The sequence below is a fragment of the Ruegeria sp. AD6 genome (assembly GCF_056542325.1).
In genome coordinates this window covers 227,321-284,991 of sequence record NZ_JBQFZQ010000001.1, presented here as the reverse complement: position 1 = coordinate 284,991, position 57,671 = coordinate 227,321, and the positions used below count along the sequence as shown (strand labels likewise).

Genomic DNA, 57,671 nt, shown 5'->3' with positions numbered 1-57,671 from the left:
CAGCCCTGTTCCGCCGCTTCGGCTGGATCGAAGTGACAACACCGTCCGAGGCTATTGAAACCGTCAAGATGTTAAGCTTCACGCCTGTCCCAAAAGGCTTGAAAACCGGCTTCATCACGTCCTCTGGATCCTACGCGGTGATAGGAGGCGACATTGCCGAAAAAGCGGGCCTTCGGATGGAACCACCTTCAACCGACGCCGCGCCTGCCATTGATGCCGCGCTGCCGCCTTATGTCGGCCCTGCCAATCCGCTGGACATCTCGGACGCGCATGGTTGGCCGCAGGCGGATCAACTGCCAATTTACCAAGCCTTCGCGCGGGATGAGTATGATCTTTTTGCGCAAGTCATGTGCTACCCGCCCGAAGGCGGTTGGGACATGACGACATGGGACGCAACCACCGGGGCGCTGGCACAGGCCAAGGGGGATCGTCCGGCGGCCTTTGTCAACACTCTGGCCGAGTCCCTGCCGAAAGAGACGCGGGACCGGATGATCTCCAATGGAATGGCCCCGTTGCAAGGGCTCGAAGACGGCCTGCGCGCGGTCGCCCACGCGGCGCGATACGGCGCGAGCCGAAACGGCCTTGACGCCGACGCCATGGTTTTGAGCACCGACAGTGGTGAGCTGGTGACAGCGGGCGGAACCCTCAGCGAAGCCGAGGCAAAACTGCAACTGCAAGGGCACGGTTTGGACATTCCCCGCCAATGGGTCGTTTCGGGCGCGCATGACCTGCCGAACGTCCACTGCACCTGCGCGCTAAAGGCCATTGTTCCGGGATTGCTGCACAAGACGGAAATGGGCGCTGTGACGCTAAATCTCGCGCCGCCGGATCTTTCGACTGCGATCCGCGCCATGTCAGATCGCCTTGCGGAACACGGCCTGAAGGCTGACGCGTACCTGATCGAAGAGATGATCCAAAACCCGATTGGCGAGTTACTGGTCGGCATCCGCCGCGTGCCAGAGATCGGCTTGGTTCTGACGCTGGCCATCGGCGGAGTTGCGGTGGAACTGATGCAAGACAGCGCAACCGTGATCCTGCCCGCACCGCGCCGCGACATAGAGGCCGCGCTAAAGGGGTTGAAACTGGCCCCCCTGATCCTTGGCTATCGCGGTCGTCCGGCGGCAGACATGACCGTCACGCTGAACGCTGTCGAGGCGCTGTGCGCCTTTGCCACCGCCCCACCCGGCATCGCAGAGATGGAAGTGAACCCTCTGCTGCTGACCCAAACCCGCGCGGTGGTTGCCGATGCGGTTCTGACCCTGAAAGGCTGAGACATGACCGAATACACTCATCTGATCTACGACGTGGACGCCGACCACATCTGCTGGCTGACCCTGAACCGGCCCGAAAAGCTGAACGCGATGAACCTGAAACTGATCGCCGAACTGCAGGCGGGGCTGGAACGCGCAGATGCGGATGATGATGTGAACGTGATCGTCATTCAGGGTGCGGGTCGCGGGTTTTGCGCCGGGCACGATCTGGATGAGGATGCCGAGGACGATCGGACCTCGATCTACGAATACCGCGCGCATTATTTCAAACAGTTCGATGAGTTCACGACTCCCTGGCGGATCACCAAGCCGGTGATCGCATCGGTCAACTCCATCGCCATCGGCAAGGGGTTCGAACTGTCCCTTTTCTGCGACATCACCATCGCCAGCGATGATACCCGCATCGGGTATAACGAGGTGCGCTATGGCATCTCGGGCCACTGCATGTTCTTGCCCTGGCTGGTCAACATGAAAACCGCCAAGGACCTGCTGCTGACCGGGCGTGAGTTGACGGCGGCAGAGGCAAGGGAAATGGGCCTGATTACCGAGGTGGTGCCGCTGGATGAGCTGAAGGAAGCAACCCACAAAAAGGCCCTGCTGATGGCACGCATGCCGCGTGAAATGCAGCGGATGCACAAGATGTATCTGAACCGGGTCTACGAGATGCAGGGCCTGCGTACCGCAACGGATTATTATCTGGAACAGGTCGCGATCATGGGCGCGCAACCAGTTCCGGAATATGAGGCGTTTTCAAAATCGACCCTTGAAAAAGGCCTCAAGGCAACCCTGGCCGATGCCAATGCCCGATATGAGGGGCTGGATTAACCCCTTTTTCAGGCAAACGGGACACTTGCCTTCTTAGACACTTTGGCGAGGCCTTTGAAGGCCCCGCCTGAATCCGCCTGTCTTACTCGGGCAGGTAGCGCGCCGCCCAGCTTGTTGCAGCAGATTGCTGCGCCAGCATCTCTTGCACCTCGTCATCCGAGTACCCAAGCCTTCCAAGGATTTGCAGTGTGCTGTCGCCAAATTTGGGCGCCGGACCGGGGATGGTGATGCTTGCATTCAAGGCGCGCACCGCATTCGGGGCGGCCAGATCGCACCAACGGCCCATTGGGTGCGTATCGTGACGCACCGCGCGATAGGTGGCTATGTCAATGTCCACCGGACCGTCGCTTTCAACCTGCAGCGCCTGATCCCGCGTTTCCAGCATGGATGCCAAAGGAACAACAGCGCTCGCGCCCTGAGTCAGGCATTGAGACCAATGAGCAAGGGGGCGGGATTTGAAACGCGCGATTAACTCTTCCTGCACTGTGTTGTCGGGTAGCGAAACCAAATCGGAAAGCTCTGCCACCTTGCCAAGCACGTCGCGTCCATCGGTCGGCGCAGCCCAAAAGAACCACCCGTCCGACGCTTCGTAGCAGTGATAAAACGGCCCTTGCCCCAGCGCATCGCGACCCGAAGGCTCATCAAAAGGTGCGCGTCCGGCAAAGTCATACGTGAATTGCGCCTGTATCATGCCCCCCGCCGCGGCCAAAGACGACCGCGCGATGTCAGCCTTGCCGGTTGCCTGTTTCCAGAGCAGCGCACCGCCCAGCGACACGCAGGCCGTCAGCCCGGCCAGAACGTCAATCGTGCCTGCATGGGCGTGTTCTTCAGGTGTGTCCATACCGCCGCCAAAGCGGATCATGATCCCCGTGGCGGCCTGCGCCAGATCATCATAGCCAAGATGATCCGATTTCGGCCCACGCATCGGCCCGCCAAAGGCATCCAGTTGCACCAGAATGGCATCGGGGTTGATGTGAGAGATTTCCTCTGACGACAGGCCCAGCCCGTCACGCTGTTCGTTTGTGGCGTTTAGGGTGATCACATCCGCTTGCCGGATCAATCGGTTCAGCGCATCACGCCCGGCCTCATCACGCAGGTTCAGCAGAACGCTTTCCTTGCCGCGATTGGCCTGCAAGCCGAACACCACCGTATTCCACGGATCGACCGAAGGTGTAACGGGTTGGACATGGGTTACCTCGGCCCCAAACCGTGCCAGAGTCGAGGCGATGGTCGGTCCGGCAATCACATTGGTCAGGTCCAGCACCCTGACCCCGTCCAGCCAGCCTGTCTGTTGCGTGGGTTCAACATGCGGACGGGTGGGTCCGGCCAGTATTTGCGCCACGTGTTTTCTGGCCGCTTCCCCGGTTGCAGCCGGTTTTTTCTCGACCACCGCATGATCCCCGGCCAACCACGCCACGTTGCCCATCTGCTGCATCGAGCCGTGTTTCGGGTCATCCACGCTCAGGATCAGGCCTGACGCGGTGGCGTGCGGATCGTGCAGCCACTCTCTGGTTGTACGCTGCGCCGTTGCCGGGGCCTTGGCCGAACCAAACAGGACGTCCCATTCATGTGCGGGCTTGGTCAGAAACGCGGCCTTCATGGCCGAGGACACCCGCGCGCGATCCCGCGCACCGACCGGGTAGTTGCTGAGCGTCCATTCATCCGGCCAATCCTGTGTGTCCAGATAAGGGTCGAACAACGGAAGATCATCCAGCAGATCGCCCAGACCAAGCGTCCTCAGAACGCGGGCCGGATGGGTGGCAACACTGCCTGCCACCACATAAAACCCGCGCCCATCCTGACAGGTATAGGTGCGGTAGAACGGATCAAGAAATTCGGACAACTCAGCAAAGTCCAGATCGCAGGGCTCACCCGTTCTTGCCCGGCGATCCAGTTCCAGTTCGCGCGGGGATTTGTAGCGGTCGGGATAGCCTTCGATCTGTTCGTGGTTATAAGCCAGACCTTCGAACAGGGATGAGGCCAGCGGCACTTCGATATAGTCTCCACCGGTTTTGGCCCGCGACTGCAGGGCAAACAGAACCGACATTGCCCCGTAACTGGCCGCATAGGCCGATGCGAGGTTGAGCGGCGAAAACGACGCCTTGATCCCCATCAGACGCCGGTTCAGCCCCATATCGGTGAATTGCCCGGTGCGAGCTGCAACAATCGCCTCCCACGCGGCCAGATCGGCCAGTTCCGGATCGGTCGAGGCAAAGCCGGGCATAGCCAGATAGATCAGCCCCGGATTGGCTTTTCGCAAAACCTCCGCGCCAACGCCCAGGCGATCCATGACGCCGGGCCGAAAATTCTCGATCACGATATCCGATCGTTTGGCCAATTCAATCGCCTGCGCCCGGCCAGCATCTGATTTCAGGTCGTGTTCCAGAACATGCTTGCCTCGCGACAGCATATCAAAGGCCGGATCGGTCCAACGCGGCCCGCCGGGCGGATCGATGCGCAGCACATCCGCGCCCATATCGGCCAGCATCATGCCGACCAGCGGCCCGGCCAGATACTGCCCGAAATCCAGAACCCGCACCCCGGTCAGCGGTCTTGCCCTGCTCATTCCGCGGCCTGCGCGGTGGCTGGGGATGTGCGCCCCATATGCTCCAAATAGGTATTGTGGAAATGGCGCATCATGGCCTCGGAAAACTCGATGTTTTCCCAATCAACGATGTACCAACCCTGATCAAAGCACCGCTGGCTCATGCCTTCCTGCACTGACAGCAGGAACGAGATATCTTCGGGCTGCAACACGTCCCGGCCCCAGATTGCCCGCTTTTCCTGACGTTCGCGCATACCCGGATCAGTGGGTTCGGGCGGTTCCAGATTGATGCTCCACCTCAACCCGCGATCGGTGCCGATCGGGTTCCATTGGAACAGGGTCAAATTGCCCGGACCGGCAAATTGCGAGATGCCGATATTGGGGAACAGAAACCAGAAATGCAGATCGGTTTCATCATGGTCCAGATCCAGCGGATAGGCCAGATTGTCCGCCTTCTTGTTGCCGGGAATAAAGTTATAGGCTGCATTTCTGGTCAGTTCATAGGTCTGATTGTTGATGTCCAGCATGTCCGAGAACGAGATGTGCCCGTGGCGGCAATGCTGGCATTCCAGATAGTTGTCGATCTGAATCTTCCAATTGGCGGCCACGTCGACCTCGTGAATGGCGGCGGCGGTCTCGCCTAAGACGTAGCTGTCCACTTTGGGACATTTCTCGCGCACCTGCGCTTCGATGCCCGGCCAGAACTCGGCAATCGGCAGGGCGTCGGGGTCGAGATTGACGAAGATGAAATCCAACAGGCGATCCACCCGCACCGTGTTCAGGCAAACCTCTTTCTGCTCGGGCACCGAACTGGTGTCCCGTTTGCGCATGTGCCGCAGCGACCCGTCCAGAGAAAAGCTCCAATGGTGATAAGGGCAAACGATGGCGCGGGTCTGCCCGGACCCTTCCACCAACTTGTGGCCGCGATGGGGGCAGATATTGTTGAAGGCGCGGATTTCGTGATCCTGATCGCGCACGACAAACACGTTCTGGCCCAGAATACTGGTGGCGACGTAATCGCCGGGCTCGGCCAGCTCGCTGATGTGGCAGGCATATTGCCAGCACTTGAAAAACAGCTTCTCACGCTCTTCGGCAAAAACCTCGGGGCTGATGTAGTAGTCGGCGGCCAGGGCGCGCAGGTTCTCATCTGTTGGGGTCATCTTATCCTCCTCAGGATCCGCACTCAGGCGGCGGCGCGTTCTTTGGCGATCTCTGGCACGACAAGGGGTTCACGTTCGCCTGCGCGCACGACGTCCTCGGCATAGGGGGTACGGGCGAAAACCTCTTCAACCATGGGGGCAAAGAACTCTAACGGCAGGGTGTCATAGTCGGGGTCAAAGCTGGCCTGATCCCAGCGTTCGCAGAATTCCGCATTGTCATCAAAGTAGGGATGCCCGCGATGTCGCTCGCGCTTGTGCTGATCGAACCCGTCCAGATGGTGACCGTAATAGAGCATCTGGAAATCGCCGTGGGTCTGCACCACCCAGGCGCATTGTTCCCGCACGAAAGGGCGCAGGATCGTTGCGGCGTATTCGTCGTGATTGTAGGGCGCGAAAATGTCCCCGATATCATGCAACAGCGCCGAGACGACCCAATCGATATCAGCCCCGTCGCGCCAGGCCCGTGTGGCGGATTGCACGGAATGCCCCAATCGCGTGATTTGATAACCGGCCATCTCATCATCAAGTTCGACCAGCGCCCTGACCAGCCGTCCGGCGGTGTGACGGGCATCATCCACGGCCTGCGCGGTCAGGAACTCATATTCTTCTTTGCTGCCGTCTTTCATCTGGGTGAAACTGACTTTTTTCATCCTCGCCTTCCCTGATAAGTGAATTGCGGTTTAGGACGCGTTTTCTTGTTGATTTGCATCCTCCTCCTGAACCCAGCTTTCGGCCTGCAGAACGCCGGGCTGGCCGGTGCCAATCACGCCGACAACCTGCACTTCGCCGGTTTCTGCCGGGGCCTCGACCTGATAGCGCCGGATCAGCGCGACCACGGCTACGGAAATGCCGATTGCTGCAAGCAGGAACTGCAACCCCCTGCCCCCCAGCAAGGTGATCGAGTTTGGCCCCAGTATCGTTCCGACCAACAAGCCGATGTTCAGCAACAGCACCATAGTACCGCTGGCGGGCACGATCTGAGACAGTTTCAACTGGTCATTCGCATGCGCTGTCAGGATCGAATATGCCGGATAGAGCCCGATTGCGACCAGAACAAAGCCGATGACAATATTCGACGGTGACGTATCGATGGCCATCCACAGACTGGCCAACGCCGCGACAACGCCCAGGCCGATGATCACATAGCGTCTGTCTGTATGATCGGAAATCCAGCCAACCGGGTATTGCACGACGGCCCCGGCAATCAACGCCGCCACCAACGCGCCCGACGCCTGCGCAGCCGTGAACCCTTGCTGCAACGCGTAAAGAGGCAGCGTGATATACGAGGCAGAGACCCCGATGCTGACGATAACAATTCCGATCACTGCAACGGGTGAGACCTTGTAAAGCCGGGTGACAGGCATACGCTCGGGCGCGGTGTAATCCGGCGCTTTGTTGCCGGACAGCAAAAGCGGCACGATTGACAGTGAGATCAGGATCGAGACGACTCCGAACAGAAGGTTCCCGGTCGGGTCGGGAAATCCGACAAGCGCCGTTCCCAACGCGGGCCCGGCAAGCTGAATGATGAAATACAGCGACAGGACCTGCGCGCGTATGCTGTTGTCGGACTTTGCGTTCAGCCAGCTTTCGGTGATCACGTAAAGGCCGGGATAGCAGAACCCGCCCAGAAAGCGCATCACACTCCAACTGACCGCATCGCTGGTCAGAAGGTGAACAATCGCAGCGATTGAGACCAGCGACGCAAGCGCGGAAAACGCCCGGATATGTCCGACGTTTTCGACCAGCCTAGGGGCCAGTGCCGTGCCCGCAAGTGCGCCAAGCGGATAGCTGGCCTGCATGATCGAGATCGTGAAATCGCTGAACCCAAGGCTGGCCCCCCGAATGGTCAGCAATGTCGCCAGAAGGCCATTGGCGACCATCAGCATCAGCATGCCAAGGAACAGGGCCCAGTTTTCGTTCAAAGCACGTAGCATAGGCTACGGCTAAATCGGCTTGCTGCCCCGAGTATACCAAACCCGCGACATTGCGATGTCGCGGGTTAGAAAAAATCCGGCGCGGTACGGCGACTTTTTCAGAAGTGCGTCAAGGGGCATAGCCTTCTATCCTCAAACTCGGTCCCGAAAAGGTGCCGCATCTGTTGATGCGCTAGTGTCAACTTGACAGCTTACCAACATGCCGCTCTGATAAAGACGGAGAGAATTGGGGGCAAAGCTGATCATGCGCGACACCAACGGCGTTTTTTCACGCGCATGCGGGCTGTTAGGTCGAACCTGCCCCGAGGAACGCGCGCCCCTTTTGCCTGACAACTCAGAACTTGCAAAGGCGGCTTCGTGACGGGTGTGATGAAGGCTTATGTCCGGCAAGTGGACCGCGCCAACCGTATGCTTGGTCGGATCATCATGTATGGCATCTTCGTCATGATGGCGATCCTGCTGTATTCGTCCGTGTCCAAAACCTTCTTTGTCCCGTCGCTGTGGACGCTTGAAATGGCGCAGTTCGCGATGGTGGCCTATTACATCCTTGGCGGGCCATACGCGATGCAGATGGGCGCGAATGTCCGCATGGACCTGCTGTACGGAGAGTGGTCGGACCGACGCAAAAGCCAGATCGATGTGATGACGGTGCTGTTTCTGATCGTCTATCTGGCCTTTCTGCTGTGGGGCGGCTGGGACAGTCTGATGTATTCGTTCCAATACGGGGGCGAGCGGTCTTCGTCCGCGTGGCGCCCTTATATCTGGCCCATCAAGACCATCATGGTGATTGGCATCTTTCTGATGCTGCTTCAGGCGATCTCGGAACTGTTCAAAGACATTTTGCGGCTGCAAGGCCATGACATGGGCCCAAAGGATGATGAGCCCGTGCATATGGCCCCCGAGGACCTTGACGGAGGACACCGCGGGTGAGTTACGAACTGATCGCCGCGCTCATGTTCTCGACCATGATGCTGATGCTGCTGACCGGGCAGCGGGTCTTTGGGGCCATCGGGTTCGTCGCGGTGATCGCCGCGTTTTTCCTGTGGGGCGACCGGGGCGGATATGATCTGGGCTTTGCGGCTGCGATCAAGGTGATGCGCTGGTATCCTCTGCTGACGCTGCCAATGTTCATCTTCATGGGCTACATCCTGTCCGAATCCCGGATCGCCGATGACCTCTACCGCATGTTCCATGTCTGGATGGGCGGCCTGTCCGGCGGGCTGGCCATCGGCACGATTGGCCTGATGGTTCTGATCTCGGCCATGAATGGGTTGTCCGTGGCGGGCATGGCGATCGGGGCCACCATCGCCCTGCCCGAGCTGCTGCGCCGAAACTATGACAAACGCATGGTGACGGGGGTAATACAGGCCGGGTCATCACTGGGTATTCTTGTGCCACCATCGGTGGTGCTGGTTCTTTACGCCATGATCGCACGGCAACCGGTCGGGCAACTTTGGCTGGCAGGCGTTGTTCCCGGTTTGATGATGGCGACCCTCTTCGTCATCTACATCGCGATCCGCTGCCGTCTGAACCCATCGCTGGGTCCGGTGATGAGCGCAGAAGAACGTGCGCAGGTCACATGGGGCGAGAAACTGCGCCTTTTGGGGGCCGGTCTGCTGCCCATAGGCATCTTTGCCGTGATGATGGTGCCTTTTGTGAACGGCTGGACCTCGCTGGTCGAAAGCTCGGCCCTAGGGGCAATCGCTGCATTCTTGGCTGCGGTTCTGAAACGCCGCATGACGTGGCAGGTCTTTGAAACCTCGATCAAGCAGACGCTTGGGATCACCTGCATGTTCATGTGGATTATCCTGGCGGCGCTTGCTTTTGGCGCTGTGTTTGACGGCTTGGGTGCGGTCAAGGCGATTGAGAACCTGTTCACCGTGCAGCTGGGTCTGAACCCCTGGATCATCCTGATCCTGATGCAGCTTAGCTTTCTGGTGATGGGCACGTTTCTGGATGACACAGCCATGCTGGTCATCGTCGCCCCGCTATACGTGCCGTTGGTCGGCGCGCTGGGGTTCGATCTGATCTGGTACGGGGTCCTTTATACGATCACCTGTCAGATCGCCTATATGACCCCGCCTTTCGGGTACAACCTGTTCCTCATGCGGGCCATGGCCCCGCCAGAGGTAACGATTGGAGATATTTACAGGTCCATCATACCGTTTGTCGCGGTGATGGCCTTGGCTTTGGGATTGGTGATGGCCGTCCCAGAGATCGCATTGTGGCTTCCGGGCATCGTCTACGGAAACTGAGCACGTAAAGAACGAGAAACCGGGTCAACCGGATCAAGTTCAATGAAAAGCACAGGAGAGGACGACCATGACTACAAGACGCAGATTTTTACAGACCGCCGCCCTGGCCGCGCCCGCAACACTTGCCGCACCGGCCATCGTCAAGGCGCAGGCCCCGATCAAGTGGCGGTTTCAGACCTATGCCGGGGGCGCGTTGGGCGAGCATGTGACCAAGCCTGCAATCGACTACATCAACGCCAACGCCAATGGCGAGCTGGAGATCGAGCTGTTCTTCGCAGATCAGATCGTCCCCACGGGTGAGCTGTTCCAGGCCCTGCAACGCGGCACGATTGACGGGGTGCATTCGGACGATGACTCGATGGCGTCACCCACGCCGCTGCGCGTGTTCGGCGGGTACTTCCCCTTTGCCACCAAGCACATTCTCGACGTGCCGGTATTGTTCAACCAATACGGTCTGGCGGATATCTGGCGCGACGAATACGCCAAGGTTGGGGTGCAGTGGCTGTCTGCCGCCGGTCAGGACCCGTGCAACTTCAACACTAAAAAGGAAATCACCTCGGTTGCTGATCTGGATGGGCTGAAGCTTTACACCTTCCCGACCGCTGGCCGCTTCCTGGCCAAGTTCGGCGTCGTGCCGGTGAACATTCCTTACGAAGATGCCGAGGTGGCGGTTCAGACCGGCGAGTTGGACGGCATGGCCTGGTCCGGCATCACCGAGGATTACACCGTGGGTTGGGCCGATGTGACCGATTACTTCCTGACCAACAACATCTCGGGCGCGTGGATCGGATCGTGGTTTGCCAATCAGGAACGCTGGAACGAGCTTCCCGACCACCTCAAATCCATCGTGATGGCGGGCATCGAAGCGGGCCACACCTACCGCAACCAATGGTATTGGGGTGGCGAGGCCGCGCTGCGGGCCAACGGCGACAAGCTGGAACTGCGGTCAGTACCAGCCTCTGAATGGGCCGAGGTCGAAAACGCCGCCAAAGAGTTTTGGGATGAGATCGCACAGGAAGGCGAAGTTCACGAGAAGATCGTGGGAATCTTCCGCGAATACAACAGTGTGATCAATCAGGCGGGTGCACCGTATAACTTCGAATAAGATGTTTCCAAGTGGCCTCGGACCGGGGCCACTTGGACTTTTTTCATCGCGTTTTGACGTCGGCCCACAGGGCGTACGGCGTGAAACTGGTGGGTTGAATGCTTCTCGGTCAGCGACGCAAACGACGGACCTGTTTCGCCGCCATCGGCTGTTTCCCGCCACCCGGAATCATTGACCCAACGTCAACTTCGATGTAAAAATCAAGGCATCCTGAATTCAAATTTGGGGCAGTCATTTCATGTTTTCTCTTTTCAATGCCAACGGCCTGCGCACCGTTCTCGAGCAGGAATTAATACCGTTCTCGGTGTCCCTGGTTATCGCGCAGGTGTTCTTCAAATGGGGAAGCTTCGGTCTGGAGCTTCTTGGTTTTCTCGCACTTTGGTTTGTGCTCGGCCTCATCGTCGTTCCCCTCCTGAGAAAACTCAAAAGATAAATCCGGTTCGCCCCGCTTTGCGGGATTTTTGCGAACTCAATTCCGGTGCATCGCTCTCACGTGCGTGATCGCTGCGCCTTGAAGGTACGCCCATGAGACCGCCAAGGGGGTCCGGCAGGGACCCGTTCGACGACGACAATGACAATGGCCGCTCGGGCGGGCTGCGCCGCCGCATCGAACGGCTTGTCACCGAACGGTCGGTTCCCGACCAGATCCGCAAACGTGTCACCAACGCGCTGCAAGATCTGGAACGCGTAGAGTTGGGCGGTCGAAATCTGGGCGATCTGATCCTGTCGCGCGATGATGTGGACAATGACACCGATGAAGAAAAGCAAAGCGATGTAAGCGCCGTTCAGTCAGCGCGTTTGCAGCGGGCCATCGGGCGCGCTTTGGGGGATACCGTGCTGTCCGATCTGGACCGTGATCGCCTGAGGAACGCGACCGATCAGATCGCCCAGATCGATCTGGGAGATGGCCGCACCATCGGCGATTTCATCCTCGACATAGACGATATCCGTCCACCCGGCGGCGGAAAGGTTGATATTCCCACCGGAGACCTGAAGATCGATGTCGGCGTTCTGGACAAGTTCGTCGAGGCCGAGCTTTACCGGCCAGAAACCCGTGGGCAGGGACTAAGTACCGTAATTGACGGCGCGCTGGCCAATATCCGCGACACCTCGCCCAACCTGCTGCCAAATCGGCCATTGAAGGTCGGCCGCCCCGGAGCCACGCTGCCACTGGCCGCGCCTGCGCTGGGAAATCTGGTCCGGCTGGCTGCGGCGCAGGACTTTGCCGATCCGACATCTGAACCCGACCCCGATTCGGCTGCGGAGCCTGTGATCTGGGATGACGGCACAAATGAGTTGTTGGTCTACCCCGACAAGGTCGAAACCGAATTGGACGATGGCATTGTGCGGGTCACGGTGCCTGTCGAAACCGATGCGGGCAGCGCCAAGATGGTCGTGCCCTTCGCCGTGGGCAGCGAAAAGCGCGTGACGGGTTTGATTGCGGCAGCACCCGACCGCCCGTTGGGCGATCCCCTGATCGCCGAAATCTGGGGCGAGGCGCTGATCGCCTTTGCCTACAAGGCCTTGCTGGAAGTCGCTGACAACATCGCGGGCGCGTCGGGTCGAGACGTCTTTAATGACCGGCTTATCGCGCAAGGTTTGGCAGTTCGGGATGGTGCCTTGGTCGTGCAGTCACAAGCCGCATTCCGGTATCGGAGGGACAAGCCGTGAACGCGTTCTCACCCGGTGATTTTGGCGAACTGTCCTCGCTGCTTCAGGCGTTGGGTCTGTCGAACGCCGAAGGTGAGTTCAACGCCGATTGGATCACCGGGCCCGAGGATTATCTGGCCAGCATCCTTGCTGACGATGATCAGCGCGCTGCCCTGCTGGACTTTGTCGCAACGGTTCGCGAAGGCGAGATTGAGACGGACGCAGATGGGCGGCAATGGATCGAACTGTTCTCGGAACAGGTTCAGGCCGGTTTGGATGTAGCGTTTTTCGTGGTCGTCGATGACCAGCCGGCGGGTCAGGTCAACCTGTTCCTTGGCATCCGCATGATCACAAGCGGCGCGCTGGCGGACAGCACGTCATCGCTGATGTTCCCGCTGTTTCGCGCGGCCAAAACCAACGGCCCTGCCCCTGCCGACGCGTTTCTGGCCGGTCAGGAAGGCGGCCATATTGCGTTGTCGTCCGAGATTACTGTCGGGCCGCCACCACAACCGGGCGAGGCCGGACTTGCACGTGTTGGTGTCCGGATCGCCTTGCCAACGGCGGCGGGTGATGGCGCGCCGGATGTGGCCCTGTCCTTGGGCGGTCTGCAATTGCCCGGCGAACAGGCCCCGCGGGATCTGGTTCTTTCGCTCACCGATCCCGACGCGTTGCAGGATACGGCCACGGAGTTGATCCTGTCGCTTCTCGAAGCGCAACTGCGAGGCGGCGGCGGGGACGAGGTTCGCGCCCTTGCAACGGCACTGGGCCTTGGCGGCGCGCCCGAGATCCCGGCCTTTCCGGCCTCGGACTTGCTGGACCGGGGTCTGGACGCCGTCGCGGACTGGATCGCTGACGTCCTGGGCAATGCACCATCGCGCGCCCGCTGGCTTGAGGCTTTGGCCGATATTCTGGGGTCCGGGGCCGCGGCGGACCAAACCGGCATTGACCTTCCGCTGGGCGGCGGAACCGTTCGCATCGGCTTTATGGCCGAGCCCGGAGCCACGGCGCGGCCCAAGGTCACGGTCTCACTCGCCTTCGGCTTGACCAGCGGCACTGCCGAGGCGCGTTTTGCCTCCGACATCCTGCAATTGGATCTGGGCACCGCAGACGCGATCGCCGTGCCCGCGCTTGAAGCATCGCTGCGCTTCGATCTGTCTGGTCTGGCCATGCCCGACGTATCGATCGAGCGTCTTATCCTAGGCCTGACGCTGAACGAAGACCGGCGCCCCGATGTTGTGGTTGCGGTCGAAAACGCCGTGATTTCCCAAACCACACATCCCCGCTTGGATCTGACCAACCCGGATGCTTTGGCGGCGGCCGCAGCACAGGCCGTGACCGACATCCTGACCGAGCTGTTGTCCAATCTCGGCCCCGGCGCGGAACTCATCGGCGTTGCATTGGGCTGGCGGGCCCCCACCGGCGCAGGGGCCGGGTTCCCGACGCTGGATCCGATCACCTTCCTCGGCGATCCAATCGCCCGCCTGCGCGACCATTGGCTGACAATCCTGGAAGACCACACAAGCGACGTCACAGCGGTGCTGCAAAGCCTGCGGACGCTGTTGACCGGAGCGGCCGACGTCACCGGCACGGGCACCGAGGTCGATCCATGGCGGCTGTCGATCCGGCCCGGCATCCATGTGGCGATCTGGCGAACCGATACCGGTGCGCTGGCGCTTGGTCTGGGCTGGATGACGCGAGTGGACGATCTGGGCGACCGCTGCACCGTGCTCGAGATGCGCGGGCGTCTGGCTTTGGTGTCGATCAACCTGTCCTCGGGCGCGACGGCTTTTGTGCCGTCTGTCGATATTGCCGCGACCGGGCGTCCGCGCGGTGGTGGCCGGATGCAAACCGGGGCTGGCGGGCTGTCGGCTCAGGTCGATCACCTTGGATTTGTGGCGTCATGGGCCGCTCAGCCGGGGCTTTCGTTCAGGTTTGACGCACCCAACCCCACGATTTCAGTCGAGGGAATCGAGATCCCGCTGGACCTGCCCGATCTGACCAGCGACATCCACGTCGATCTGATCACGCCCGGGCAATGGGATGGCATCGAACGGCTGCTTGGCCTGCTGGCAGAGCGCAGCGGAAACGCCTTCCTGCTGGCTATTGTCGACTGCCTCGGCTGGCGTCGCGAGCGGCGGGTGTTCGGCGAGCCCGATCCCAACCGCCTGCAACTTGCCGCCCTTGTCTCGGAACCCGCTGACGCGCTGCGGGGCTGGTTGGGCAAGTTGCTGTCCGACCCGATTTCGCGCATCGCCCCCAGATTGGAGGTTTTCGCCGCCACACTGGAAACACCCAGCGGCCGCGTGTCCGGTGCCGGTACGCTTGGGGATCCATGGCGCATCGAGCTGCCCGGTATTGAAAACGGCCCCGGCCTGGCCGCATGGCGGATGCCCGAACGCTCGGAACCAGCGCCGGACCGGTTTGATTCCCTGCCTCTGCGCAGATGGCGTCCGGGTAACACAGGGCTTGAGGCAGGCGCGCTGGCTTTGGCCTTGCAAAGTGAATTGCCCGCCGCGCTGAACGGGTTGGGCACCGCAGAATTTCAAGTCGGGCTGGACGCCCTGACGACCGAATGGACCCTAAGTGATGGCATGGTGCGGCCACCGGCCAGCGCCCCCACCGAGACGGTTCTGCACATCATTGAAAACGCGGACGCGGACAGCCTGATCTCGCTTGCCGATGCCGAGCCCTATCTGGGTGCCGCACCGCCCGTTCTCTTCGTCGTCAGAACGCTGTCCGAGAATGCCCCGCCACCTGCGGATACAACGGCTGCTCGGCGCATCGATCTGCGCATCAGCGACCGTGAACCAACGGCCTTTCCGCAGGTTCCGGCAGATGCCAGCGGCACCTGGACGATATTGCTGGCTCCGCGCCCGGACACCCCGGAAGGCGGGGCAGCCGGGCAAGCCGCGCGCCTTGCTCACGCTCTGGCACCGGCATCGAATATTGCCGATGCCGCCGTCTTGGCGGACCGGTCGGCGGGTCACGCGGCGTGGCTTGCGCTGAACGGTATGGCGGCTGGGCCAGACCGGTTGCTGATTGCCGGTCTTGCGGGGGCGAGTATCGATCCCCTTTCGTCCGAAGCATCCGAGGCGCTGAGCCGTTTGGACGAGCTGTTGCCCCCCATCGATCCGGCAGAGCCTGACGATCCTGATCTGGCACTGGGCAGGCAGTTGATCGGTCAACGGCGCAATGGCCGCCCCCTGTCCGAACTTGCGCCGCCCGCCGGTTGGACCGGCGCGGTGCGTGCGGGCCTTGAAATCCATCTTTTGCATGGCGTGATCCAGCGCGATGTGATCCAGCGCGCGATGACGGCCGTTACGGCGGCCGGGCTCAGCGCCTACGCCGTGGGCCGTGCCGCACGATCCAGCGCCAAACGTATCGAGGCGGCAGGGCTTGGCGTCTATCTGCCCGTCGGTGAAGCCCCGGCAAACGGCACCATTGGCTTCGAAGGCCGGGCCATGGCCGAGCTGTTATCGACCGGTCTTGACCGCGATGGCCTCTCGGTACCTCAAATCACCGCCCGCCTTGCCAGCAAGGTTGTGGTTTCGGGCCGGATCACCCGAGGAGATGGCTGGTTGATCGGCGGTCCGGACAGCGACGATGCCGCTGCCCCCCTCGCGCTTCGGTCCATCGAAGTATCGGCCTGCGTCGGTACGGGCGGCACATCCGAGCCGGAAACGGATGGCATAGAACTTATCTTCCACGGTGTTCGGATACTGGGCGAAAGCCATGCCCGGCTGGCGATCACCCCCGACAGTCTCAGCGATCCGGGCCTCGCCAGCGCGGCCCCGACAGCCCCCGGCATACGCGAGTTGCTGGCTGAAATCGTTGCCGAAGCCTCAATCGCACCTGCGGCAGGCATGTCCGAATTGCTCGACCTGCTACGAGCGACCGGCATTCTAGGCGCAGACGATGCCTTTGACCCGCTGTCCCTGTCGCATTGGATCGACGACCCAACCGCACAGCTTCAGGTCGCGTTGGGTGATCCCGGCCTCGGCACGGACCTGTTGGCGCTGGTGCAGTCCTTCGTGGCGGGCAACGGCAGCGGAATTTCATTCGACAGCGCTCAGAACCGACTAAACGTCTCGCTCAGCGGCAGCGCCGATGACCTGATCTTTGGTCAGTGGTCGCTTGAGGCCAGCCTTGGCGCGTCCGGCCTTCTGTCAGGCGCGCTGGAGTTCGGGGTTCCCGATGGCCTTGGTCTACAGGTGGGCTTCGCGCCCTTCTCGGCGCAGATCACCCTGCCCGGCGGGCTACCTGACATTCCCGCATCAATGCCGCTGTGGCCCGATCCGAATTTCGTGTCCCATCTGCGGGCCGTGCCTCCGATCCTGTCCGCACTTGCGCTTTCCCGACTGCTGGAAGGCTTGCGCAGTTTCGATCCCGCCGTGACGCCTATTGTCGATGCAGGGCTTGCAGCCTTTGGCCTGAACGCCGAGCCGGTTCGGGTGCCTCCGATCCTGTTCACCAATCCCGGCGTTTGGTTTAGCCAGGCGGATGTGCTGGGCGGCCCGGGCGGTGGAGTACGCGCGGCGCGGGTGATTGCCGTCATGGATGCGCTGCGGCCATTGATTGGCGTGGGCGGCGGATCCGGTGTCTGGACGCTGTCGCAGGGCGTCGATCTGGTTGCACGAGACGCCGGCGGCCTGGTGCTGGAATTCCAGATCGACCCCAGCGCATTCCTTCCCGACGGCGACATTGCCTTTGGCGGAGCCTTCGGTCTGCGCTTTCCAACCTCAGGCGGGCAGACGCGGCCAGAGGTTTCGTTCTTTGCCGGTTTGCCGGGCGGAACCCCCGGTACACGCGCGGTCCACCTGTCGGTATCCGGCGACATCGTGCGCTTGTTGCTGCGTCCCGATACCGGTGCCGACATCGAAATTTATCCCGGCCCACCCGACCTGACCAGCCTGTTGACAACGGCCCTTGTGGCGGCGTTGCCGCAGGCTTTGGACGCCATTGTGGATACCGGCACCGATGTCGGGGATGTGGTGGCCGATATTGGCGACGCCCTCGCGCTGCGCGTCGCGGGCAGCTTTGACGCGGGTGAGCTGGCTGACTGGGCCGCTGATCCGCAAGGCAGTCTGGCCGCCCGATGGCCGACGCTTTTGTCCAGCGGGTTGGCCCAACTGGGTCCGGTTCTGCCAGCCGGGGTTTCGGTTGCTGGCACGGCAAGCGGGCTGCGCGTGACCGTCGCCAATGCAGGCACACCCGGTTCATCGGTATCGGTGGAACTGTTCACGGCACCTTTGGCGGTCGAGTTTGCCGCCGATCTGACGGCCATTCCTTTTGTAGAAGACATCGACGTGCTTGTCCGCGTCGATGCTGGCGGTCTGGCCCGTCTGAATACCACCATAGGCCCCGCTGCTATTCCGGTCGCCGATGGATTTGTCCTGCGCCCGATTGTTGAAATGGACGTCGGCAGCAGCGTTGCGACCCCCGAGATCAGCACAGGCCTGTCCTTCGATCCGGCAGCAAATCAGGTGCTGCGTCTGACCTACGACTTCCAGACACAGCAATTCCGACTGGGCGTCGGCGCGGACACCCCGGCCGAAATCGCCGCCGCACTGATGCATCTGGCGGTGGAACTTGTCGGTGGGTTTGTCCTTGGCCTTGAAGAGGTTGACGCACTGCTCGATCTGCCAGTCGGATCAAGCGATGTGCGCGGCATTTTGGGCGGTGTTGTCCTGACGCCCGGCGGTGCGTTGGACTCGGACTTCTTCCGCATTCTGCCGGGTGACGGCGAAGACATCGAAGCGCTGCTGCTGACCAAGCTGGACCGGCTGCTGACCCTCATCGAAAACATCGCCGATGCCGGGCCCAGCGTGCGCGTCGGTGGCGAGGTGGATATCGGCATTGCCCGCGTCGGAAACTCCATCGGCCTGTCACTTGGCATCGCCAACAGGTTCGAGATTGTCGGCGGGGACATTGCGATCTGGCTGGAGAATGACAGCCGCTGGATCAACGGGGATGTGGATCCCGGCCTTCAGATCGGATTGCTGAGCACAAGCGGCGGGCTGGATTTCGCCCCGACGCTGGCCGTCAACGGCATCGGGATCAGGATCGGGCGCAGCAACGCTCCGCTTGTGAAATCCCCCATCGCGCTGGGATCAATTGCGATACACGCCTTTGCACGCGTTGAGACTGGCGAGGTTCTGGGCGGTGCTCAGGTCGAACTTGCCGAAGTGGGCGCAGCCGTCGGCGGCGGGTCCGGCGACAATGCGGTGGCCTCTGGCCTGCTGAGCGAAACCAATGACGGCGACGCTGCTCTTGCCCCTGCGTTCAGCCCGGCCCTGTCGGTCCAAACCTTGTCCGGCGGCGGTTTCAGGTTCGGGTTCCGCGCAGGCGAAGGATCGGGGCCGTGGTGGCTGCCGATTCGCAAGGGCTTTGGCCCGCTTTATGTCGATCAGATCGGTCTGGGTGCGCAATCGGATGAAACCGACGGGCTGCAATCCATTTCGCTGCTCTTCGATGGTTCGGTCACGATTGCCGGGCTGGCAGCCAGTGTTGATGATCTGGAACTGATTTACAGAACGGATCGGGGTGGCCTGCTGGACAGCGCATCCTGGGGCGTCGATCTGGCCGGGCTGGGTATCTCAGCCGATCTGTCCGGGATCAGCCTTGCCGGTGGATTGCGCAAATTCGGTGAAACGCCGGATATCGAATATGTCGGCATGATCGCCGCGCGGTTCGCGGTTTACGGCCTGTCGATCTATGGCGGCTACGCCTCCACCTCGGACGATCAGGGGCGCTATACCGCCTTCTTCGCGGTTGGGTCTTTCCTTGGTCCAATCGGCGGGGCGCCGGCCTTCTTCCTGACCGGGATTGGCGGCGGCTTTGGCATCAACCGCGATCTGGTGCCACCCACGGATCTGGGCGATTTTGGTGATTTCGTTCTGATTCAGGCACTTGACCCTGCGGCAGACCTGCCCACGGACGTCATTGCCTACCTTGAGGAGGTGCGCAACACCTTCCCCGCCATTCGCGGCAAGTTCTGGTTCGCTGCGGGGATCAGCTTTACCTCATTTGCGCTGGTCGACGGGATCGCCGTTGTGGCCGTCGAATTCGGTAACGGGTTCGAGTTGTCGATCTTTGGCCTGGCCCGGATGGCCCTTCCCAGACCGCAATTCGCGCTTGTTTCTATCGAGCTCGGCCTGCTGGCGCGGTTCTCGACCGAAGAGGGTGTTATCTGGATTCAGGCGCAGCTGACCGACAATTCCTGGCTGCTGCACCCCAGCGCGCGCCTGACCGGCGGCTTTGCCTATGTCAGTTGGTTCAAGGGGCCGAACCGGGGGCAGTTTGTCCTGACGCTGGGCGGGTATCACCCGAATTTCGACGCCGAAGGCTATCCGGTTGTTCCCCGGCTTGGATATAACTGGTCGGTTTCCTCGAACATCGTCATCAAGGCCGAGAACTACTTTGCTCTGACCTCCGAGGCGATCATGGGCGGCGGATTGTTCGAAGCGTCCGCCAAATTCGGGCCGGTGTTCGCGTCTCTGGGCTGGGGCGGCAACGCCATCGTATATTTCGATCCCTTCCGCTACGAGGCCGACGCTTACGCACGGATTTCGGCGGGTATCCGGATCAAGACGTGGTTCGGAACGATCAAACTGTCCTTCACGCTCAGCGCTGAAATTCAGGTCGCCGGGCCAGAGTTCCACGGCAAGGCACGGATCAAGATCGGGCCCATCGACGTCACGGTCAAATTCGGCAAACAGGGCGATCCGCCGATCCAGTACATCTCGTGGGTGGATTTCTCGGCCAAGTATCTGGAGCTGGCAAGCGGCAATTTGGCCGAGGCGCTGTCCGGCATCGCCGGGCGCGGTGCGCTGCCGCCCGCCAGCAATGACGGCGAGCCGCCCGGTACCGCCGACGGGTCCGAGGCCAATCCGTTCGACGTCATGAGCGAGTTTGAGTTGTCGCTGACCAGTACCATTCCGCTGACCCGGATCATCCGGCCGGGGCGCGCTCCGATCGAGCGTGATCCCACGTCCACGCTGGGGGTGGCCCCGGTCAACCTGATCGTTTCCGAGATCACTTTGTCGCTGCAACTGCGCCGCCTTGACCGCCCGAATGACGAGCGGCTGGATGATCTGGACAAGATCAAGATGACCACCCGCAACACCGGTGCATTCCCGGTCGGCGTCTGGGGGCCGCCACAGGGGCTGGACGACAAGAAAGTGCCAAAGGGCAAGGTGATCGGCGCGACCGAAGGGGTGGACCTGCGTTTTGTGCCCGAGTTCTTCAACCGCCGCCCGGATGCCTCCACCGGCGGTGTGGCGTTCAATCAGGTCGAATCCGATTTGCGCAAACCTCTGCCATTGCGCGATGTGGGGCAGTTCTTCGTCGCGGTGGCGATACTGGCCACTGAACATCGCACTTTGCTGAGTTCAATCAACGACCTTCAGATGGCGCAACTGTCAGCGGAGTTCCAGCAAGATCAACGCCTTCGCGTCGGCGCAACCGGGGCCCGTGCCTTTGACCGCAGCCGCCGGACACCGATGCGGGTTGGTCTGCTGACCGAACGGATCGTCAGTGACGCGGCCACCGGCGCCAAGCGCGAAGTGCTGCGGACGCCGCCCGAACGCCGCCCCATCCGCTTTGGCACACCCCGGCTGCGCGGGCAGTTGGCGCTGCCCAACGTGTCACTGGGCGAGGCTGGTGGCGCACTGGCCGCGCGTGTCACCCGCGTTCCGGCCGACCGGGCGCGCCGTGCGAAACGTGTCCGCCCGCCTGTGCTGGATGAGGTTCTGGCCGCACGTCAGGATCGGGCACCTGCCCTGCTGTTACGTGCCGCGTCGGCCGATGCGCAGGTCGGACGCACGGTTGTCGCCGAACAGCGCGTTCCGCTGACATTGGCGGCTGGCGTTCAGGTGTCCTCAAGCGTGACCCGAGCCTCTGGCCCGACCCGAGACCGGCTGGCGGCTACCGCACTTATGGCTGGCGCGAAACCGCCACGGGGCGCGCATACGGACAACATCAAACCCACAGGGCTGGCCCCCGGAGAAATCGCTGTTTTCGATCTGCCGGGTGCGGCCCGCTCGCCCCGGTTTGAAACAAGCGGTGTGGTCGCTCTGAACGGTCCTGCCCGTATTGTCGCCATCGGTCTGGACGGACGCGTCCTGTCGGACAGCGCCGGTGACGCGCGGCGGGTCAAATTGCCCAAGGGAACAGCCGCCTATGCCGTCGTGTCCGGTGATGACGGGGCCGCCGCCCCAGAATTCGCCGGGTGGACCGAGGCCGAGTCGGTTGCCTATTTCGGGCGGTCGCTGGCCCTGTGCCGGGGCGGCTTCCTCTATGCCGAAGGCGCAAGCCGCGTGCGCGGCGGACGGGCTGGTGGCACCGGCTGGTTCCGGGCATCGCACCTGACGGATCAGTCTGCCCTTGTCGAAACCCGCTTTGACCGGCCCGCCACATCCGTCGCCCTGTTGCTGGAAGGTGAAGTGGTCGCAGAGGATCTGGAATCCCTCGCAATTTCCGTGCGCGGGGCCGAGGTGCTGGACGACAAGCCCATCCTCGCCCCATTCGATGGCAAAACCCTGGTCGTGTACGCGCTGAAACCGCAGGACGATTCAGGCTTTGCGGTTCGGGTCGCCGGGCTGGTCCCCGGTCGTCTGGATGGGGTTATCGCGGCGCAGTTGCAGCCAGATCGTCTTGTTACCCGCCTACTGAACGAAAGCGTCTCGCTTTCGGTCGGTCTACTGCGCGGCAAGGGTGCGTGGCTCACGTTCAAATGGAGTCCCCCGGCAGATGTCACGCCGCGGCAGGACGAATACCAGGAGTTCTAGCAATGGTCGCACGTGGTCGTTTCTTCCTCTACGACAGCATCGTTCCCGCCCTTGAAGCGGGACGGTACCGGCTGCGCGGCGATCTGGATATTGCGGCGACGGAAGACGGCGATGCGGCCTCGAACCTCGGGGTGCGCCCGTTGGAGACCCATATCAACGTCACCGCGCCACGGCTGAAACTGCCGCCGGATCAGGCGCTTATGACGTTTCCGCCTGCGAATTCCGAAGGAGCCTATGAATCCCGCCTGCCGCAGATCGTTCTGAAAAAGAAAACCCTGCCGTGGGATCGAAAGGCGGCACAGGATGGCACCATGTTCGGCGATCAGGAGGTGACTGAGCGCACGCCATGGCTCGCCCTTGTCATCATCGCCGAGGGCGAAGGCCAGATCGAGCATGACATTCCATGGCAGGACTGCGTGACCGAAGGGGTCGATCTGCCCGGTGACAAGGATGTACCGACCGCCACCCGGCTTTCGGTTGCCGCATCCGTGGTCAGGCGCGTGTTCCCAACCGTCGAAGATCTGCCGCTGCTGACCCATGTCCGAGAGGTGAATATAGACGACACCGAGGCCGCGATGGGCGATGATGACGGCTTCCTTGCGGTGGTCATTGCCAACAGGATACCGCAGTTCGATCGGGTGAATTGCCGACCCAAGGCCTATACCGCCTGTCTTGTGAACCTTGAGGGGCAACTGGGTGCCCTGCCCGCCCCGCTGCCGCCCAGACCGTTTTTCGATATCTCCGATCTGGTGTTCAGCGACGAACTTGCCGTGGTCAACAACGCCATCGAGACCGGGGCGGCAATCACGCCTCAGATCGATGGTGAAATCAGGGATCTCGACACCACGGACGGCAACGCGATGGCCGAAGCCATCCGTCGGGGTGAGGTGGTGTTTCATGACGGAGCCATGATCGACCGGGCGGGGACAACCAATGGTGGCCTGGCCAATCTTGGGCCGATCTCCGGCGCTGCGTTACTGGACGGAGACTTCGCAACCCTGTCCTCCAACCAAAGCACAACCTTCAAACTGCAAGGCGTGTTTGACGGGTTTTCGATCCCCGTCGACAAGGTGTTTCAGGACCAGATCTTGCGCTTTCCTGTTTTGACCTCGTGGCGGTTCACCTGCAGCGGTGCGGGCAGTTTCGAACAGTTGATGAAAAATCTCGATGTGGGGTTGCTGGGCCGTCGGACTGGCAGCGGGTTCGCCCGCCCGCTGGCCGATTGTACGCCGGACACCGGGGGCGACAGCTCTGGCCCCGCCCCGGCGTCCCGTTTGCCGCTGGAGGTGGCGGAAAGTGGCCACCTGTCCCTGCCCTACAGAACCCGCGTCGGCGATGGTGAAAGCGCGTGGTACCGGGGGCCGTTCTCGCCCGTTCGGCTGCAACGCGACCTGCCCGGTACGTCGGGTCGAACACTGGCACATGTCAGCGACCATCTGCGAACGATGACCCCGGGGGGTGAAGAGGATGTCTCGCTTGCCGTGGCCTTTGAAACCGGGCGTCTTCTGGCCCTGTCGCAGCCGTCGTTCATCGCCGCGCTCAAACGGTGGCGGGCGGAACGGTTTGGTGCGGCACGGGCCAAGGCCGGGATCGATTTCGCGATCAATGACCAGCTAGGGCTTGCCGCGGTCGCGGTGCCAAATCCAAACGTGTTTGACACGCTGTTGAAAGCCCGCTTTGCCCGAGAGCTTGAGGCCAGCCTGATCCAAACCGTCAGCATCAACCCCGAAACCAGCGTCGCCGCCCTGCGCCCGCGCGTGGATATCGGCAACCCTGTCCCCGAGTTGGACGACGACCCCACCCGCATTCTGGCAGAAGGTCTGCAGCTGGACCGGGCCGTCGTCGGTGCCTTGCTACGGCAACCTGATGACGAGGGCGCGCTGGCCCAACTTATGGAGCAATCGCCAACGGTTGCAGGGGCCACCGTACAGCCGGATGCCGAGATCGCGGCGCGGCTTGTCGATACGCTGGATTCCGGCGTACGGCAGCTTGCCCGCTTTGCCGTTGGTCCCGACGCGCTTGAGGCAGGCGATCTGGATCAGGTGCAGGACTTTGACAATCTTGGCGATTTTCTTGCCGACCGTATCGAAAGGACCCGCAGATGAAGCTGTCAGACAAGCTTGGGTATGAACAACTGCACGCGGCCCTGAACCTCGACCTGTTCCTTGCGGCCCCTGATGGGGAAACCGTGGCGACGGACAGTGTGCTGACCTTTCTGGCGCGGCTTCGCATGTTGGAAGGCGTGCCCTTTAACACTCTGGTACCGGATTCCGATCTTCTGCCGGTCGAGTCGATACGGTTCTTCTATCTCGACAGGGCCTGGACGGACGCGCTGGTGCAGGGCGCACTAAGCGTCGGAACCGCGAATTCGCTGGAACGTGCGCAATTGGAACGGCTGTATCCGCAGATCGAGGAAGAAATAGACGAAGCGGAACGCCGTGTCCGCTCACCCGGGTCCGAGCCGAACCTGACCGGATCCGCCGGGATCGTGACCGGGTTCCTGATGCGCTCGGCCGCCGTGGCGGGCTGGCCGGGGATGCACATCCGCGCCTATGACGCGGAACCGGTGGACAATGATGAAGACATCGTGCCGGAGTCTCATCCCGACCGGATCAAGCTGCTGCGGCTCGAACGACTGGCCCCGTCGGTGCTGTTGGCGCTGTTCGACGGCATTCCCAATGTCATCCATATCGAAGAACCCCGGCAGGGTCTTCAGTTTGGCGTCCGGCTGGATGAACAATCCAGCGGGCGCTGGCGGGCCTTTGTGCCCGCACGGGACGTGCGGACCGCCGGATATGTGGATGATGATGGCGTTGCACTTGAACCGGATGACGATGACCCCACCGCCCTGTCGGCCCTGGCAGCCCAAATCCCGGTCCGCTTTCGCCCCGGGTCCGCCGGGGTGCTTGATCTGTCGAACACCGCCCGCGCTTTTGCCGATGCCGAGGGCACCGGTATGACAGACCCCAATCCCGGCACGGAAATCGACGGGGCCGAGTTTGCGATGCAGATGATCCGCTTCCCCTACCGTCAGGTCTTTGCACAGACCACCACGACCGTTGTCATTCAGGATGCGGCCTTTACGCCGAACCTGGCCGTCACGCCCGATTACGCCGAAATCCTTCGCCACCGCCTGGACGAGAGCTGAGCCATGGCCAACCCGATTGATCCGCAGCTGATGCAAGCCATCCTCGCCCGTCCGGGCTGGTCGATGGCCGTTGAACTGGGCGACACGGCGGTGTCCCGCCTCGACCGGTTCGCAACGCCGCCACCGCCGCCGCCTGCACTGGTCGTTCCGGTGGATGTCCGCGCGCTTTACGTGCCGGTCAATCATGATGAAGACTATGTAAGGCTTCCGATGGAGCTTGGCGGACCGGCCAGCGATACGGATGAACCCGCCCCGCCCTTCTCGGATCCGCAACCCCGGGACCCCGGCATACACATTCACTGGGCGCTGCCCGATGGGTTGTTGCGCGGTGATCTTGAGGACGACGAGGATAGCCCGCTTTCCCTGCGTCCACTGCCGAACCGTTGGCTGGTGGTGCGGATGACCGGCCCCGAAAACACACGCACCGTTGATCTGCGCGCCTGGGTCGTCGCGTCAGAGACGAGTCGGGTCTATGATCTGGAAGATTACCCCGATGGCGACAACACAGGCGACGGCGATCAGTTGGAACCCGGCGAGTTGGACGGCGTCGTGGGCGGCTCACCAAGCTGGACGGCGGGGTATGACTCGACCCGCAATCGGTTCGGGTTCCACGACCCGCTGACGGACCTGAACCCAAACCAGATCACCACTCGCCTTGCCTCATATGTGATCATTGGCTGGTGGTCCGAACGGGCCTCGGACCCGCTGGCGAAAAGCTTCTGGCCCTTTGCCGTCTCGCGCACGCTGGACGAGCTTGGGTGGACCGCGTCCCCAGCCCCGTATGAAGGTGCAATCTCACAACCGGTTCAATCCGGTTTGGCGGGCTTTGCGCAGACCCAGTTCCGCGCATTCTCATCTACGGTGACGGACAGCTTCGACACACCGGTCGAGGCCGTCTCGGCCCGTGGCCTGCGGGTCACCGATACGCGCACTGCATTGTCGCTGTCCAGCGCGCAGGCCGCATTGGCCAGCGGGTACGAACCGCTTGTCTTCGACGCGGTGGCAATGTCGCTGGTGACCATGCACTACGATACCGTTCTGCATGGACGGGTCATGGGGGTTCGGATCACCGGGCCGGTCGGGCGCGATTTGGCCCCCCGCCCGCCTGCCATTGGAATTGCGCTTGGGCCTACTCTTGAACGATTGATCGCCGCGCAAGTGGCCGACAGCTTCGGCCTGACCGACGGCGAGGAACGGGAATACACCGAAAGCCTGCTGACCGCCGTCGCAAATGGGGCCATTCGCCGCTTGGGCGAACAAGACGGCATCATCGCGCTGGACGAAGCCGAACATGGCGACGGGTTCGAATCCTTCCGTGGCCGCGAAGTCTATGAGGACGTGATTGTCGAGCGGCGGCAGACCGACATCAAGGCCGGGCGGCCCGTTCGCACAAAGATCGCCACGCTTGCCTCAAAGCCGCCGCCAAAGGCCGACGTAATGTGGCTTGGCACCAAATCCGGGTCCAAAAAGGCCGATCTGAACGAGTTGCGCCGCACGGCAAAGCTGGAAACCGACAAACGGTTCCGCACCCAGCCCGACGACGAAGGCCCGACCGTCCGGCGCATTCGCCGCCCAGCGCCCCGCTATCATCGCGCGGTGCCTCCGGTCGTTGGGTTGCGCGACTTTGGACGCTCGAACCGGTTTGACGACTGGCGTTTCACCGAAGACAGCCGTTTGCGCTGCCATTGGGCGCGTGAGTTGCCAATCGCCTTCGGTCGCCGCTTTGAAGCGCGCGATTATGTACCCGCGCTGCCCAACCTGTCCAACTTGCCGGGCCAGACCCGCCGGATATTGGAACACAGCTTCCTGTTCGACATCTACATGCTGGCCTGGATGCTGCAAGCCATCGAGCAAACCTCGGAACCGGCAGAGGCCCCGGCGGTGCAAACCCGCGTGCGCGCGGAAATGGCGCTGCGGTTCTCACCCGACGGCAGCTATGACGGCACGCCGCCACTGGCCGCGAGTACCACACCGATGGCACGAGCGACGCTGAGCGACGAGTTGCTCAGGTTCTCGCTTGCCGAGGGGCGCGAGCCCAGCCCGGTCGGAATAACCATGTGGTCCCAACCCTGGGTGCCGGTCTGGCTGGAATGGGAGGCGCGTCTGGAAACCGGCCAGGATTTTGACGGCTGGAAACTGGGCCGGATTGAATTCGAAGGGGCATCGGACGTTGGCGGGCAATCCCTTAACATCCTCGGCCGTTCGCCCATTACCGATGGTCTGCACGATGCGTGGACGAGCCTGATTGCCGACTATCTGGACGCCGAAAACCAGCGCGACGAGGATGAGGTTGGCGAGATCTCCGAGGCGCATGAGGCGCGCCTTGCGCAACTCAAGACCTATCTGGACCTTGCGGATCTGGGGTCGGTCACGCTGGATCAGGTCGGTGACCTGTGGCTGGGCCTCGAACCCCAGCCCGACGGGCAAGAGCGTGACGTGCCCGAAGCAGTCGCCGATAACATTCGGGCGGTCGGGCTTCCCCGTCTGATCGCAAGTGGCCGCCTGAGCCTTGTCCGGGCGCGGATCGTCGATTGTTTCGGGCGGTTCCGCGACCTCAACACACAGCGGTTGGTGCGCCCGCATGCACTGTCCAGCACGGATTCCGAAGATCGCCCGGCCCTTGAATTGCCGCCACGCCTATCGCTGCCCGGTAGGCTGATGTTCCGCTTTGTCGATCCGGCAGACACATCGGAGGAACCCGCCGAAGCCCGTCTGAACCAGGCGAACCCGTCGCAGGGCATCAGCCCCATCGCGGGATATATCCTGCCGGATTTCATCGACGAGTCGCTTGAGATGTTCGATGCGCAAGGCAACCCGCTGGGCGAGGTTCTGCAGGACCCGGTCGCCGGTGGTCTGGTCTGGGAAGGCTCGGTTGGCCGTCCCGGACCGGCTGTTAACGACCCCGAAGTAGGCCTGCCCCCGGCGGCGCAGGTGCTGGGCCGGATCGCGCGCGGGATGATCGACGCGGACGCGCTGCGCACGCAGGATCCTGAGACCGCAGAAGACGAAAGCGCGCTGTCGGCCTTCCTGCGCGCGGTTGATACAACGATGTGGGGTGTGGACGAGGCGCAGGTACAGGCCGGAGCCACGATTGCCGGGCTGGTCGGACGCCCGGTCGCCGTGGTGCGGGCGACGCTGTGGCTGGATATCCCAACCGACCTTTCGCAGATTGATGCCTTTGGCGAAACAGCCGAAGGATTGTCCCAACTGCTTGACAACGAAGGCGTATTCGAAGCGATCAAGGCGCGCGCCTTCGAGGTTGCGCTGGGTGAGGTCGCCAAGGGCTATGACGGGCTTTACGGCTATTTCGTCGGCGACGATTTTCGCCGCTTCCGCCTGATCGAAAAGTCCGTCAGCAAGGCTGCGCCCGCTGCCGGGTTGGGGTTTGGGTTCCGCGCCATTCTGGGCTCGGCCACGTTGGCGGAACCGTCGCCGCTGACCTCACCCTACATCGAACCCGGCGGGCGTATCTTCACCCATTCGGGGCAGAAGGTGCAGTTGACGTTGTTGATGAACCCCGCCGCGCGGGTGCATGCGACATCCGGGATTTTGCCGAGAAAGTCTTTGGAATTGCTGCGCGATTGGGTGGCTCCGGGGTTGGAAAAGATTGCCCCGTCAGCGCGGATCGGTCCGGTTCTGATCGATCCCGACAAGGTGCGCCTGCCGAAGATCGCGGCCTTTGGCAAAGACCAGCGGTGGACCCGCCGCAACAGCCCAATCACCTGGCGCGACGATCCTATTCTGGCGGCAACGCAGGCTGCCATCCTGCCGGACGGCCCGGTTTCGGTTGAAGAAGGCTGGATACGGATCGGGGCCAGCGACAACAGCGAGGAAGGAGGCACCTGATGGCACGCTATGACTGGCCACGCGATCTGAGGAAACCGCCCGAATCCCTTGCTGGTCGGGCCGAGGCCAACGCAGCGCGCGCCAATGGAACGGCTATCGGAGGGAATCTGGGTAATCTTGCGGCCTTGGGCGAAGTGATCGAGGGGGCCTTTGACGAAGAACGCCAATGGATGCCGCTGGGCCCCTTCATTCTGCGCAACGGTCAGGCGGACGGCGACCCAGTGGTTGCAGGGCGCATTCGCGATATTCAGGTGCATCCAAACGGCCAGCGTGCCTATGCCGGGGCGGCCAACGGCGGTGTCTGGTACACCGACGATGCCGGGGAAAGCTGGGCACCGCTGGGCAGTTGGGCCCTGGCCGCGGCCACAAGCCGGGACGATCTTGTACTGACTGTCGGCGCATTGCTGGTCGAGTGGGGAGAAGACGGCGGAGGTGCCGACGACCCCGCCTTGGACGCGGTCTATGTGGGAACCGGCGAGCTTAAACCATATTTCTCACTCGGTCCCGGGGGCAAACATGCAGGGATCGGGGTACTTCGCCTGAATGGAACGGTCGAGCAGGCGATTTCGCTGGTCGGGGTCAACCCGTGGCAGCGCGAAGGTGGTGAAGAACTAATCGGCGCAGGAATCTACCGTCTGGCCCGTGACCCCGGAACCCCTCTCGCCCCTGACCCGGCAAATGAGGCGACCCTTCTGGCCGCAACGTCCCGTGGTCTGTTCATGCGCCAAGGCCGTTTTGTCGAAGACCAAAGCTGGACATTTGTCGACTTCACGGATGGTGAGTTCACCGAAGATGACGATGGGGCCTGTACCGATCTGCTTTGGACCGATCAGGGCCTGTTTGTCGCGCTGATGGGGGCGGACGAGGATCTGGATGGCATCTGGCTTTCGACCGGAGGGCCGACCGGCACGTTCCAACGCATCGCGCTGCCGGACCATGATACCGGCACACGCCTTAGCCTTGCGGCCTCCCCTAATGAAGCAAGGCGAATTTACGTTGCCGGGCTGAAAGAATCCAACGTGGCGGACAAGAGAGGCCTTGGCCAGGGGTGGCTGATCGATCTGTCACACACCCCTGCCGGAGTGTCCGGAACGCCCGTCGCAGCGGTGTCGATCGATGACTGGCCCGTGGGTGTCTATACGTCCTCGGTCACTCAGGACGGGACCGATTATGTGATCGAAAGTGACCAATCACATTATGACCAGTGCATCACGGTTGTGGACAATGGTTCGGGCGACGATGTCGTCTTCATCGGCGGTCAGGGAATGAACAGCAACGCGCTGATTTTCCGTCTGCCAATCACGGGCACCGCTGCGGCAAACGATCTGTCCGCCGGGTTCACCGCCGCCAACCAGACGACAGCCGATACCGACCCGACCTTTGCCGGCCGCGGTATCCACGCAGATGTTCACGCCCTGCGTCCGGCGAATAACACGCTTTGGGTCTCGTGCGATGGCGGTGTCTTTACCCGGCCACTCACGGCGGGCGGCTCGGGGACGTCGCGCAATGTCGGTCTGCCGACGTTGGAACCGGGCTACGTACAATCCCACCCAACGCTTGACGGCCACCTGATTGCGGGTTTGCAAGACAATGGGTTTATCGAACGCATTGGCGGCAGTTTCTGGGACCAGATTTATGGCAGCGACGGGGGTGGATGCGCCTATCACCCAACGCGACCGCATATGGTGGTCAAGCAGACCTTCAACGCAGACTGGGATTTCATCCCCGCCCGCCAGCCACGCGGACCCGCTGTCCGGCATGCATGGAATCGAAAATGGGATTCCGAAAAGGCAGAAAACGGCCGGGCCAGTTTCTACTCCAACCCGCTGGTCCTGCCGGGGGAAACAGACGACACAGCACGGGTGTTCATAGGGACCGACCGGATATGGATGACCAACGACTGGTACGGGCATCGCCTGAGAACGGATTGGATGAGTTGGGTGACACTTCCATCTGCCACCGATCCCCATTCGGCCCGCAGCACCACCGAGCCAGGTCGGGATTCGCGGAACCGCGTCTTTCGCGACCAGCTCCGTTTTGAAACCCTAAGCGACAAGGTCGTCGCATTGGATGCACTGGTCGAGGGCGAACCGCCCGATTTTGAAGGCACCAGCATCGCGGTGCTGTGCGAACGCACGGTTCGGATATTCACGTTCGAGGGAAACAACCCCAGCTGGACCGGACGCAGGGCCGCCATCATCAGCGGCAACCGGCCCAGCAACAAAAAGGCCGAAGGCGATGAGCCTGATCCGTTTCTGGACTACCTTCCCTACTTTTCCGGAACCTCATGGACTGCCATCGCAAGACACACAGATACAACGCTGTATGTCACAACCTCGGGTCGGACGCGCCGCGACGGGGATGGCGAACTGATCACGGATCCGAACTTCGATACGCTGTGGTGGTATAACGGCGACGGGCGATGGTATCCAACCGGGCTGCATTTAACCGAGCCGGACGTGGCAACCGGCACCAGCGGCACCCCTGCCTCGGCCCATGCGGTGCTTGTGGACCCAGACAACCCGGATGTGGTCTGGGTCGGCACGCGGGTTGGTGTTTTCGAAGGACAGATCGACCAGTCCGGGGCGCATCCGAGCTGGACCTGGCGGCCTATCATGGACGGCTTGCCCCAGACGCTGGTCGAAGACCTGTCTCTGTTCCGGTCCGGCGACCGGCGGTATCTGCGCGCCGCGCTTGTGTCTTTGGGCGTTTGGGAGCGCGACGTGTCAGACACCCCGCACTCGGTCGGGCGCAGCTATATCCGGACCTTTGAGTTCGACACCGGGCGCGGCGATCTGCCAGACCCGGCCTGGGCCCCGCGAACGGACCCGTCCAATCCCAGCAACCGCCCACTGGTCACGCACAACAGCCCGGATATTCTGTTCGTCGACACCCCGCCGATTGAGGTGCTTTTGAACGCAAACGAAGTCAATTTCGCAGCCGCGCGCAGCCTTAACCTGGCAAACGCATCAAATGGCTTCAGCGCTTTTGTGCAGGTCCACCATCGGCACGTAACCCCCTTACCTGCAGCAGATATTCAGATAAACTTGTTCTACCTGAGTTTCGCGCGCGGCCTTGGGCTTGACGACATTGAGGTCAGCGACAATCTACGCAACGCAATTTCTGCGGGCGTGACCGGAACGAACGCCCAGCGCGATTTTGCGATACCAGATCCCGGTCTTCACCTTCGCTTCCTGCGCAGGGCGAACCCCGAAGACCCACTGTTCAGCCGCAAAACCGGTATAGCCCATTTCGACACGGTCGATCTAACGCGCGCCGCTGGCGAGGCAGCACGGGACAGGGTTGCCCTTATCGCCGTACTTGATCCCGCAAACCGGCCCTTTGACGTTGCCGAAATCTCGCCCCGCTCGGGGGAAACCACTGTGACGCTGGATCAGGTGATGCGCCGTTCGGCCTATCTGGCCGCCCGCGCCTTCAATCGGTTCGACCCAAGCCCCTGAGGTTCAGCTGTCAGGGCGCGGGCGATCCGACAGAGGATGAACTGTCACACGCAAGCCGGCCTTCGGGTTCAGACGATCAGCCGATGTCGTACTCGTCCGCCCCGCTCCAGGACAAACGCTCTTTCACATAACCCGCCACAGAAGAGGAAACCTGTCCAAAGCCTTCGCCCCAGTCCAGGTCTTCGGACGCTTCATCCGAAGTACAAAAGGTCTGCAACACAGCGGCAAGATCACCGCAATCTGACGCGCGAGAATAGGTGTAGAGCAACAACCGCATGGTATAGGCATGGGCCAGCAGGGCCCGGGCCAGAACAGGTCGGTTGGTGAAACCAAATCCAAGGAATAGTCGTGCAGGCTCTGCCATCACTTTCTTGAGCTCCTGATCGTTACGACAAAGCTCTTCAAACTCACCATAATCAACTGTTCGTTGCGACTGATCATCACCAACGATCATGGCGTCTATCAAGCGATCCAGATGCCCGATAACCAACCCTTGCCGTCGGTATTGCGCTGGGTTTTCAAGGGTTTTTTCCTTCCAGTCCGGAACGTTCGGAGAATACGCCAAAGAAGGTTCAAGCCCGGCAAGCTCAAAGTCGTCGGTGAACGCATAATAGGACAGCTTCAACAGGAAATATCGGGCGCGGATATTCTGATCCAGTTCGATATCGACGAAGGTCGCGGACCTTTGAATCAGTCTGAATATCGCAAGCGGCAGGAAGAGTTGGTAGATGGTTGAACGAAGGTAATAACCCTCGGCTGCCAGCCAACGTCCGTCTGCTTCGCCCAGATGGCCCTGCCGCTGCGTGCGTACCAAGCTGGCGACGCGGTAATACCCGCCTTCTGCGGCCTCGAACAGTTGGAAGAACAGCGGCTCAATCTCAGCATACAGTCTCTTGCGTGCTTCGAATTCATATGAGGTTCGCGCGTCATTAAGCGCCGCGTCCTTGGCCAGCATCGCCTTGAGTTTTTCCAACCGACGCGCGCTGAATGGGCTTAGAAAGGCGACAAAAACAGCGACCAGTGCGCTGACCAGGGCAGACACGACCGTCGCCTGACCGGCAGGTGGCAGGGTATGAAACCAAGCAAACATAAGATTTACCCAATCGCCCACCTCAGAGACAGAAAACGGTCACGGTCTGGTCATCAGTTCGGCAATCACCAGTCGGCGAAAACTAAGGAAAATAAGCACGCCAAACACGGCGTCGAAGGCAGCGAACCACAGGAACGGCCCCCCATGCGCAACGAAGGTTGCCACCATCAACGCCCGCCCCAACACGGCAATGACATTGGGATAACGCTGACGCACCGGGTCCAATGCGCCGGGGATTTGCATGACGGTCACAAAGATCAGCGTCGCCCCCCAGACCGAGGGCCAGGGATTCTCGCCCCCCGCAGGCAGGCCCACAACACCCAGCGAAAACGCCGGGCAAAACAGGAAAAGCCCGCCGATGACGATTTGAAGCGCCAGCACAAATCCGAACAGACGGCGATGAGATTTGATCCGGTTGTCGGCCTGGGCGCGGGTCCAGCCGATGGATAACGTATCGGTCATGTTACTCATCTCCTTGTTCAGAAGGTTTTAAGGTATTCAAGTAAATCGGCTTTTTGGGTCGGGCTTAGATGCGTGCCGTAAACGTGGCCTGCGTTGGAATTGCCCGGCTGGGATGTATCGAAGCAATAGACACCTTCATCCTCGCACGGGGGTGACAGGAACCCGCCATTCACCGGGTCGATCACATCCGAATTGCGCTGGAATTTTTTGGGGCGATCTTCCGGGGCGTTAAGTAAATCCGCCAGCGTCGGCACCGATCCGTTATGCAGATACGGGCCGCGCACCCAAAGCCCATCCAGCGGCATATTTGCGTAGCCGTCGGTTTTGCGGAACTGCCGGAACGCGTAAGGCGTGTCCGCAAACAGTTTAGTCACCTGCCGCTGCTGGAACTCGTTTGTGTAGCTATCCAGCCGCGCGCGATCCGTCCCAATGGACGCGATTGGTTGAACGGTTCCCAGCTTGTCGCCCGAGAACTCATACTCTGTCCCGGTCCAACGCCCATGGCACTCCAGACAGAAGGTCGCGTATAGGTTGGCCCCCCGTTCGGCAGCCTCGGCATCCACCTGTATCGGGTTCGCAGGCGGCGGCAGATCGCTGAGCCATGCTGCAACGCGCTCGATCCCGCCATGATCCGCAGTTTCCGCTGTCACCCCGGCCCCAAGCGCCGCCGACAGGTTGCGTTCGGCCAGCGAAGGGTTGTTGCCATCCCAGTGCAACCGCATGCCTTCGCGCGGGCCTTGCAGGAAGATGGAGGGAAAATCAGATGCGCCGATGACCTCTTGCGGGGTCAGCGCATCCCCGTTCATGTCGAATTCCAGCACCTTGTAGGGGTTGAACGTGTCCACGCGCCCGGTGCCCCAATCCGGTTGGCGCGCCAGCAGGGGTTGCAAAGCGGCACGGGTCGCCAGCAATTCCTCGCGAATGCGGGGGACAACTGCAATGCGCCAGAACAGCCGCTTGACGGGGCCAAGGCCATTGCCGCTTTGTTCAATGGCGTCGAACAGCGGTTCGGCGGCCAGTTTCGGACTGGTCGAAGCGTCCAGCAGGAACTCGATAAACGCATGAAATTGCAGGTTGTTCGACGGCATTCCGGGCACGATCATCGCCTCGGCCTCAGCCGTTTCGCGATAGGTGCCAGCGTGACAGACGGCGCAGTTGAACCAGACCAAGGTGATGCCCAACTGATCGCGGCGGGAAATGCCAATTGGCAGGTCAGTGCGACCTTTCTCATCCTCCTGATACAGGAACCCAAACGCCTCGTAGGTCGTCTTGCCCTCAAACGCGTCGGGGAAGAGATAGGGCAGCGCCTGCCAGACCTCATACGGCAATCCGCTGGAGGTTTCCGAACCGATAGAGCCGTGCAGGAAATGCTGCTCATCAGTCTTGAAATGCTCGGGCCCGCCGCGCAGCAAGGCCAACAGCAACCAAAGCGCGACGACCAAAGCAAGCAACCCGACCAAAGCCATCAGGCCCACAAGAATGGTCAGCGGCAACCGTCGGCGGCGGCGTTTTACCAGAGCCTCTTCAACAAAGGTGACAGGCTGGTTCCTCATTCTGCCGCCTCACTGTCAGGGGTCGGGATTTGAAGGATCGGCTTGGTTTCATAGATCGACATCAGTTCTTCGATCATCGCATCACGGCTTTCGAACCTGTCCTCCTCATAACAACCCATCGGATGTTTCGGCGCATTGCACAGGCATTTATTGCAGCGTGTGCAAGGTTTTGGCGGCTCATCTTCACCTGCGGCCCAATGCTTGACCAGATCATTATTGGCTACCAGAGCCCGCGCGATGGACACCCCATCGCAGCCGCCCGAGGTGATGGCATCACGCACAACCCGCGCGTTCTGATAGCCGCCGGTGTTGATCACAGGAATGGTCACCGCCTGTTTGATCGCACGGCATTCTTCCAGGCTGATGCCTTCATCCTCGCGGCCTTTTTTCAGCCGGAACCAAAGCCGCAGGAATAGCGGGCGCAGCAAGGGGAAGCGGAAGAACAGGTAGTTTCTGAACCCGTTGACGCCCGATGCAATCATCGCGTCGTAAGTAACGGCCAGAACCTCAAGCGGCAGGTCCCCCGGCGGGTTCATTGGATGCGGAAACAGCGAGCCGGTCGAGACGTGCAGGGCATCCACGCCCGCGGCCTCGCACCATTGCGCGACCTGCACCGTGTCGGACAGGGTGTTGCCCTTACCTTCCCACGGCAGGACGTTGTTGTGGTCCACGGCAGAGAGTTTGACTTGCAGATGGAATTCGCGCCCGACCTTGGCGCGAATGGCGTCGATCACCTCAAGCAGGAACCGCGCGCGGTTGCGTAGGGAGCCGCCGTAATGGTCGGTCCGGTCGTTGATCGCGGAACTCAGGAACTGGGTGAACAGATAGCCATTGGCGGCGTGCAATTCGATCCCATCCAACCCGGCCTCACGCGCGCGCCATGCGGCCTGGGCGAAATCTTCGACCATTTCGCCCACTTCATGCGTGCTCATGGCGCGGGTTGGGAAGCCGTGCAGGGTTTCGTATGCGTTGGTGGGGCTTGGGGTCGGGCGGTGCTGATTGTGGATGCCGGGCAAATCCATCTGGCGACCGGAATGTGACAGTTGAAGGATGTATTTCGATCCGTTGGCGCGGACCGCCTCACCCAGCTTTTGCCACAGGGGAATGAACTCATCCGTATGAATGGTGGCGTAGCCGGCGATGATGCGGCCATCCATGCGCACGGGCACATAAGATGAGATCACGGCCCCCACCCCGCCCCGCGCAAACTTGCATTCCCAGTTGATCCGCGTCTGCGTCAGCGCCCCATTTTCGGCGTCGAAGCGACCCGAGATATTCGACCGGAAGACCCGGTTCTTGACCTCAAGGTTGCGGAACTTGAGCGGAGTGAAGATGATATCGTCGCTCATCCGGTTTCTCCCGCCTGTTTCCAGATCTCTGCCAGCAACGCCATAACCCAGTGCTGGGCCGGGCAGCGGCTCCAGCTTGATCCCAGAAAGGCCAGATCGGCATCCATGCCTGCGCCCGCCGCCCTGCGCGTGTTCATGGCGACCAAAGTGACTGGCCGCACGCGCCCGCCGATTGTGTCGCTATGGCGCTTTCCGGCACGCATCACGGTGCGCGGCGCGGCAATCACGCGCAAAGCCGCCTGTTCCGGGGTAAGATGGGCGCGCAGCCGCTGATCGGCCCATGCCGCTTGCAACCGTTCCAGGCTGAGCGCCAGATTATGCACCGCGATCCCGGTGCCGTGGACAGCGCCCTTGTCGCCCTTAGCGGCCTGACCCAACACGCCTTGAGCGTCCCGCAATGCGCCGGACAGAAAGGCGATGAGGCGCCGAAGGGGGTTAAACGATTGCAGATGTGTCTCGATCGCTTTGGCTGCATCCCAGGTTTCGGCGCTTGCCGCATAGGTCGGATCAAACACGCGGCCCGTGATCTGCTGCGCAAGCTCACCCACGGGCCTGCTCAGATCGCCCCTCACATAGCCCACCATCTGATTAAGCGTGTCGGTATCCCAATTGCCCGGCGCGAACTTATCGGCAATGTCCTGAGACATCCGACGCCTTTCGGGGTCGTCCCGCATCATCGCGCTGGGCAGCGGATTGCCACCAAGCGACAACGCCGATCTGACGCGGTGCGCCAGTATCCGGTTGATCAGCGGCCCCCGCGGGCGAAACCCGCGATCCAGCGCGGCGTGGTCGGCAAGCTGTCCGATCTCATCCGCGTCATCGGTCAGGATCAGATCGGCAAGCAGCGGGATGCGAATGTGACGGGCCATGCCTCAGCCCCCCGCGATCCGCCAGGGGAAGAATGGGTTGCGGGCATCGACCAGAGCTTCGGCAAGGTCCGGGCAATGGCGACGCACCACGTCGGAAAATCCGTTTTCGGCAACCCATCGGAACCCGGCCTCTGTGTAGATTTCCGGTCGGAAATCATCGGTATAGAAGCGATCGCTTTTCAGCCTGCGTGAGGCCATGAGGATGAAGATACGAAACGCCGTGTCCGAGAACCCAAAGCGCGGCGGCTGGTTTTTCGACTTCGCTTCGGCCAGTGTCCCGACCAGCAGATCGACCTTTTCGACGGTGCCATAGACCTCTTGCAGTGTGGACTGCCAGTTGGGATCATCGGTGATGTCTTCAAAGGTTTCAGGCCGCGTCGCGCCGATGGCGGCCCGGAAATCGGCATAGCGCGGCACGCCCCGCTCGCGGTCACGCAGGACATCAACGGCGGCGAGGTCGAGGAACACATTCGCCTCAACCTTCTTGTCCAGACGGCGCAGGGTTTCGGGGAAGTTGTTCAGCACCAAGGCACCCGGATTTTCGGTCGCCAGAGAATACAGCACGTCGTCGAAACTCAGATTGTCATACAGCTTGCGTGCGCCCGGACCTGACACTTCGGTCAGCCCGGCGCTGTGCAGATGCGCGTTGTCGGAATGGCTGCGGAATTCATATGCGTCCGGCATCAGCGAGTGCAGCCGGTAGACCGAGCCGAACTCCTCGGTCATCGCATAGGGGCTGCCATGATGATCCCGCGGAGAGCCGGGAATGCCCGACATCACCTCGCTGTCCGAGACCCGACCCACCGCGTTGAACACGGTTTCGCCCATCAGGCCCCAATAGTTGCCACGCATCGCCATGCGGCCTTCGGGGCTGTCCATCAGCGCGGGCGTCCATTCTACGGTGTGGATCTTGGCCATCAGCGCCGAGTTCACCAACCGCGCCTTGTGAAACAGCCAGTCTTCGCTTTCATCCGGATGATCAATGCGCAACCGCGCCACGATGGAATTATGCTCGCGCGCGAACAGAGTGTGCAGCACCGACAGCCCGGTCCACCAGTTGCCGTTGACACCTGCCAGTTCCTGACCTTCGCGCTTGGCCTTTTTGTCGACGGGTAAAAGACCATCGTCCAAAGCAATTTCGGCCGATTTGGGCCGGCCCTTCAGTTTGGCGGTGCGGACGTAACGCAGACGTTCCTCGGTCGAGCCATAGATTTGCGATCCATCCCACCAACTGGTTTCGACATTGCGGAAGGTAGGTGGACGGTTGGCATCAGCATCCGTCACCTGTTTGTCGGGCATCGTGCGCCGTACGGTCATCTTGCCGCCCGGCCAGTCGTCACCTTCGGGTAGCGGCACGTCCAACGGCTCGGCATCCGGATCGTTGGGACCGTGGCTGAGCCAGTCATGCACCATGAACTGAATCCAGGCAGCCGCCAGCACGTTCAGATGTGGAACGGGTACAAATTCATGCCGCTTGAGAAGCTTTTCGCTGACCAGTCTGGGGCTTGGATCCATCAGATCCGCGTCGCTGGGCGGATAGGTGTCCCTCAGCGCGACATTGCGTCCGAACCGGGTGCCCGTCGCGCCCATGCGGGGCTGCGAAAGGTCGTTGAATTGCCCGTCCGCGGTGCGCCATCCGATAATGTCAAAATCCTCGGGCCGTTCGCCATCCAACGGCGCGGTTTCGGTATCGATCAGGTTGTTGTGCCGCAGGTTGACACGGTGGCCCAGAATAATCGCCAACGCAGGCAAAAACGGCCAAGCGTGCCAAACTCTAAATCTTTGAGAAATAGAGGCAAATCTGCCGAGCAGAGAGTCCAGAATTCTTTCGAACATCGAAAATGTCCTTAAAGACAGTGGGATAACAATAATCAAACTATTGTTTGTGCATATCACAAAATCCGTGACTTTGACAGTTGGGGGATTCCGCACCTTGATTGGCGGTCAGCGGTGTCGCGCCTTCGACCCCTGGTTGCTCCAGATCCCGAACAATTCGGCAGCAGCTGATTCCGTGCGGTCCGCGTAGATCGCGATGTCCATGGGCTCACGCCCCAACGCATTCGCCAGCGAGATCACCTCGCCGCTTTGCAATTCGCTGTGCACCATGCTGAAGGGCAGCCAACCGACCCCAAGGCCCTTGCGGACCATCTCGAGAATACCGGTCGAAAACGCCGTCTCGCAAATCGGGTTGGTGCTGTACCCAGCCGTCCCGAACCGGCGCTCCTTTCGGCGCAGAACCTGCCCGAAATAGCTGTTATCCGGATAGACGACTGCCGGCGCAGTGTCGGAAATGTCGCCCACGTCTTTCACCGCAAACCGAAGGGCCCCGCCCACCACAGGGATCAGATAATCCCGCCCCCAGGTTCCGCGCAATACGCCCGACCCGAACTCCAACGGTTCGGCCAGATCGGATTCGTAGCACAGCAGCATGCTGGCATCTTTGCGCAGGAACATGCTGACGCAGTCGCTTAGGTTAGCGGCATGCAGACGGAACCTGACGCCCGGCAGGTGCGACCGGGCCTTCAGCGCCATGTCCGGGAACCGGGAAAACACCTGCGCATGTTGTGCCGCGATCCTGACGGTGGTCGCCTTGGGGTCATGATGGGCAATTTTTGTGCGTAGCTCGCGAAGCTGGACCAGAAGCGCACGTATCTCGGGTTCGTTTGAGATCAGCGCGGCGCTGATCTCGACCCGGTTGGTTTTGCGGTCCAGTATGGTGACGCCCAGCCAGTCTTCGAAGGACCGGATACGCCTGGAAAACGCGGGCTGGGTGATATGTCGGCGCGCGGCGGCCCGGCTTAGATTGCCCTCTTCCAGCAGAACAAGAATGTCCTCTAACCATTGTGTATCCATGAAAAGCGCACCCCCAGCCAAAGCAAAAGTATGAGTAGCCGTACAAAAAAGCACTGTTTTTCTTTGATTTGATAGGAAACGCTTTGAGAGATCCCAACGGTAAGGACCTCAGAGCATGGCAGAGTCGGCAGAAATCTCGGAGAATACTGCGGGCGAAACCGCAGACCTAACCTTTAGCCTGTGCAAGGAACTGTCGATCAGTCTGGCCCGGTTCCCGCGGATTTCCTTCGGGCATCTTCCGACACCTCTGGAACCGATGGACAGACTCAGCGAGGTGCTGGGCGGCCCGCGCCTTTGGGTCAAGCGGGACGATTGTACCGGCCTGTCGACCGGTGGGAACAAGACCCGGAAGCTTGAATTTTTGATGGCGGACGCCGTTGAAAAGGGCGCGGACACGATCATTACCCAGGGCGCTACGCAATCCAATCACGCCCGCCAGACTGCTGCTGCGGCGGCCAAACTGGGGTTGGAGTGTCACATACTGTTGGAAGATCGCACCGGATCGGATGACCCCAACTACATCATGAACGGAAACGTTCTGTTGGACCGCCTGCACGGGGCCTCGGTGTCCAAGCGCGACGGCGGTGCGGACATGAATTCCGAAATGGACAGGTTGGCCGATCACCTGCGGAGCGAGGGCAAGAAGCCTTACATCATTCCCGGAGGGGGCTCGAACGCCATTGGTGCGCTAGGTTATGTCAACTGCGCCCGCGAATTGACCGAACAGGCAGCCAGAATGGGATTGTCGATTGAAGCGCTGGTTCATGCGACCGGCAGTTCCGGGACTCAGGCCGGGCTTGTGGCCGGGCTGGCGGCGATCAAAAGCACCACGCATCTTCTGGGTATTGGCGTTCGGGCTCCGCAAGACAAGCAGGAACAGATGGTGTTTGAACTGGCGACCAAAACCGCAGCGCATCTGGAACTGGACGCGCAGATCGCCCGCTCAGAAGTGCGAGCGAATTGCGATTATGTGGGGCCCGGCTATGGGCTGCCGACCGACGGGATGATCCGGGCGGTCAAGCTGTTGGCCCACACCGAAGGGCTGCTGTTCGATCCGGTATATTCAGGCAAGGGCCTCGACGGGCTGATCGATCAGATCCGCAAGGGTTATTTCGACGGCATGAGCAATGTCGTGTTTCTGCACACTGGTGGAAGCGCGGCCCTGTTTGGGTATTCCGATGCCTTCGGACTGCCCGGTTACACACCATAAAAACAAGAACAAAACAAAAAGCGACCAACAAGGAGAGATCACTATGTCACTGAAAAAAACCCTCATCGGCGCGGCGCTGCTGACCACGTTTGGGGCGACCGCTTATGCCGAAGACGTCAAGATCGGCGTGCCGTCCTGGACTGGTGCTCAGGCCATCGCCTATGTGCTGGGCGAGATCGTCGCCACCCGCATTGGCGGGACGGTCGAATATGTTCCCGGCAATAACGCCACGATCTTTCAGGCGATGGATCAGGGCAAGGGTGACATCGATGTTCATCCGGACGTCTGGCTGCCGAACCAGGAGAGCTTTACCAAGAAATATGTAGATGAGGCGGGCACAGTGACGCTGTCCTCCAATCCATACGAAGGGAACCAGGGGTTCTGCGTGTCCAAGGATTTCGGTCAGGCCAACAACATTACCGACATCGCAGATCTGGGTCGCCCGGATGTGGCCGCGCTGATGGACAGTGATGGCAATGGCAAGGGCGAGATGTGGATTGGCGCGCCCGGCTGGGCCTCGGCAAATGTCAACGAGGTCAAGGTGCGCGACTATGGCCTATTGGACTTCATCGAACCGATCCGAGCCGAAGAAAGTGTCAAGACCGCGCGCATCAAGGACTCGATCGCCAAGGGCGAAGGATATGCGTTCTATTGCTACAAGCCGCATGCGGTGTGGTTCATGTTTGATGTCGAGATGCTGACGGAACCCACCTATGACCCTGCAAAATACGTGATGATCCAACCGTCCGACGATGCCGATTGGTACGAAAAATCCAATGTGGCAACGAAGGACGCCCTGAAGCAGGTTCAGATTGCTTGGTCGAACTCGCTGGCCGACCGCTCGCCCGCCATTGCCGAGTTTTTTGCCAACTTTGCCCTGACCGCCGATGATGTCAGCGGTCTGGCCTTTGAAATCAGCGCCAATGGTCGCGAACCGGCTGATGTTGCGAAGGACTGGGTCAATGAGAACTCGGACCGCGTCGACTCGATGCTGGGGCTGTAACCGCCCAACTGAACTGCCGGTACCGGTTTCGGCTGGTACCGGACCTGATCTCTTCAAACAGTGGCGCAAAAATGAACGCAGAAACCGTCATCGAGATTTCGAATGTCTGGAAGATTTTCGGGGCTAAACCGCAGGCCGCACTGCAAGCTGTTCGCGAGCGCAACCTGAGCAAGGCCGAGGTACTGGCCGAGTATAACTGCGTTGTCGGTGTTGCGGATGTCAGCCTGTCGGTGAACCGGGGTGAAATCTTTTGCATCATGGGCCTGTCGGGTAGCGGCAAGTCGACTCTTGTGCGCCATTTCAACCGTTTGCTGGAACCCACCGCTGGCAAGATCGAGATCGAAGGCACCGATGTGATGGCGTTGGGCACGAAAGACCTGCAGCACTTTCGCAACCAGAAGATCGGTATGGTGTTCCAGAACTTCGCGCTGATGCCGCACCGCTCGGTTCTGGACAACGTGGCGATGCCGCTAGAGATCAGGCAGGTCGCCAAGAATGAACGGATGCGTCAGGCGGCGGCCATACTGGACATCGTCGAGCTGGGGGCCTGGGGGTCCAAATTCGCCCATGAACTGTCCGGCGGGATGCAGCAGCGTGTCGGCCTTGCACGGGCGCTGGCGGCCAATCCGGATGTTTTGCTGATGGATGAGCCGTTTTCGGCCCTTGACCCGCTGATCCGGCGGCAATTGCAGGATGAATTCATCCGACTGTCCAAAATCCTCAAAAAGACGACCGTGTTCATCACCCACGATCTGGATGAAGCCGTTCGGATCGGGGATCGTATCGCCATCATGCGCGACGGCAAGGTTGTGCAGATGGGCACGGCCGAAGATATCGTCATGCATCCCCAGGATGACTATGTCGCGGACTTTGTCGCCGGGATATCGCGTCTGAAAGTGGTGCATGCCAAGGTCGTCATGCGCCCGATTGAAGACTGGACGTCCCGGAACGGCCCCCTGCCCGCCGATCTGCACCGCGTCAGCAGCGGTGAGACGCTTAGCAATCTGATCAATCTGGCCATTGATGATGACAATCCCATCGTCGTGGCCGACGCGGGTGCCGATGTTGGCGTCATCACCCGCGCCGACCTGCTGCGTACCGTTATCGAAGGGACCGAGGTGTCATGAGGGACGAAAACATCAATCCGCTGGAAGACACCGAAAGCGAGGCCGCGCTGGCCTATGCGGAAGAGCGCAAAGAGAACATTCGCACCTTTGTTCGCACGCATCCCGACTACTACATCGCCAATTTCGACAAGGTCGGTGCCTCGGCGCGGTTTACGCCGACCTTCAACTTTTTCGCGGGCCTCTTCGGGCCGATCTGGTTTGGTGCGCGCGGCTTGTGGTCCTGGGCGCTGTGCTTTCTGATCATCGAGGCGATAGGATTTGTCCAGATCGCCCGTGGCCTGTTCGGAGATCTCGCCTCGGACGCCATGGCCCGGATCGCGTCTATCGAGGGCACCTTAGAGTTACGCAAACAACAGCTTGCGGCGGCAATCGAGGCGGGCTCGGACCGGGTGGACGCGTTCCAACGCGCGGTGGACGGGCTAGAGGCGAATATCGGCGGCATTCGCGCCGAGGCCGAGGCGCTGGCAGAGCAAGGTCCAACCATCGCCCTGACCGGCCTTGTTATCCTGATCATCGCCAAGGCGGCGCAGTCGGTGATGGCCAACTGGGCGCTCGAAGCTCGGTTTTCCGAATGGCTGTCGGACCGGTCGATCCGGTCCGGGATGCCTGTATCCCAGATCGTGTTCAGCGCGGTGTTCATGGTTCTGATCGTGACGGTCGCCATGATCAACTACAGCTTTCCGGGGCGTTTCACGATCCTCAGCGATTTTCCGACGGACCCGGAATTCCGACTGCTCAGCATCGACGGGGTCGAGGCGTTCTTCAATTGGGCCGTTCTGAATGGCGAGGCGCTGTTCGACGGGATCACCTATGCCATCCGTCTGGTGCTGGACGCGCTGGAACTGGTGTTTGTCAGCACCCCGTGGATCGTGATTGCGTCGCTGATCATATTGCTGACCTGGCTGACGGCCGGTGTGCGTATGGCGATCTACTCCGGCGCGTTTCTGGCCTATATGGGCCTGCTTGGGTTTTGGGAAAAAGCCATGACAACGCTTGCTTTGCTTGGAACGGCGGCGTGTCTGTCCATCGTCATCGGAATCCCACTGGGCATGTTCGCGGCACGCCGTCCCCGGTTCTATGCGTTCATTCAACCGATCATGGATTTCATGCAAACCATGCCCGCCTTTGTGTTCATGATCCCGGTGATTGCGTTCTTCGGAACAGGCAAACCCGCTGCCGTCGTCACAACGATGATTTTCGGCGGCACCCCGGTGGTACGCCTGACCGTTCTTGGTCTGCGTGGCGTCCCCGAAAGCGTGCGCGAGGCGGCGATCAGCTTTGGGGCCAACAAATGGTATCTGCTGACCAAGGTCGATCTGCCATTGGCCAGCCCGTCGATCCGGGCGGGAATCAACCAGACCATCATGCTGTCGCTGGCGATGGTGGTTGTCGCCTCGCTGATCGGTGCCAAGGGGTTGGGTGAGGATGTTCTTGAGGCCCTGCAATATGCCAATGTCGGACAAGGTATCCTTGCAGGGTTCGCCATCCTGTTCTGCGCAATGATCCTGGATCGCATTGTTCAGGGCCAGCGCAAGTGACGCCCCTTGTTCTGGTGCACGGCCTGATGGGCGGCAGCCCGCAGTGGAACTTGCAATACAAGGCATTTTCAGACCATTTCGAGGTCGTCGCCCTTGACCTGCCCGGCTTTGGCAAGAACGCACATCTTTCCGCGATAGACCGCATTGATGGTCTGGCCGACTGGGTGATCGCGCATCTGCGTGCGCTTGGTACAGACAGGTACCACCTTCTGGGCCACTCGATGGGCGGTATGGTGGTGCAAGAGATCGCTCGCGCTGATCAAAGCGGCGTGCAGAAGCTGATCCTGTACGCGACCGGTGCAATTGGCGTCCTGCCCGGACGGTTTGAAACCATCGACGAAAGCAAAGCCCGCGTTGAACAGGACGGCGTCGCAGCCACCGCAAGCCGGATCGCGGCAACGTGGTTTTGGGAAACCAAGGCCGCGCCCCATTTCAAGGATTGCGAAACCCTGGCCCGAATGGCCACGAAAGACGCCATTCTCGCCGGTCTGGATGCAATGCAAAATTGGTCCGGAGCAGAACACCTGCAAGACCTGCAACAGGAGACGCTGGTAGTCTGTGGCGACCGGGACCGAACCTATTCGTGGGACCAGACGCATCTGCTTTGGTCCAGTATTCCCAACGCCAGCCTGTCCGTGATCCCCGGATGCGCGCATGCGGTGCATATGGAGAAGCCCGCGCTTTTTAACGGCATTTTGTTGGACTATCTCATGACCGGTTAACTTGCAGAACCAGCAACCCAACCCGGCTTGAAATTAAATTACGTTATCGCCCGTGAAATCGAAACAACATGACAAGGCCATCATGATCGTTTAGGTGTTCACTTAAAACGAAAAGAAGACAAAGTTACCGAGAACTCTGTGGAACAGGTTGTTTTTACGTTCGAGATGGGAGTCGTTTGCGCGCTGTTGGCGTTTACCGTGTTCCTGTTTGTTTCAGAAATCGTCAGGATTGATCTTTCGGCCATATTGGTGCTCGTTCTGGTCGGCCTGCTGAGCTATGCGCCGGGTCTTGAGAACCTGGCGGATGTCTCTCACCTTTTCGATGGGTTTGCGTCAAACGCCGTAATCTCGATCATCGCGGTTATGATCGTGGGTGCCGGGTTGGACAAGACCGGCATCATGAACAAGGTCGCGGCTGTCATTCTGAAATACGGCGGTACTGCTGAAAACCGGGTGTTGCCAATCGTTTCGGGCACGGTCGGCGTCATCTCATCCTTCATGCAAAACGTGGGCGCGGCGGCGCTGTTCCTTCCTGTGGTCAGCCGCATATCCTCACGATCTGGTATTCCGCTTTCGCGTCTGCTGATGCCGATGGGCTTTTGCGCCATCCTTGGCGGCACGATGACGATGGTCGGGTCATCGCCGCTGATTTTGCTGAACGATCTGGTTGTGACCGCGAATGAGGGGCTGCCGGACGATCAGAAAATTCAGCCGTTTGGCCTGTTCTCGGTCACTCCGATTGGCGCGGCGCTGATCCTGACCGGGATCGCGTATTTTCTACTGCTTGGCCGATGGGTACTGCCCGGCGACACCGGATCCGACAATACCGGCACCAGCCAAGGCACGCAGGAATATCTGCAACGGGTCTACGGCCTGAAAGCAGATGTTTTCGAAGTTGTGGTCCCCGCAGACAGCCCCTTAGTCGGTCAGGTGTTGGCTGACATCAACCACGAAAACCACCTGTATATCATCTCGACCTTCTATCGCGGCAAAACATCGATGGTGCAAGTTCTGACGGCCGAAATCGCCGCGCCATGTCGGTTGGCCATCATCGGGCGCCGCTGGGTGGTCGAGGAATTTGCCCAGAAGTTTGGACTGAAGGTCCTGCCCGAGCTGGACATCTTCGTCGAAGAATTCGCGCCCACAAATGCCGGTATTGCCGAAGTGGTCGTGACCCCCGACAGCAAACTGATCGGGAAATGCCCCCGCGAGTTGTTGTTCCGCAAGACCTACGGAATGTCCCTGCTGGCCATCCACCGGGGCGAAGAGACACTCAGCCATGTCGAGACCGACACGCACGAGTCTACGCAGATCGGTCTCGAAACCTTCAAAGCAGGTGACATGCTGGTGGCACATACCAGATGGGACAACCTGATGCGGATCACGCAGGATCCTGACTTTGTCGTGGTCACATCCGATTTCCCTCAGGAAGAGTTGCGCCCGCAAAAGGTTGGCTGGGCGCTGGCCTTCTTTGCGATTTCCCTGTCGTTGATTTTGTTCACCGACGTGCGGCTGTCGCTGTGCCTGCTGACCGGTGCCGCCGGAATGATGCTGACCCGCGTGCTGAGCGTGGATGAGGCGTATCGCGCCGTGGGATGGAACACCGTTTTCCTGCTGGCCTGTCTGATCCCCTTGGGTCAGGCGGTGCAAAATACCGGCACGGCGGCGTGGATCGCCCAACAGATCATGGTTCTTTTGAATGGCTGGCCGATCTGGGCGCTGCAGGCCGGTGTCGCGATACTGGCCACAGCGTTTTCGCTTGTGATGTCAAATGTCGGGGCCACCGTATTGCTTGTGCCGCTGGCCGTGTCCATTGCAGTTGCCGCCGGAGGAAACCCGGCTGTTTTCGCCCTTACGGTGGCCATTTCCACCTCAAACAGCTTCATCATTCCGACGCACCAAGTGAACGCCCTGATCATGGGGCCTGCCGGCTACAAGGTCATGGACTTTGTGCGATCCGGCGGCGTGATGACGATACTGTTTTTGGTGGTTTCGATGTTGATGCTGAACTTGATTTACTAAGCTTGAAAAGCTGGCGACTTCATTCGCCACTCTGCTCAGAAATCATTTTGGCAGTTGGGTTGGCCCCCACGTCGTCAAGCATTCTGATAACTTCGGCTTTCCAACCTGCCTTGATCTTCAGCGCCAGTTGCGACGGCGGGCGGTGTTCCGGTTCCAGAATTGCGTATTCATACCGAAGGGGATTTGCGAACGGCAGGAACACGACCTTTCCGGCAGACAGGCCCAGTTCCTGTTCCGTCGCGACAGTCAAAGGGTCCACGATTGTGCAGCATTGGCCCGAGCTTACAAACGGAATAAGAGGCAGAAAATACTGGCAGGTCACTGTCGAGTTGTAGCGGGCCGATACCTCCTGAAACTTGCTGCGGATTTTGTGCTGGAACGGGTGCGTTGCGTGCAACCCACCCATCGGAACCCCGTCGAGGTCCGAGATCGAGATACTGCCGCGCGCCGCCAGCGGGTTGTCCCGGTCAATGGCACAGAAACAATCGGCCCGGATCAACTCGGCTGAATATTGCGGCTCTTTCCCGGTCGCGTGTTCGAAATCCGCAAAGCCAAAGTCGATATTCTGCGTCCCGGCAAGCTCGATGATCTGGGGTGAACTGCGGGTGGACAGCGTGATGCGGATGTCCGGGTTCTCTCCGACCGACTGGCTGATGAAGCGCGGGAACAGAAAGGCCGAAGGTCCCGGCATCGTGGCGATGTTCAGGCTACCGGAATGGCCCTTGATCAACCCCTCCATCGTGCTGGAGATTGCGGCGAGACGGTCCAGAATGCCGGTGGTTTCGGCCAGCAGGTAATGCGCCTCGGGAACCGGAACCAGCCGCCTGCCCTTACGCTCGAACAAGGTCAGGCCAAGGGTTTGCTCCAGATTCTTCAGGGCCAGGCTGATCGCTGGCTGGGTGCGGTTCAGTTTTCTGGCGGTCTGAGAGATGGAGCCGGTTTCCATCACCTCGCGAAAGACTGTGAGCTGCGTCAGGTTCATTCCTGTCGTATAAGCTAAACTTTAGTTTTGTGAAATATAACAAATTTGTATTTATGCCATTTGTCTTTACGCTTTTGGGATCGAGGTTCGGTCAAACCGAATCCCACGAACCAACAACGGAGACGACGATGAAACTCGTGAAATGCCTGACAGGTCTGGCTTTGGCTGGCGCGCTGGCCGCCCCGGCGCTGGCGCAGGATCCGACCTTTTTCCGCATCGGCACCGGCGGGGCCGGTGGAACCTATTTCCCCATTGGCGGCACCATTGCAAACGGTATCTCTGCCCCTCCGGGCTCGCGCCCCTGCGAGGAAGGCGGCCAGTGCGGCGTGCCCGGTCTGATCGCCATTGCGCAATCCACCACCGCGTCCGTGTTCAACAACGCCGCCGTGCAAAATGGCGAGCTTGAGGCCGGTCTGGCCGCAGCCGACGTGACTCGCTCGATGTATCTGGGTGAGGGTAAGTTCGAAGGCAAGCCCCACCCCAATCTGCGCATCGTCGCAAACCTGTTCCCCGAGGACCTGCATCTGGTGCTGCCAGCCGGTCAGACGATCAATGATCTGAGCGATCTGGAAGGCAAGCGCGTGGGTATCGCGCAGGCCGGTTCCGGCACGCAGGTTGCCGTGTTGCAGATGCTGGACGCCTGGGGCGTCAATCGCGACAACATGGACGAGGCCGAGCTGAACAACAGCCAAAGCGCCGAGCGTCTGGCCGATGGTCAGCTTGACGCCTATTTCTACGCCGCAGGCTGGCCGGTTGCCGCGATGGTGCAGCTGTCCTCGACCAAGGGGATGAACCTGCATTCCTTCACCGACGAGGATATGGCCAAGATCAATGAGATCATCCCGGCCTATATCCCCTCGACCATTCCGGGTGGCGTTTATGAAGGCATCGACGGTGAGACCAAGACCCCTGCGGTCAGCGCGATGCTGGTTGTGTCCTCGGAATTGTCCGACGAACTGGTCTATGGCCTGACCAATGCGCTGTGGAACGACAACACCCGCAAGCTGCTGGACAATGGCCACGCCAAGGGCAAGCAGATCACGGCTGAAACCGCGCTGGACGGTGTCGAGGCTTTGGGTGTTCCGCTGCATCCGGGGGCCGAGAAGTTCTATAAAGAAGCCGGTCTGCTTCAGTAATCGCAACCGACTGAAACCTGTCGCCGGTGCCCCTTATGCGGGGCACCGCATTCTGGAATTATGCGAAATCAGGGGGCCATCATGTCCGAGACCCAGAAACTTGATGACCACGAACTGACAGCCGAGGAACTGGCGGCCATCGAGGAACAGTTCGACGAAGGTGCCGCCGTCCGCCAGGTCACGCCCGCCATGGGCAAGGTACTGCGCGTCGTTGCCCTGATCTTTGCGTTTTACGAATTTTTCACCGCAGGCTTCGGCCTGCCTGCCGACCACTGGCATATGGGCATCTATCTGGCCCTGCTGTTCATTCTGGTCTACGCCACCATTCCGATTGTGGGGGCCAAAAGCCTCTATGCCCTCAAGATCAGCCGCTTTCGGATCGGAAACATCCCCCTTTATGATCTGGTTTTCATGGGGTTCGGCATCGTCGCCGCGCTTTATGTGGGCGTTGCCTGGCGCGGCATCCCCTTTCTGGGGATCGAGGAACAGACCTTTCGCATGGGCAACCCGAACGGCTATGACGTGTTCCTTGGCGTCGTCATCATCCTGCTGGTGCTGGACATCGCTCGCCGGACGCTGGGCTGGGTGCTGCCGCTGATCATCTGTGTCTTCATCTCATACGCGCTGCTAGGACCGTATTTCCCCGGCTTGCTGCAACATCCCGGCGTGAATTTCAAAACCTTCGTGTCGTCGATGTATTTCCCGCAGGAAGGCATCTATGGCGTCACGCTGTGGGTGGTGTCGACCATCGTCTTCCACTTTGTCCTGTTCGGCGTCATCGCACAACGCACCGGGTTGGGGCAGCTTTTCATCGACAACGCAACGATTTTGGCGGGCCGTTATACCGGCGGTCCGGCCAAAGTGTCGGTGGTATCCTCGGCGTTTTTCGGCACGATCTCGGGGTCCTCGGTGGCCAACACCGTATCAACCGGCGCGCTGACCATTCCCAACATGAAGCGCCTTGGATACCCCGGCCATTTTGCAGGCGGGGTCGAGGCCGCGTCCTCGGCCGGGGGTCAGATCACCCCGCCGATCATGGGGGCCGCTGCCTTCATCATGGCCGAGTTCCTTGAGGTACCCTACACCACCATCGTCATCGCCGCGATCTTCCCGGCGATCCTGCACTATGTCGGCGTCTTTGCCGTGGTGCACCTGATGGCGCGCAAGCTGAACCTGAAAGGCTTGGCGAAAGAGCAACTGCCCCAGCTCAAGGCCGTCTGGGCTGAGGGCTGGGCCAATATCGTGCCGTTGATCGGCCTGCTGGTCGTGCTGTTTACAGGCTACACCCCGTTCATGTCCGCCTTCTGCGGCATATCATTGGCGGTGATTGCGGGCATGTCGCGTCTAAGACACCCTCCGACACTGATCTACGCGGCGGCGTTTCTGGCCTTTGTGCTATGGAAATTCTCGGATGGCGGGTTCGACCTGACCATGACGGCCATTCTGTGTGGCCTGTCGCTGATCGCGACCCTTAACCCCCAGAAACGGATCGAAGTGCCCGAGATGCTGGCCGCGGTTGAACTGGGTGTGAAATACTCGCTTGCCGTGGGGGCCGCCGCTGCCGCTGTCGGCATCGTGGTGGGTGTGATCAACACCACCGGCATCGGTTTCCGCATTGGTTTCATGGTGACGCAGGGCGCGGGCAATCTGGCAGCGGATCTCTACAACATGATCTCGTTCGGCAGTTTCCAGCTGTTTGCGATGGAAGACCTGCAATTGTTCATCTCGCTGGTCTTTATCGCCATCGTCTGCATCCTGATGGGCGCAGGCATCCCGACCACCGCGCTTTACATCATGCTGGTCTCGGTCGCGCAGCCCGCATTGGCACAGCTTGGCGTCCCGCCCATCGCTAGCCACCTGTTCGTGCTGTATTACGGCGTGGTGTCCGAGATCACGCCACCTGTCTGCACATCCGCCTATGCGGCGGCGGCGATTGCCAACTCGAACCCGTTCCGAACCGGGCTGTCGGCTTTCACCCTTGGGCTGGGCAAGGTCATCGCACCCATGGCATTCGTCTATGCGCCGGTCCTGCTGTTCGTGTCCTCCACCGGGTTCAATCTGTGGGAGTTCACCTATACTGCCACCAGTTGTATCGCCGGGGTCGTGGCCCTGTCGGCGGCGGTGGTGGGCTATTGGCTGAAGCCGTTGAACATGGTGTCACGCATCCTGATGGCCATCGCCGGGGTGATCTTTGTCGCGCCAAGCCTGACCGCCGATCTGATCGCGCTGGCCGTGGCCGCTCCGGTCATCGTCACCCAACTGATCGCGCGCAACCGCAGTCATTCCCCGGCCTGATGCTATGACAGAACAGGTGACCATCATCGGCGCAGGGATCGTCGGCATTTGTTGCGCCCTTTCGCTTCAGGAACGCGGCATTCAGGTGCGCCTGATCGACCGGGGGGAACCGGGACAGGAGACCTCGTTCGGGAATGCGGGCGTGATCTCGCCCTGGTCGATCATCCCGCAGGCCATGCCCGGGGTGTGGAAGCAACTGCCCCGGATGCTGCTGAACCCCCAAAGCGCCTTGTCAGTGCGCCCGAGTTTCTGGCCAAAGATGATCCCATGGGGCCTGCGGTTTCTTGGCAATTCGAGCGAGAGCAAAGTGCGCAGCACGTCAGAGGCGATGGAACTGCTGTGCCGCCCTTCGATCGACCTCTACCGCAAGCACCTGAATGGAACGGGGCACGAAGGCCTGATCACCGACAGCTATTATGTGCACGCGTTTCGCCGCGCGGAAGATGCCAACCTGAACGGTCTGGATTATCAAATCCGCAAGGAAAAAGGCGGGCAGATCGAACGGGTCGACGGGGCCGAGCTTCGGCGTATTGAACCGGCTTTGTCCCGGGATTTCAAAGCCGCCGTGTTGATCAAGGGACAGGCGCGGGCGCTGTCTCCGGGCCGCATTGGCGCAGTGCTGGCCGAGAAAGCCCGCACTCAGGGTGCCGAGTTTGTAAGAACCGAAATCAAGGCAATCTCGCAAGCCCCTGATGGGCGCTGGGACCTGACGACCTCGGACAAGACGATACAGGCCTGCCACGTCGTCATGGCCGCCGGGGTGTGGTCGGCAGACCTGCTGAAACCGTTGGGCATCAAGCTACCGCTGGTGGCCGAGCGCGGGTATCATATCGAGTTTCCGGACGCCCACAGCACGCTCAGCCATTCGGTGATGGACGTGGACGCAAAGATTGTCGCCAGTTCCATGCAGGACGGCCTGAGGGTTGCGGGAACGGCCGAGTTTGCCGAGATCGACGCCCCCCCGGACCCGCGCAAAAAGGCGCTGCTAACCCAACAGGCGCAGGCGATGATGCCCGATCTGAACCTGCAGGGCGCGCGCTTTTGGATGGGGCGGCGTCCGTCCTTTCCCGACAGCCTACCGGCCATTGGTCAGGTGAACGGAAAATCGGGCCTCTACGCCGCCTTCGGGCATTCGCATTACGGATTGATGATGGCCCCAAAGACCGGAGAGCTGGTGGCCGATCTTCTGTCCGGTCGGCGGCTCAACATCGATCTCGATCCGTTTTCACTGGGGCGGTTCTAGGCACCCTGCCCGCGCCGCAGCTTGGCTAAAGAAAGGAACACCCATGCCGGTTTTCAATGGCGGACAAAATATCTGCGGCGCGTCCATTGGCGTGCTGTGTCTGGAAAGCTATTTCCCCAAGCCGCCCGGCCATATCAAGAACCCGTCCAGCCTGCCCTTTCCTGTGCTTTATGAAATGATCGACGGCATCACCGTGCCGGACCTGTTGAACGACCCCAAGCCCGAATTGCTGGACCCGTTCATCAAAGGCGCACAACGGCTCGAGGCCGAAGGCGTGCGCGCAATCACCGGCAGTTGCGGTTTCCTTGCCTTGTTTCAAAAGGAACTGGCCGCCTGCGTCTCGGTCCCGGTGTTTGCCTCAAGCCTGATACAAGTGCCGCTGGCGTTCCACATGACCGGGGCCAAAGCGCCTGTTGGCGTGTTGACCGCAGATGCCCGGGCCCTGACGCCCCGGCATTTCGAAGGCGTCGGAGCCGCAAACATCCCCGTCGCCGTAAGAGGGCTGCAAGACACCGAAGAATTTGCCGAGGTGATCCTGCGGAACACGCGGACACGCATGGACACCGACCTGATCGAGGCCGAAGTTCTGCAAGCCGCCCGTGATCTGCAACGCGAAACGCCGGACATCCGGTCTGTGGTGCTGGAGTGCACCGACTTGCCGCCCTACGCCGCGCAAATACAGGACGCGCTGAAGCTGCCGGTCTTTGACCTGACGACGCTGGCGCAGATGGCGCACGCGGTTTCGGTGCGGTCTGCGTATTCTGGCATTATGCCTTGGGCTTGATCATTCGTTGCCTCGACGCTCGCTTTTGGGCCGCCTCCAAACTAGACGTTAACGTGGATCGATGAGGCGATGAGCGTGGCAAAAGGTGTTTGAAGTTTCTCTGGAACTGTCCTTGTTGATGATCGCCGTTTTTCTGGGCGCCTTGCTTCAGGTTGGCATCGGCATCGGGTTCAGCATTCTGGCCGGTCCGCCCATGATGATCCTGCTGGGGACGGCGACAGCGGTTCCGGCGCTTTTGCTGCTGAACACAATCGTTTCGGTGGTCGCCACGGACTGGCGCATCGTCACGGTCGAACGACGCACAATCACAACGGCGATTTTGGGCTGCCTGATTGGCGTGGTTGCGGGGCTGATGGTCTATCCATGGCTCAGCGAAGCCTTCGTGCTGGCCCTGACCGGATTGCTGTTGCTGATCGGCGTTGTCACGACCCTGCTTCCGATGCGGAACGCGATTGGCGCGACCGGCTTTGCCGCCGTGTCCGGGCTGTCCGGGTTGGCAACCGTCTGGGCCGCGACACCCGGCCCATTGATGGTGTTCGGGCTGATCGCGCGGGGTTTTGAGGCCCGGGCGGTGGCCCTGCTGGTTCAACCCATCGCGCTGGTCGCCTATGGCGCGGCGTTTCTGCTGCATGGCCTTTCCGATTGGCAATCGATTCCACTCGGCCCCCGACTGTGGACTTTCGTGGCCATCGCAATTTTCGGTAGTCTGGTCGGACGCGCGGTCAGATCGCGCCTGCCCCAACCCCTTGTCAGAACCGCGATCCGGGCCATCTCGCTAGTGGCCTGCTATGTTCTTTTCCAACGCGCGTATCTTGTCGCATGAACTTTACAGGTCGAACCCGATGACACAGGATCTTCTCTCAAAATTCCCAAGGGCCCGCTTCATGACCGGTGCAACACCGGTTGAGCGTCTGGGCCGGATGTCGGAAAAGCTGGGGATCGACCTCTGGCTGAAACGCGATGACCTGACCGGGCTAGGTTTTGGCGGCAACAAAACCCGGCAGCTTGAGTTCTACTTTGGCGACGCTCAGGCACAGGGCGCGGATACTGTTCTGATTACCGGGGCGGTTCAGTCCAACTATGTCCGCTCGGCCGCGGCTGCGGCGGCGCGGCTTGGCATGACATCCGTCCTGCAATTGGAAGAGCGTGTTCCGGATATGGGTCCGGACTATTATCAATCCGGAAACGTGTTGCTGGCCCAGATCCTTGGGGCCGAACACATGCGCTATCCCGTTGGTGAAGACGAAGCCGGGGCAGACGCCGCCCTGCACGCCCGGGCCGAGGAGCTGCGGGCGCAGCGGCGCAAACCCTATGTCATCCATCTGGGTCTGCACCACCCGCCATTAGGCGCGCTAGGCTATGTTGCCGCCGGACAGGAGTTGTGCCAGCAGATGCAGGATTTTGACGCCGTTGTCGTCCCTTCGGGCAGCGGCGCGACCCATGGCGGGTTGCTGACAGGTATCAGAACCAGCGGCGTGTCGGCGCCGGTTTATGGCATCTGCGTTCGCCGGAACCGCGCCCTGCAACAGGACCGGATGGTGACAGTCCTTGAACTGCTGTCGGACCTTCTGGGCATTGATCCGGCAATTGTGGCGGGCGACGTCCGAACATCGGACACCGCGCTGGCCCCCGGCTATGGCAAGCTGGGGCCAAAATCCCGTGCCGCACTGGAACTGATGGCACGGGTCGAGGGGGTGTTCCTCGACCCCGTCTATACGGCCAAGACTTTTGCAGGACTGATTGATCTGGTTGAGCAACAACAGATCAAGCCCGGGCAAAAGGTGGTGATGATCCATACCGGAGGGCTGCCCGCCCTATTCGGTTATCAGAATGAACTCGGCCCCGCACACGACTGACACGGCCATATGATTCCGCATCGCGTGGTTTAATACATCACAAGCCTTATTCAGCGGCGAGGTTTTGCATCGAGAGGTCCTGTTCCAGATACCCATCCCGCGTTTGCGGGCATTTGATGCCCAAAGCGGAGCTGGCGATCTGATTGCGCAAAATCTGCGCGGTTCCGCCGCCGATCGTGAACATCCGGACATCCCGGTACATGCGCTCCAGCGGCTCGCGGTCGCTATAGCCGCGCGCTCCGAACATCTGTAACGCATCGTTCACGACCTTGATCGCCATTTCCGACGCGAACAGTTTCGCCCGCGCCGCTTTGACCATATCTGGAAACTTGCCTTGGGCACCGGTTCGTGATCTTGCAGCGTCTTGCAACATCAGACGCGCCGCGTGGACTTGCGTGTCCATGTCAGCCACCATCCATTGCAGCCCCTGAAATTCCGCCAGCGGTCGTCCGAATTGCTGGCGGTCCAGCAGATAGCGTTTCGCCCGTTCCAACGCTCCGGCTGCCACGCCCATCGCAATCGTGCCCGCACCAACCCTTTGCGAATTATACGCCTGCATCAAATCGGCGAACCCGCGCCTTAACCCGGA

General features: G+C 60.8%; 37 protein-coding genes (2 of these 37 running past the window's edge). 24 read left to right on the top strand and 13 right to left on the bottom strand.

The genetic code is table 11. The features are described from left to right. Together ACR0KJ_RS01300 and ACR0KJ_RS01295 are read left to right on the top strand one after the other, a co-directional pair. Window positions 1–1,271: the 3' portion of an acetate--CoA ligase family protein gene (locus tag ACR0KJ_RS01300; protein WP_480625788.1), read on the top strand. 784 nt of this gene lie to the left of the window's left edge; 1,271 of the gene's 2,055 nt are visible here — the last part of the coding sequence; the start codon falls outside the window, past its left edge; it ends in the stop codon at window positions 1,269–1,271. A gap of 3 nt (window positions 1,272–1,274) precedes the next feature. Further along, entirely contained in the window at window positions 1,275–2,096 is an 822-nt protein-coding gene (locus tag ACR0KJ_RS01295) for an enoyl-CoA hydratase/isomerase family protein (RefSeq protein ID WP_170734433.1), read from the top strand. A gap of 82 nt (window positions 2,097–2,178) precedes the next feature. Here ACR0KJ_RS01295 and ACR0KJ_RS01290 read toward each other — a convergent pair whose 3' ends face one another. The 4 genes from ACR0KJ_RS01290 to ACR0KJ_RS01275 are packed head-to-tail and all read right to left on the bottom strand — an operon-like array spanning window position 2,179 to window position 7,735. Then, complete coding sequence (locus ACR0KJ_RS01290) at window positions 2,179–4,662, bottom strand: CoA transferase (protein WP_480625787.1); 2,484 nt, start codon at window positions 4,660–4,662, stop codon at window positions 2,179–2,181. Further along, window positions 4,659–5,801 carry an aromatic ring-hydroxylating oxygenase subunit alpha gene (locus tag ACR0KJ_RS01285; RefSeq protein WP_170517521.1) on the bottom strand — a complete coding sequence of 381 codons (1,143 nt, stop codon included), beginning with the start codon at window positions 5,799–5,801 and terminating at the stop codon, window positions 4,659–4,661. Before ACR0KJ_RS01285 ends, ACR0KJ_RS01290 begins: the two co-directional genes overlap by 4 nt. A gap of 23 nt (window positions 5,802–5,824) precedes the next feature. Further along, window positions 5,825–6,451 (bottom strand): HD domain-containing protein, encoded by a 627-nt coding sequence (locus tag ACR0KJ_RS01280; protein ID WP_170517518.1) that lies wholly within the window; start codon window positions 6,449–6,451, stop codon window positions 5,825–5,827. Between the two features lie 30 nt (window positions 6,452–6,481). After that, the gene (locus ACR0KJ_RS01275; RefSeq protein ID WP_170451763.1) at window positions 6,482–7,735 is read right to left on the bottom strand and encodes an MFS transporter; all 1,254 of its coding nucleotides are present in this window, start codon (window positions 7,733–7,735) and stop codon (window positions 6,482–6,484) included. A gap of 357 nt (window positions 7,736–8,092) precedes the next feature. Between ACR0KJ_RS01275 and ACR0KJ_RS01270 the strand changes: the two genes are divergently transcribed. The 10 genes from ACR0KJ_RS01270 (at window position 8,093) to ACR0KJ_RS01225 (ending at window position 32,988) form a co-directional block, all read left to right on the top strand. Beyond that, window positions 8,093–8,665, top strand: coding sequence for a TRAP transporter small permease subunit (locus tag ACR0KJ_RS01270; RefSeq protein WP_480625786.1), 573 nt, complete (start codon window positions 8,093–8,095; stop codon window positions 8,663–8,665). Further along, on the top strand, window positions 8,662–9,990 hold the full coding sequence (locus tag ACR0KJ_RS01265; protein WP_170517515.1) for a TRAP transporter large permease subunit: 1,329 nt from the start codon (window positions 8,662–8,664) through the stop codon (window positions 9,988–9,990). The genes ACR0KJ_RS01270 and ACR0KJ_RS01265 overlap by 4 nt, the downstream gene beginning before the upstream one ends. A gap of 67 nt (window positions 9,991–10,057) precedes the next feature. Beyond that, window positions 10,058–11,095, top strand: coding sequence for a TRAP transporter substrate-binding protein (locus ACR0KJ_RS01260; RefSeq protein ID WP_170517512.1), 1,038 nt, complete (start codon window positions 10,058–10,060; stop codon window positions 11,093–11,095). A gap of 238 nt (window positions 11,096–11,333) precedes the next feature. Beyond that, on the top strand, window positions 11,334–11,528 hold the full coding sequence (locus ACR0KJ_RS01255) for a hypothetical protein (RefSeq protein ID WP_170451767.1): 195 nt from the start codon (window positions 11,334–11,336) through the stop codon (window positions 11,526–11,528). A gap of 92 nt (window positions 11,529–11,620) precedes the next feature. After that, window positions 11,621–12,766: a hypothetical protein gene (locus ACR0KJ_RS01250; RefSeq protein WP_480625785.1), complete on the top strand. Its 1,146-nt coding sequence runs from the start codon at window positions 11,621–11,623 to the stop codon at window positions 12,764–12,766. Beyond that, window positions 12,763–22,533, top strand: a complete 9,771-nt coding sequence (locus ACR0KJ_RS01245; protein WP_480625784.1) for a DUF6603 domain-containing protein — start codon at window positions 12,763–12,765, stop codon at window positions 22,531–22,533. Before ACR0KJ_RS01250 ends, ACR0KJ_RS01245 begins: the two co-directional genes overlap by 4 nt. A gap of 2 nt (window positions 22,534–22,535) precedes the next feature. Beyond that, entirely contained in the window at window positions 22,536–24,638 is a 2,103-nt protein-coding gene (locus ACR0KJ_RS01240) for a hypothetical protein (protein WP_480625783.1), read from the top strand. Then, window positions 24,635–25,681, top strand: a complete 1,047-nt coding sequence (locus ACR0KJ_RS01235; RefSeq protein WP_480625782.1) for a hypothetical protein — start codon at window positions 24,635–24,637, stop codon at window positions 25,679–25,681. The genes ACR0KJ_RS01240 and ACR0KJ_RS01235 overlap by 4 nt, the downstream gene beginning before the upstream one ends. Window positions 25,682–25,684: 3 nt before the next feature. Further along, complete coding sequence (locus tag ACR0KJ_RS01230) at window positions 25,685–29,527, top strand: hypothetical protein (RefSeq protein WP_480625781.1); 3,843 nt, start codon at window positions 25,685–25,687, stop codon at window positions 29,525–29,527. Next, window positions 29,527–32,988 (top strand): hypothetical protein, encoded by a 3,462-nt coding sequence (locus ACR0KJ_RS01225; protein ID WP_480625780.1) that lies wholly within the window; start codon window positions 29,527–29,529, stop codon window positions 32,986–32,988. The genes ACR0KJ_RS01230 and ACR0KJ_RS01225 overlap by 1 nt, the downstream gene beginning before the upstream one ends. Window positions 32,989–33,064: 76 nt before the next feature. On the opposite strand, the gene ACR0KJ_RS01220 is transcribed toward ACR0KJ_RS01225, so the two are convergent. The 7 genes from ACR0KJ_RS01220 to ACR0KJ_RS01190 form a co-directional block, all read right to left on the bottom strand. Beyond that, on the bottom strand, window positions 33,065–34,078 hold the full coding sequence (locus tag ACR0KJ_RS01220; protein ID WP_480625779.1) for a hypothetical protein: 1,014 nt from the start codon (window positions 34,076–34,078) through the stop codon (window positions 33,065–33,067). A 39-nt stretch (window positions 34,079–34,117) separates the two neighbouring features. Then, on the bottom strand, window positions 34,118–34,540 hold the full coding sequence (locus ACR0KJ_RS01215) for a hypothetical protein (RefSeq protein WP_480625778.1): 423 nt from the start codon (window positions 34,538–34,540) through the stop codon (window positions 34,118–34,120). Between the two features lie 17 nt (window positions 34,541–34,557). Continuing rightward, window positions 34,558–36,093, bottom strand: coding sequence for a c-type cytochrome (locus tag ACR0KJ_RS01210; RefSeq protein WP_480625777.1), 1,536 nt, complete (start codon window positions 36,091–36,093; stop codon window positions 34,558–34,560). Further along, window positions 36,090–37,442 (bottom strand): NADH:flavin oxidoreductase, encoded by a 1,353-nt coding sequence (locus ACR0KJ_RS01205; protein ID WP_480625776.1) that lies wholly within the window; start codon window positions 37,440–37,442, stop codon window positions 36,090–36,092. Before ACR0KJ_RS01205 ends, ACR0KJ_RS01210 begins: the two co-directional genes overlap by 4 nt. After that, the gene (locus tag ACR0KJ_RS01200; protein ID WP_480625775.1) at window positions 37,439–38,311 is read right to left on the bottom strand and encodes a hypothetical protein; all 873 of its coding nucleotides are present in this window, start codon (window positions 38,309–38,311) and stop codon (window positions 37,439–37,441) included. Before ACR0KJ_RS01200 ends, ACR0KJ_RS01205 begins: the two co-directional genes overlap by 4 nt. 3 nt (window positions 38,312–38,314) lie before the next feature. Beyond that, window positions 38,315–40,054 carry a peroxidase family protein gene (locus tag ACR0KJ_RS01195; protein WP_480625774.1) on the bottom strand — a complete coding sequence of 580 codons (1,740 nt, stop codon included), beginning with the start codon at window positions 40,052–40,054 and terminating at the stop codon, window positions 38,315–38,317. Window positions 40,055–40,255: 201 nt separating this feature from the next. Further along, window positions 40,256–41,164 (bottom strand): LysR family transcriptional regulator, encoded by a 909-nt coding sequence (locus ACR0KJ_RS01190; RefSeq protein WP_480625773.1) that lies wholly within the window; start codon window positions 41,162–41,164, stop codon window positions 40,256–40,258. A 196-nt stretch (window positions 41,165–41,360) separates the two neighbouring features. Here ACR0KJ_RS01190 and cuyA point away from each other — a divergent pair, with 196 nt between their 5' ends. From cuyA to ACR0KJ_RS01160, 6 genes are all read left to right on the top strand, one after another. Beyond that, window positions 41,361–42,374, top strand: coding sequence for a D-cysteate sulfo-lyase (gene cuyA / locus ACR0KJ_RS01185; protein ID WP_480626264.1), 1,014 nt, complete (start codon window positions 41,361–41,363; stop codon window positions 42,372–42,374). A 43-nt stretch (window positions 42,375–42,417) separates the two neighbouring features. Beyond that, window positions 42,418–43,377 carry an ABC transporter substrate-binding protein gene (locus ACR0KJ_RS01180; RefSeq protein ID WP_170451792.1) on the top strand — a complete coding sequence of 320 codons (960 nt, stop codon included), beginning with the start codon at window positions 42,418–42,420 and terminating at the stop codon, window positions 43,375–43,377. Between the two features lie 71 nt (window positions 43,378–43,448). Further along, the gene (locus ACR0KJ_RS01175) at window positions 43,449–44,504 is read left to right on the top strand and encodes a quaternary amine ABC transporter ATP-binding protein (protein ID WP_480625772.1); all 1,056 of its coding nucleotides are present in this window, start codon (window positions 43,449–43,451) and stop codon (window positions 44,502–44,504) included. Beyond that, window positions 44,501–46,042, top strand: a complete 1,542-nt coding sequence (locus ACR0KJ_RS01170) for an ABC transporter permease subunit (RefSeq protein ID WP_170517472.1) — start codon at window positions 44,501–44,503, stop codon at window positions 46,040–46,042. The genes ACR0KJ_RS01175 and ACR0KJ_RS01170 overlap by 4 nt, the downstream gene beginning before the upstream one ends. Then, entirely contained in the window at window positions 46,039–46,764 is a 726-nt protein-coding gene (locus ACR0KJ_RS01165; protein ID WP_480625771.1) for an alpha/beta fold hydrolase, read from the top strand. The genes ACR0KJ_RS01170 and ACR0KJ_RS01165 overlap by 4 nt, the downstream gene beginning before the upstream one ends. 138 nt (window positions 46,765–46,902) lie before the next feature. After that, a complete protein-coding gene (locus ACR0KJ_RS01160) occupies window positions 46,903–48,786 on the top strand; it encodes an SLC13 family permease (RefSeq protein ID WP_480625770.1) in 1,884 nt (627 codons plus the stop codon). 19 nt (window positions 48,787–48,805) lie between these two features. Here the strand turns inward: ACR0KJ_RS01160 and ACR0KJ_RS01155 are convergent, their stop codons facing one another. Further along, entirely contained in the window at window positions 48,806–49,768 is a 963-nt protein-coding gene (locus ACR0KJ_RS01155) for a LysR family transcriptional regulator (protein ID WP_480625769.1), read from the bottom strand. Between the two features lie 128 nt (window positions 49,769–49,896). Here ACR0KJ_RS01155 and ACR0KJ_RS01150 point away from each other — a divergent pair, with 128 nt between their 5' ends. From ACR0KJ_RS01150 to ACR0KJ_RS01125, 6 genes are all read left to right on the top strand, one after another. Continuing rightward, window positions 49,897–50,904 carry a TAXI family TRAP transporter solute-binding subunit gene (locus tag ACR0KJ_RS01150; protein ID WP_480625768.1) on the top strand — a complete coding sequence of 336 codons (1,008 nt, stop codon included), beginning with the start codon at window positions 49,897–49,899 and terminating at the stop codon, window positions 50,902–50,904. An 81-nt stretch (window positions 50,905–50,985) separates the two neighbouring features. Further along, window positions 50,986–53,199, top strand: coding sequence for a TRAP transporter permease (locus ACR0KJ_RS01145; protein ID WP_480625767.1), 2,214 nt, complete (start codon window positions 50,986–50,988; stop codon window positions 53,197–53,199). A 4-nt stretch (window positions 53,200–53,203) separates the two neighbouring features. After that, window positions 53,204–54,442 (top strand): FAD-dependent oxidoreductase, encoded by a 1,239-nt coding sequence (locus ACR0KJ_RS01140; RefSeq protein WP_170451807.1) that lies wholly within the window; start codon window positions 53,204–53,206, stop codon window positions 54,440–54,442. 43 nt (window positions 54,443–54,485) lie between these two features. Beyond that, a complete protein-coding gene (locus tag ACR0KJ_RS01135; protein ID WP_170451809.1) occupies window positions 54,486–55,226 on the top strand; it encodes an aspartate/glutamate racemase family protein in 741 nt (246 codons plus the stop codon). Between the two features lie 85 nt (window positions 55,227–55,311). Beyond that, the gene (locus ACR0KJ_RS01130) at window positions 55,312–56,049 is read left to right on the top strand and encodes a TSUP family transporter (RefSeq protein WP_170451811.1); all 738 of its coding nucleotides are present in this window, start codon (window positions 55,312–55,314) and stop codon (window positions 56,047–56,049) included. Window positions 56,050–56,110: 61 nt separating this feature from the next. Continuing rightward, window positions 56,111–57,082, top strand: coding sequence for a D-cysteine desulfhydrase family protein (locus tag ACR0KJ_RS01125; protein ID WP_480625766.1), 972 nt, complete (start codon window positions 56,111–56,113; stop codon window positions 57,080–57,082). Window positions 57,083–57,128: 46 nt separating this feature from the next. Here ACR0KJ_RS01125 and acdA read toward each other — a convergent pair whose 3' ends face one another. Next, window positions 57,129–57,671, bottom strand: partial view of a 3-sulfinopropanoyl-CoA desulfinase gene (acdA, locus tag ACR0KJ_RS01120; RefSeq protein ID WP_480625765.1) — the 3' portion only. The gene runs 678 nt beyond the window's last position; the window shows 543 of its 1,221 coding nt (coding positions 679–1,221); its start codon lies off the right edge, out of view; its stop codon occupies window positions 57,129–57,131.

Coding starts and splice junctions, on each gene's coding strand:
- ACR0KJ_RS01170 (WP_170517472.1), top strand. CDS start 44,501: ATGAGGGACGAAAACATCAATCCGCTGGAAGACACCGAAAGCGAGGCC.
- ACR0KJ_RS01215 (WP_480625778.1), bottom strand. CDS start 34,540: ATGACCGATACGTTATCCATCGGCTGGACCCGCGCCCAGGCCGACAAC.
- ACR0KJ_RS01250 (WP_480625785.1), top strand. CDS start 11,621: ATGAGACCGCCAAGGGGGTCCGGCAGGGACCCGTTCGACGACGACAAT.
- ACR0KJ_RS01180 (WP_170451792.1), top strand. CDS start 42,418: ATGTCACTGAAAAAAACCCTCATCGGCGCGGCGCTGCTGACCACGTTT.
- ACR0KJ_RS01150 (WP_480625768.1), top strand. CDS start 49,897: ATGAAACTCGTGAAATGCCTGACAGGTCTGGCTTTGGCTGGCGCGCTG.
- ACR0KJ_RS01135 (WP_170451809.1), top strand. CDS start 54,486: ATGCCGGTTTTCAATGGCGGACAAAATATCTGCGGCGCGTCCATTGGC.
- ACR0KJ_RS01275 (WP_170451763.1), bottom strand. CDS start 7,735: ATGCTACGTGCTTTGAACGAAAACTGGGCCCTGTTCCTTGGCATGCTG.
- ACR0KJ_RS01190 (WP_480625773.1), bottom strand. CDS start 41,164: ATGGATACACAATGGTTAGAGGACATTCTTGTTCTGCTGGAAGAGGGC.
- ACR0KJ_RS01145 (WP_480625767.1), top strand. CDS start 50,986: ATGTCCGAGACCCAGAAACTTGATGACCACGAACTGACAGCCGAGGAA.
- ACR0KJ_RS01290 (WP_480625787.1), bottom strand. CDS start 4,662: ATGAGCAGGGCAAGACCGCTGACCGGGGTGCGGGTTCTGGATTTCGGG.
- ACR0KJ_RS01230 (WP_480625781.1), top strand. CDS start 25,685: ATGGCCAACCCGATTGATCCGCAGCTGATGCAAGCCATCCTCGCCCGT.
- ACR0KJ_RS01235 (WP_480625782.1), top strand. CDS start 24,635: ATGAAGCTGTCAGACAAGCTTGGGTATGAACAACTGCACGCGGCCCTG.
- ACR0KJ_RS01200 (WP_480625775.1), bottom strand. CDS start 38,311: ATGGCCCGTCACATTCGCATCCCGCTGCTTGCCGATCTGATCCTGACC.
- ACR0KJ_RS01280 (WP_170517518.1), bottom strand. CDS start 6,451: ATGAAAAAAGTCAGTTTCACCCAGATGAAAGACGGCAGCAAAGAAGAA.
- ACR0KJ_RS01155 (WP_480625769.1), bottom strand. CDS start 49,768: ATGAACCTGACGCAGCTCACAGTCTTTCGCGAGGTGATGGAAACCGGC.
- ACR0KJ_RS01140 (WP_170451807.1), top strand. CDS start 53,204: ATGACAGAACAGGTGACCATCATCGGCGCAGGGATCGTCGGCATTTGT.
- ACR0KJ_RS01175 (WP_480625772.1), top strand. CDS start 43,449: ATGAACGCAGAAACCGTCATCGAGATTTCGAATGTCTGGAAGATTTTC.
- ACR0KJ_RS01295 (WP_170734433.1), top strand. CDS start 1,275: ATGACCGAATACACTCATCTGATCTACGACGTGGACGCCGACCACATC.
- ACR0KJ_RS01225 (WP_480625780.1), top strand. CDS start 29,527: ATGGCACGCTATGACTGGCCACGCGATCTGAGGAAACCGCCCGAATCC.
- ACR0KJ_RS01285 (WP_170517521.1), bottom strand. CDS start 5,801: ATGACCCCAACAGATGAGAACCTGCGCGCCCTGGCCGCCGACTACTAC.
- ACR0KJ_RS01260 (WP_170517512.1), top strand. CDS start 10,058: ATGACTACAAGACGCAGATTTTTACAGACCGCCGCCCTGGCCGCGCCC.
- ACR0KJ_RS01205 (WP_480625776.1), bottom strand. CDS start 37,442: ATGAGCGACGATATCATCTTCACTCCGCTCAAGTTCCGCAACCTTGAG.
- ACR0KJ_RS01220 (WP_480625779.1), bottom strand. CDS start 34,078: ATGTTTGCTTGGTTTCATACCCTGCCACCTGCCGGTCAGGCGACGGTC.
- ACR0KJ_RS01240 (WP_480625783.1), top strand. CDS start 22,536: ATGGTCGCACGTGGTCGTTTCTTCCTCTACGACAGCATCGTTCCCGCC.
- ACR0KJ_RS01125 (WP_480625766.1), top strand. CDS start 56,111: ATGACCGGTGCAACACCGGTTGAGCGTCTGGGCCGGATGTCGGAAAAG.
- ACR0KJ_RS01255 (WP_170451767.1), top strand. CDS start 11,334: ATGTTTTCTCTTTTCAATGCCAACGGCCTGCGCACCGTTCTCGAGCAG.
- ACR0KJ_RS01210 (WP_480625777.1), bottom strand. CDS start 36,093: ATGAGGAACCAGCCTGTCACCTTTGTTGAAGAGGCTCTGGTAAAACGC.